Origin of the sequence: Pseudomonas sp. J452 (assembly GCF_024666525.1) — a bacterium.
Taxonomy (GTDB): Bacteria; Pseudomonadota; Gammaproteobacteria; order Pseudomonadales; family Pseudomonadaceae; genus Aquipseudomonas.
On sequence record NZ_CP088294.1, the window covers coordinates 1256968 to 1312443 of the forward strand.

Annotated in this window: 51 protein-coding genes (2 of these 51 cut by a window edge); 21 read left to right on the forward strand and 30 right to left on the reverse strand. The window is 62.9% G+C overall.

What is annotated here, in order from left to right; genetic code table 11:
• From LRS11_RS05620 to LRS11_RS05630, 3 genes are all read right to left on the reverse strand, one after another.
• On the reverse strand, positions 1-131 hold the start of the coding sequence (locus LRS11_RS05620) for a hypothetical protein (protein ID WP_260495907.1). It extends 661 nt beyond the left edge of the window; 131 of the gene's 792 nt are visible here — the first part of the coding sequence; the start codon lies at positions 129-131; its stop codon lies beyond the left edge, outside the window.
• Positions 132-238: 107 nt separating this feature from the next.
• Positions 239-1090: a plasmid partitioning protein gene (locus LRS11_RS05625; protein WP_260495908.1), complete on the reverse strand. Its 852-nt coding sequence runs from the start codon at positions 1088-1090 to the stop codon at positions 239-241.
• A 195-nt stretch (positions 1091-1285) separates the two neighbouring features.
• On the reverse strand, positions 1286-2122 hold the full coding sequence (locus LRS11_RS05630) for a plasmid partitioning protein (RefSeq protein ID WP_260495909.1): 837 nt from the start codon (positions 2120-2122) through the stop codon (positions 1286-1288).
• Positions 2123-2348: 226 nt separating this feature from the next.
• Between LRS11_RS05630 and LRS11_RS05635 the strand changes: the two genes are divergently transcribed.
• Both LRS11_RS05635 and LRS11_RS05640 read left to right on the forward strand, forming a co-directional pair.
• Positions 2349-4112 carry a DUF1302 domain-containing protein gene (locus LRS11_RS05635; RefSeq protein WP_260495910.1) on the forward strand — a complete coding sequence of 588 codons (1764 nt, stop codon included), beginning with the start codon at positions 2349-2351 and terminating at the stop codon, positions 4110-4112.
• A gap of 17 nt (positions 4113-4129) precedes the next feature.
• Positions 4130-5491: a DUF1329 domain-containing protein gene (locus tag LRS11_RS05640; protein WP_260495911.1), complete on the forward strand. Its 1362-nt coding sequence runs from the start codon at positions 4130-4132 to the stop codon at positions 5489-5491.
• Here the strand turns inward: LRS11_RS05640 and LRS11_RS05645 are convergent.
• Positions 5488-6108 carry a TetR/AcrR family transcriptional regulator gene (locus tag LRS11_RS05645; RefSeq protein ID WP_260495912.1) on the reverse strand — a complete coding sequence of 207 codons (621 nt, stop codon included), beginning with the start codon at positions 6106-6108 and terminating at the stop codon, positions 5488-5490. The genes LRS11_RS05640 and LRS11_RS05645 overlap by 4 nt on opposite strands.
• A 178-nt stretch (positions 6109-6286) precedes the next feature.
• Here LRS11_RS05645 and LRS11_RS05650 point away from each other — a divergent pair, with 178 nt between their 5' ends.
• The 4 genes from LRS11_RS05650 to blaOXA are packed head-to-tail and all read left to right on the forward strand — an operon-like array spanning position 6287 to position 9199.
• Positions 6287-7087 (forward strand): alpha/beta fold hydrolase, encoded by an 801-nt coding sequence (locus LRS11_RS05650; protein WP_260495913.1) that lies wholly within the window; start codon positions 6287-6289, stop codon positions 7085-7087.
• A 54-nt stretch (positions 7088-7141) separates the two neighbouring features.
• The gene (locus LRS11_RS05655; protein WP_260495914.1) at positions 7142-8023 is read left to right on the forward strand and encodes an alpha/beta fold hydrolase; all 882 of its coding nucleotides are present in this window, start codon (positions 7142-7144) and stop codon (positions 8021-8023) included.
• Between the two features lies 1 nt (position 8024).
• On the forward strand, positions 8025-8372 hold the full coding sequence (locus LRS11_RS05660) for a hypothetical protein (RefSeq protein ID WP_260495915.1): 348 nt from the start codon (positions 8025-8027) through the stop codon (positions 8370-8372).
• A gap of 44 nt (positions 8373-8416) precedes the next feature.
• The gene (blaOXA, locus tag LRS11_RS05665) at positions 8417-9199 is read left to right on the forward strand and encodes a class D beta-lactamase (protein ID WP_260495916.1); all 783 of its coding nucleotides are present in this window, start codon (positions 8417-8419) and stop codon (positions 9197-9199) included.
• Positions 9200-9265: 66 nt separating this feature from the next.
• Here the strand turns inward: blaOXA and LRS11_RS05670 are convergent, their stop codons facing one another.
• Entirely contained in the window at positions 9266-9670 is a 405-nt protein-coding gene (locus LRS11_RS05670) for a DUF3301 domain-containing protein (RefSeq protein ID WP_260495917.1), read from the reverse strand.
• Between the two features lie 116 nt (positions 9671-9786).
• Between LRS11_RS05670 and LRS11_RS05675 the strand changes: the two genes are divergently transcribed.
• From LRS11_RS05675 to LRS11_RS05690, 4 genes are all read left to right on the forward strand, one after another.
• Positions 9787-11049, forward strand: coding sequence for a hypothetical protein (locus LRS11_RS05675; protein ID WP_260495918.1), 1263 nt, complete (start codon positions 9787-9789; stop codon positions 11047-11049).
• Positions 11050-11239: 190 nt separating this feature from the next.
• Positions 11240-12502, forward strand: coding sequence for a hypothetical protein (locus tag LRS11_RS05680; protein WP_260495919.1), 1263 nt, complete (start codon positions 11240-11242; stop codon positions 12500-12502).
• A gap of 60 nt (positions 12503-12562) precedes the next feature.
• Positions 12563-12937 (forward strand): DUF2946 domain-containing protein, encoded by a 375-nt coding sequence (locus LRS11_RS05685; protein ID WP_260495920.1) that lies wholly within the window; start codon positions 12563-12565, stop codon positions 12935-12937.
• Positions 12938-13051: 114 nt separating this feature from the next.
• Positions 13052-14419: a PepSY-associated TM helix domain-containing protein gene (locus LRS11_RS05690; RefSeq protein ID WP_260495921.1), complete on the forward strand. Its 1368-nt coding sequence runs from the start codon at positions 13052-13054 to the stop codon at positions 14417-14419.
• Positions 14420-14473: 54 nt separating this feature from the next.
• On the opposite strand, the gene LRS11_RS05695 is transcribed toward LRS11_RS05690, so the two are convergent.
• The gene (locus tag LRS11_RS05695; RefSeq protein ID WP_260495922.1) at positions 14474-14956 is read right to left on the reverse strand and encodes an acyl-CoA thioesterase; all 483 of its coding nucleotides are present in this window, start codon (positions 14954-14956) and stop codon (positions 14474-14476) included.
• Between the two features lie 197 nt (positions 14957-15153).
• Here LRS11_RS05695 and LRS11_RS05700 point away from each other — a divergent pair, with 197 nt between their 5' ends.
• A complete protein-coding gene (locus tag LRS11_RS05700) occupies positions 15154-15873 on the forward strand; it encodes a tetratricopeptide repeat protein (protein WP_260495923.1) in 720 nt (239 codons plus the stop codon).
• A gap of 203 nt (positions 15874-16076) precedes the next feature.
• Here the strand turns inward: LRS11_RS05700 and LRS11_RS05705 are convergent, their stop codons facing one another.
• Both LRS11_RS05705 and LRS11_RS05710 read right to left on the reverse strand, forming a co-directional pair.
• Positions 16077-17444, reverse strand: a complete 1368-nt coding sequence (locus LRS11_RS05705) for a glutamine synthetase family protein (RefSeq protein ID WP_260495924.1) — start codon at positions 17442-17444, stop codon at positions 16077-16079.
• Between the two features lie 114 nt (positions 17445-17558).
• On the reverse strand, positions 17559-18950 hold the full coding sequence (locus LRS11_RS05710) for an aspartate aminotransferase family protein (RefSeq protein WP_260495925.1): 1392 nt from the start codon (positions 18948-18950) through the stop codon (positions 17559-17561).
• A 122-nt stretch (positions 18951-19072) separates the two neighbouring features.
• Here LRS11_RS05710 and LRS11_RS05715 point away from each other — a divergent pair, with 122 nt between their 5' ends.
• From LRS11_RS05715 to LRS11_RS05735, 5 genes are all read left to right on the forward strand, one after another.
• Complete coding sequence (locus tag LRS11_RS05715; protein WP_260495926.1) at positions 19073-19843, forward strand: SDR family NAD(P)-dependent oxidoreductase; 771 nt, start codon at positions 19073-19075, stop codon at positions 19841-19843.
• A gap of 120 nt (positions 19844-19963) precedes the next feature.
• Positions 19964-20632: a GntR family transcriptional regulator gene (locus LRS11_RS05720; RefSeq protein WP_260495927.1), complete on the forward strand. Its 669-nt coding sequence runs from the start codon at positions 19964-19966 to the stop codon at positions 20630-20632.
• A 116-nt stretch (positions 20633-20748) separates the two neighbouring features.
• Complete coding sequence (locus tag LRS11_RS05725; RefSeq protein ID WP_260495928.1) at positions 20749-22353, forward strand: tetratricopeptide repeat-containing response regulator; 1605 nt, start codon at positions 20749-20751, stop codon at positions 22351-22353.
• Entirely contained in the window at positions 22350-23042 is a 693-nt protein-coding gene (locus LRS11_RS05730) for a sensor histidine kinase (RefSeq protein ID WP_260495929.1), read from the forward strand. The genes LRS11_RS05725 and LRS11_RS05730 overlap by 4 nt, the downstream gene beginning before the upstream one ends.
• Positions 23043-23270: 228 nt before the next feature.
• On the forward strand, positions 23271-24659 hold the full coding sequence (locus LRS11_RS05735; protein ID WP_260495930.1) for a pectinacetylesterase family protein: 1389 nt from the start codon (positions 23271-23273) through the stop codon (positions 24657-24659).
• A 30-nt stretch (positions 24660-24689) separates the two neighbouring features.
• Here the strand turns inward: LRS11_RS05735 and LRS11_RS05740 are convergent, their stop codons facing one another.
• The 4 genes from LRS11_RS05740 to LRS11_RS05755 form a co-directional block, all read right to left on the reverse strand.
• The gene (locus tag LRS11_RS05740) at positions 24690-25340 is read right to left on the reverse strand and encodes a hypothetical protein (protein WP_260495931.1); all 651 of its coding nucleotides are present in this window, start codon (positions 25338-25340) and stop codon (positions 24690-24692) included.
• A gap of 115 nt (positions 25341-25455) precedes the next feature.
• Positions 25456-25863 (reverse strand): SMI1/KNR4 family protein, encoded by a 408-nt coding sequence (locus LRS11_RS05745; RefSeq protein ID WP_260495932.1) that lies wholly within the window; start codon positions 25861-25863, stop codon positions 25456-25458.
• A gap of 249 nt (positions 25864-26112) precedes the next feature.
• Positions 26113-28104 carry a PhoX family phosphatase gene (locus LRS11_RS05750; protein ID WP_260495933.1) on the reverse strand — a complete coding sequence of 664 codons (1992 nt, stop codon included), beginning with the start codon at positions 28102-28104 and terminating at the stop codon, positions 26113-26115.
• A gap of 207 nt (positions 28105-28311) precedes the next feature.
• Positions 28312-29154 (reverse strand): Tim44 domain-containing protein, encoded by an 843-nt coding sequence (locus tag LRS11_RS05755; protein ID WP_260495934.1) that lies wholly within the window; start codon positions 29152-29154, stop codon positions 28312-28314.
• A gap of 161 nt (positions 29155-29315) precedes the next feature.
• Here LRS11_RS05755 and LRS11_RS05760 point away from each other — a divergent pair, with 161 nt between their 5' ends.
• Entirely contained in the window at positions 29316-29948 is a 633-nt protein-coding gene (locus LRS11_RS05760) for an FMN-binding negative transcriptional regulator (protein WP_260495935.1), read from the forward strand.
• A 68-nt stretch (positions 29949-30016) separates the two neighbouring features.
• Here the strand turns inward: LRS11_RS05760 and LRS11_RS05765 are convergent, their stop codons facing one another.
• From LRS11_RS05765 to uvrD, 3 genes are all read right to left on the reverse strand, one after another.
• Positions 30017-30592, reverse strand: coding sequence for a TetR/AcrR family transcriptional regulator (locus LRS11_RS05765; protein WP_260495936.1), 576 nt, complete (start codon positions 30590-30592; stop codon positions 30017-30019).
• Between the two features lie 69 nt (positions 30593-30661).
• Positions 30662-31105: a hypothetical protein gene (locus LRS11_RS05770; RefSeq protein ID WP_260495937.1), complete on the reverse strand. Its 444-nt coding sequence runs from the start codon at positions 31103-31105 to the stop codon at positions 30662-30664.
• 35 nt (positions 31106-31140) lie between these two features.
• Positions 31141-33351 carry a DNA helicase II gene (gene uvrD / locus LRS11_RS05775; protein WP_260495938.1) on the reverse strand — a complete coding sequence of 737 codons (2211 nt, stop codon included), beginning with the start codon at positions 33349-33351 and terminating at the stop codon, positions 31141-31143.
• A gap of 185 nt (positions 33352-33536) precedes the next feature.
• Between uvrD and LRS11_RS05780 the strand changes: the two genes are divergently transcribed.
• Positions 33537-36416, forward strand: a complete 2880-nt coding sequence (locus LRS11_RS05780; protein WP_260495939.1) for a putative bifunctional diguanylate cyclase/phosphodiesterase — start codon at positions 33537-33539, stop codon at positions 36414-36416.
• Here LRS11_RS05780 and yegQ read toward each other — a convergent pair whose 3' ends face one another.
• On the reverse strand, positions 36417-37730 hold the full coding sequence (gene yegQ / locus LRS11_RS05785) for a tRNA 5-hydroxyuridine modification protein YegQ (RefSeq protein WP_260495940.1): 1314 nt from the start codon (positions 37728-37730) through the stop codon (positions 36417-36419).
• A gap of 161 nt (positions 37731-37891) precedes the next feature.
• On the opposite strand from yegQ, the gene LRS11_RS05790 reads away from it, so the two are divergent.
• A complete protein-coding gene (locus LRS11_RS05790) occupies positions 37892-39205 on the forward strand; it encodes a calcium-binding protein (protein ID WP_260495941.1) in 1314 nt (437 codons plus the stop codon).
• A 144-nt stretch (positions 39206-39349) separates the two neighbouring features.
• Here LRS11_RS05790 and LRS11_RS05795 read toward each other — a convergent pair whose 3' ends face one another.
• From LRS11_RS05795 to zwf, 13 genes are all read right to left on the reverse strand, one after another.
• Positions 39350-39817, reverse strand: a complete 468-nt coding sequence (locus tag LRS11_RS05795) for a hypothetical protein (protein ID WP_260495942.1) — start codon at positions 39815-39817, stop codon at positions 39350-39352.
• A 119-nt stretch (positions 39818-39936) separates the two neighbouring features.
• Complete coding sequence (locus tag LRS11_RS05800) at positions 39937-40449, reverse strand: hypothetical protein (protein WP_260495943.1); 513 nt, start codon at positions 40447-40449, stop codon at positions 39937-39939.
• A gap of 92 nt (positions 40450-40541) precedes the next feature.
• Entirely contained in the window at positions 40542-40754 is a 213-nt protein-coding gene (locus LRS11_RS05805; RefSeq protein ID WP_260495944.1) for a hypothetical protein, read from the reverse strand.
• Positions 40755-40847: 93 nt separating this feature from the next.
• Entirely contained in the window at positions 40848-41822 is a 975-nt protein-coding gene (locus tag LRS11_RS05810) for a tetratricopeptide repeat protein (RefSeq protein WP_260495945.1), read from the reverse strand.
• Entirely contained in the window at positions 41822-42796 is a 975-nt protein-coding gene (locus tag LRS11_RS05815) for a tetratricopeptide repeat protein (RefSeq protein WP_260495946.1), read from the reverse strand. The genes LRS11_RS05810 and LRS11_RS05815 overlap by 1 nt, the downstream gene beginning before the upstream one ends.
• Positions 42796-42993: a hypothetical protein gene (locus LRS11_RS05820; protein WP_260495947.1), complete on the reverse strand. Its 198-nt coding sequence runs from the start codon at positions 42991-42993 to the stop codon at positions 42796-42798. Before LRS11_RS05820 ends, LRS11_RS05815 begins: the two co-directional genes overlap by 1 nt.
• A gap of 131 nt (positions 42994-43124) precedes the next feature.
• Positions 43125-43775: a hypothetical protein gene (locus LRS11_RS05825; protein WP_260495948.1), complete on the reverse strand. Its 651-nt coding sequence runs from the start codon at positions 43773-43775 to the stop codon at positions 43125-43127.
• Positions 43775-44752: a tetratricopeptide repeat protein gene (locus tag LRS11_RS05830; RefSeq protein ID WP_260495949.1), complete on the reverse strand. Its 978-nt coding sequence runs from the start codon at positions 44750-44752 to the stop codon at positions 43775-43777. Before LRS11_RS05830 ends, LRS11_RS05825 begins: the two co-directional genes overlap by 1 nt.
• A 17-nt stretch (positions 44753-44769) precedes the next feature.
• Entirely contained in the window at positions 44770-48126 is a 3357-nt protein-coding gene (locus LRS11_RS05835) for a LysM domain-containing protein (protein WP_260495950.1), read from the reverse strand.
• A gap of 20 nt (positions 48127-48146) precedes the next feature.
• Positions 48147-48977 carry a DUF4123 domain-containing protein gene (locus LRS11_RS05840; protein WP_260495951.1) on the reverse strand — a complete coding sequence of 277 codons (831 nt, stop codon included), beginning with the start codon at positions 48975-48977 and terminating at the stop codon, positions 48147-48149.
• Complete coding sequence (locus LRS11_RS05845) at positions 48962-51076, reverse strand: type VI secretion system tip protein VgrG (RefSeq protein WP_260495952.1); 2115 nt, start codon at positions 51074-51076, stop codon at positions 48962-48964. Before LRS11_RS05845 ends, LRS11_RS05840 begins: the two co-directional genes overlap by 16 nt.
• A 181-nt stretch (positions 51077-51257) precedes the next feature.
• Positions 51258-51776, reverse strand: coding sequence for an Hcp family type VI secretion system effector (locus LRS11_RS05850; RefSeq protein ID WP_160077581.1), 519 nt, complete (start codon positions 51774-51776; stop codon positions 51258-51260).
• A gap of 280 nt (positions 51777-52056) precedes the next feature.
• Positions 52057-53484: a glucose-6-phosphate dehydrogenase gene (gene zwf, locus LRS11_RS05855; protein WP_260496865.1), complete on the reverse strand. Its 1428-nt coding sequence runs from the start codon at positions 53482-53484 to the stop codon at positions 52057-52059.
• 109 nt (positions 53485-53593) lie between these two features.
• Here zwf and hexR point away from each other — a divergent pair, with 109 nt between their 5' ends.
• On the forward strand, positions 53594-54460 hold the full coding sequence (hexR, locus tag LRS11_RS05860; RefSeq protein ID WP_260495953.1) for a transcriptional regulator HexR: 867 nt from the start codon (positions 53594-53596) through the stop codon (positions 54458-54460).
• Between the two features lie 271 nt (positions 54461-54731).
• On the forward strand, positions 54732-54947 hold the full coding sequence (locus LRS11_RS05865) for a PA3496 family putative envelope integrity protein (protein ID WP_182832521.1): 216 nt from the start codon (positions 54732-54734) through the stop codon (positions 54945-54947).
• On the opposite strand, the gene LRS11_RS05870 is transcribed toward LRS11_RS05865, so the two are convergent.
• Positions 54901-55476: the 3' portion of a LysR family transcriptional regulator gene (locus tag LRS11_RS05870; protein WP_312026996.1), read on the reverse strand. The gene runs 375 nt beyond the window's last position; the window shows 576 of its 951 coding nt (coding positions 376-951); its start codon lies off the right edge, out of view; it ends in the stop codon at positions 54901-54903. The genes LRS11_RS05865 and LRS11_RS05870 overlap by 47 nt on opposite strands.

A 55476-nucleotide genomic window follows, 5' to 3' on the forward strand; every position in this document is an offset into this window, starting at 1 on the left:
AGCGAACCCAGCACGGCCAGGCGCAACTGGTGCAGGTGGGCCGGCGCGGCGTCTGTGCTGCTGGCGTTGGCGGGGTGACATAACAGCGCCAGGCAGAGGCTCAGGAGTAGGCTGAGTAGGGGGTGCGGCATACGGACTCCGGGGCGCGCCCGGTCGACGGCGGCGAGCGGATCGAGCCGGGTGCAGGTGGGCGAATACGAATGAGGCGGGCAGCGCCGGGGCTGCCCGCGAGTGGCCATCAGGGGTGGCCGTTGAACCAGGCGAGGATCTTGCCGGGCGAGGCGGCGAACCATTCATGGCCGCCCAGGGACTCGGTGTACCGCGCGGTTTCGATACCGTGGTAGAGCAGGCGCTCGTAGTACAGGTCCATGCTCCACCACGGCACGGTGAGGTCGACGAAGCCGTGCAGGAAGTAGGTCGGCGGATGGTCGGCCGGCAGCTCGTCGGGCACCACGCACAGCGGGCCGCTGCAGGTGGCATAGGAGCCGGACTGGATGGCCAGGGCCTTGAACTTGCCGGGGAAGGACACGGCCATGCGGCTGGTGTTGTAGCCGCCGCTGGAGATTCCGGTGGCGTACTGGCGCTGGCTGTTCAGCGGGCCGAAGTGGCCGCTGGCGATGGCGTCGAACACGTTGCCGAGGAAGTCGTAGTCGGTGCTCAGCTCATAGGCCTGGGCCAGGCCGGGGATGTTGGTTTGCCAGAACAGATCGGCCGGGGCGCTGGGCGCAACCACCGCATAGCCGTTGTCCAGCAGGGTCTGTACCAGCTTGCCTTCGTAGAAACCGCCGAACGGCTGGTTGCTGTAGTAGGTGAAGTTATCCAGCGGGAAGAACGAACCTTGGTAGATCAGCACCGTCGGCCAGCCGCCGGCGGGAGGGCTGCCGATGGGTGTCTGGTAGATCACCTTGCGCTGGCCGACCAGGCCGGAGTCGATCCAGGTGGACTGGTAACTGCAGCTGACCTTGGCCGGTAGCAACAGGTTCTTCTTGCGTTCGCTGCAGCGCGAGTCGGCCGCGGCCGTGTCGTGCAGCAGGCTGCTCAGGAGCAGGACGAACAATGGGGTAAAACGGCGAAAGCGGGCAGTGAGCATGGCAGTATTTCTCCGTTGTTATTGTGTACCGCCTTTTTAATAGAAACCGGAATTCCGATTCCGTCAAGTGGCTGCAGGCCACGGGAGACGCGGCCTGCACGGGTAATGGCTCAGGCTGTTCGGGGAGATCGGCGAGCTAGAGCGCTCGCCAAGGAGATCGAGAATTCCGCTTGAAGGGGTCTGGCGACCAGCGGCTCAGGGATGCTTGTTGAACCAGTTGAGTATCTGCCCCGGACTGCTGGCGAACCAGACATGACCACCGCTGGGTTCGGTATACAGCGCGGTTTTCAGGCCCTGGTAGAGCATGCGGTCGTGGTACGGCTGCATGCTGGTCCAGGGCACGACCCAGTCCGCCTGGCCATGCACGAACAGGGTTGGCGGATGATCGGCTGGCAGTGCCGGCACGTCGCAGGGTGCCCCGACGCAGGTGGCATAGGACGCCGACTGAATGGCCAGGGCCTTGAACTTGCCGGGGAAGGACAGGGCCATGCGGCTGGTGTTGTAGCCACCGCTGGACATGCCACCGGCGTACTGGCGTTGCTTGTTCAGTGGGCCGAACTTGCCAGTGGCGATGGCGCTGAACAGGTTGTTGAAGAACAGGTAGTCGTTACTTTGCTGGTAGTTGTTGGCGTACTCGGGCGCGTTGGTCTGCCAGGCATCCTTGGCGGTCAGGGCGTTGGGCGCGAGGACCGCATAACCGCTGTCCAGCAGGGTTCGCACCAGCTTGCCCTGATGATAGGCGCCGAAGGGCATGTCGCTGTGGTAGCTGAAGCTGTTCACCGTGGCCAGGGAGCCGTGGTACAGCACTGCCACCGGCCAGCCACCTGCCGGCGCCTTGCCGGTCGGGATCTGGTAGACCACTTTGCGCTTGCCGGCGCTGCCGGAATCGATCGAGAGGGTCTTGTAGCTGCAGATGAGGGTGGCGGGTTGGCTGCTGGTGTTTTCGCTGCAGCGCGACTCGGCCCAGGCGGCCGTGCCGGCCAGCATCAGGGCGACGGCAAGAAGGGGGCGGGTTAGATAGGCAGTCGACATACTGCGGCTCCTGCTTGGTGTGAGTGACAAGGCAGTAGACGCCGGCTTTTGCAGAAATGCTCGGTTTATTGGCGCCATATTTCCGGCATGCGATGGCCGGCACAGCTAAGTAGCAAAGGAGTTGGCAAAAAAATAACGGGGTGGCCTTGCCAGAGTCCGGTGACAGAGCTAAATTGATTCGGAACCGATGTTCCGATTCCGATAAAAACAACAGCTGGAGGTCATCGTGACTTACCAAGGAAAGGGTCTGGCACTTGCTGGTCTGGCATTGCTCGGCACGCTGCCCATAGGGGTGGCACAGGCGTTTCAGGTGCGTTCGGGCGACTGGACCACGTCTCTCGATACGACGCTGTCCTACGGCGTCAGCTACCGCATGGAAGATCAGGACAACAAGCTGATCGCCGGCGCCAATGGCGGCAAGGGCAGCAATGCCGGGCTGATCAACTCGGACGACGGCAACCTCAACTTCCGCAAGGGCGAACTGTTCTCCGAAGTGGTCAAGGCGGTGTCCGAGCTGGACCTGCGCTACCAGGATCGCTACGGCGTGTTCGTCCGCGGCCGAACCTTCTATGATTTCGAGCTGGAAGACGACCAGCGCCGCCACCGCGAGATCAGCAATGACGGCCTGGACGAAGCCGGCTCCAGCGCCGACCTGCTCGATGCCTTCGTCTACGGCAGCTGGACGCTCAACGAGCGCGACCTCAATGCCCGCCTCGGCCGCCAGGTGATCAACTGGGGCGAGGGGCTGTACTACCAGAACGGCATCGGCGCCACCAACCCGGTGGACATCAATGCCCTGCGCGCGCCCGGTTCGGAAGTGAAGGAGGCCTACATGCCGACCTTCATGATCTCCGGCTCCTATGAGCTGCGCGACAACCTCACCGTGGAGGGTTACTGGCAGCCGGGCTGGGCCTGGGAAGCGTCGAAAATCGACCCCTGCGGCACCTACTATTCCACCCTCGATGTGTTGGGCGAGGGCTGCGACTACCTGTCCGCCTCGCCTCTGCAGGAGGCCGCGACCGGGCTGGTCGGTGAGCCAATGGCGTTCGACAACCCGGCAGCGGCCCAGGCCTATGCCGACAGCCTGCCCCCCGGCTTCGTCAACGACCTGCTACGTGGCTACCTGCCGAGCACCTTCATCCAGCGCGGCCAGGACATCGACGGCGACGATTCGCCGCAGTACGGCGCGGCCCTGCGCTGGTACGTGCCGGAGCTGAACGACACCGAGCTGGGCTTCTACTACCTGCGCTACAACATGCAGGTGCCGATGATCGGCCTGACCGTTGGCCAGCCGGTGACCCTGCCGGGCGCCGGCGTGCTGCCCGATGCCAGCAGCTCGCGCTACTACGCCGAGTACCTGGAGAAGCGCGACCTGTACGGCATCAGCTTCAACACCTCGATCGGTGGTGACAGCATCTTCAATGGCCTGTCGCTGGCCGGCGAGCTGAGCTACCGGCCGGATACCCCGATCGCCCTCGGCCTCAACGAATACCTGCCGGATGCCTTGCTCGGCAGCCTCAGCGGGCTGGCGGTGGGCAGCCAGCTGGATGGCTACCGCGAGAAGGACATGTACCAGGCCTCGCTGGTCGGTATCTACAACTTCAACGGCGTGCTCGGCTCCGACTCGGCAACCCTGTTTTCCGAGCTGGTCGCCAGCCGCGTGCAGGGCCTGGAGTCGGATGTCGACTACTACGAAGCCACCAGCAGCGCCTACGGCGGCCAGGTCAGCCTGCAGCTGACCTACACCAACGTGTTCAACCTGGTGAACCTGGTGCCCAACGTCAGCTACCAGTACAGCATCAACGGCGTCGCTCCCCAGCTCACCAACGGCCTGGATGAAGAGGCGCAGAGCTACTCGCTGGGCCTCGACGCGATCTACAAGGAGTCCTTCACCGTCGGTGCCAAGTACGTCGACTACAGCGGTGGCGGCCTGTCGAACAAGCGCACCGACCGCGACTTCCTCAGCTTCAACGTCAAATACAGCTTCTGACCAAGGGACGAACCGACATGTACAAAACAGGATTTCTCCACACCGGTTTGCTGGCCGCCATGCTCCTGGCCGCTCCCCTGGTGCAGGCGCAAGTCAGCGCCGAACAGGCCGCGCGCCTGGGTCAGGACCTGACCCCGCTGGGCGCCGAGAAGGCCGGCAATGCCGCCGGCAGCATTCCCGCCTGGGACGGCGGCCTGGCACCGCGCAGCGATGCCTTCGACCCGGTGGCCGGCTACAAGGACCCGTTCGCCGCCGATCAGCCGCTGTTCAGCATCAGTCACGCCAATGCCGCGCAGTACAGCCAGCAGCTCAGTCCAGGGCAGCGGGCGATGCTGGCGCGCTATCCGGACAGCTGGAAACTGCAGGTCTACCCGACCCGCCGCTCGGCCTCCTACCCGGACAAGGTGTATGCGGCGATCAAGGCCAATGCCACTAGCGCCAAGCTGATCGAAGACGGCAACGGCATCGCCGACTTCAAGACCGCCACGCCTTTCCCGATTCCGCAGTCGGCCCTGGAAGTGCTGTGGAACCACCTGGTGCGTTACCGCGGCGACAGCGTCAAACGCTACTACGCCCAGGCGGTGCCGCATGCCAGCGGCGACTACTTCATGACCCAGATCGAGGACCTGTTCCTGTTCAACCAGGACGCCGGCGACGCCAGCAAGGACAACGGTAACGTGCTGTTCTACTTCCGCCAGTCGGTGCTGGCGCCGGCGCGTCTGGCGGGTACCGAGCTGCTGGTCCACGAGACCGTCGACCAGGTCAAGGAACCGCGTCTGGCCTGGCTCTACGCCGCTGGCCAGCGGCGGGTGCGGCGCACGCCGAACGTGGCCTACGACTCGCCCGGCACGGCCTCCGAAGGCATGCGCACCACCGACAACTTCGACATGTTCTCCGGCGCCCCGGATCGCTACGACTGGAAGCTGCTGGGCAAGGAAGAGTTGTATGTGCCGTACAACAACTACCGCTTCGCCGCCAAGACCAATAAGTACAGCGACATCGTCAAGGCCGGCCACGTCAATCCTGACCTGCTGCGCTACGAGCTGCACCGCGTCTGGCATGTGCGCGCCACGCTGAAGGCCGGCGAGCGCCACCAGTACAAGCAGCGCGACTTCTATTTCGACGAGGACAGCTACCAGATTCTGGTGGTCGACCACTACGACAACCGCGACAACCTCTGGCGCCTCGGCGAGTCCTACACCATCAATATGTATGACCAGCCGCTGATCTGGACCAAGGGCGATGCGGTATATGACTTGATCGGCGGCCGCTATGTGATTGGCATATTGTCCAATGAAGAGCCGGCGGATCAGTTCGATATTGCCCTTAAACCGACGGACTTCACCCCGGCGCAATTACGCCGCGACAGTCGACGTTAGGTGTGGGTAACTTCCAGGTAATTGCAGATCAGCCGCGAAAGTTCCCCGGGAACAACTTCCCGGGGGGTCACGCCGAGGCTGCCGACCATGGTGAAGTAGTTCATCCCGGCGAGCAGCATGTGCGCGGCCAGGTCGGCGGCCTGTTCGGGATGCGGGTGGCCGATGTCACTGCGGCGCGCCAGGGCGATGCGGCAGAAGGTCTGGCCGATGTAGGCGTTGAGTTGGTGGAAGCGCTGGCGGAACTGCAGGTCGGCCGAGCTACGGCGAATCAGGGCGCGGAGCAGGCCTTCGCTGCCGTCGAACAGGCGGATCATGCCCTGAATCAGGCCTTCGATCTGCGCTTCGAGGGACAGATCCTGGCTGCCGAGTTCGCTCACCAGGCTGTCGATGGCCAGCCGGCTCTGCTCGACGAAGCGGTCATGCACGGCGTACAGCAGCATGTCCTTGTCGCCGAGCAGACGGTAGAAGGTGCCCACCGAGGATTCGGCGAGTTGGGCGACCTGGGAAATACCGGTTTCCTCGAACTGATTGTTCGCCAGCAGTTCGGCGGCGACATTGAGAAAGCGCTCAAGGGCTTTCTTGCTGCGTGCCTGGGTGGGGCTGGTGATGCTGTACATGATCCATTCTCGAGCTGGCGCGGCACGATTCTAGGGGGTTTGCCGGGGCAAGGCAAATAGCCGGATTTATCCGCAACGACAATTAATTAGTTATCCGAGAGTGCAACTTTTTAATTATCCGGACTTTCCGGGTAACGAACTTTCTCGGCCATTTATTATTCAAGGGAAGTCTCTGGATATGGACTATATAAACTTGCCCGGTGGGCGTTTTGCCTATATCAGCCAGGGTCAGGGTGAGGCGGTGCTGCTGTTGCACGGGCTGGGCTCGTCGCTACTCGACTGGCAACCGCAGATTGAGCATCTGGCGCGTTATTGCCAGGTCTTCGCCCTCGATGTGCGGGGGCATGGCCAGAGTGAACCGCTGCGCGCGCCAGTGAGCATGGCCGAGCTGGCTGCCGACATTGCCGACTTCATTCGCGCCAAGCAGATCCAGCCGTGCATCCTGGTCGGTATCTCCATGGGCGGCATGCTGACCTTTCAGCTGCTCGCCGATCAGCCGCAGCTGGTGCGCGCCGCGGTGGTGATCAACAGCGCACCGAGTTTCATCGTCGACTCCTGGCGCATTCGTCTGCAGGTCTGGTTGCGCCTGAGCCTGGTGCGCCTGTTCGGCCTGCCGGGGCTGGCGCGCATGCTGGCCGGCAAGTTGTTTCCCAAACCCGAACAGCAGGCTCTGCGCGAACTGGTGACGCAGCGCATCGCCGGCAACGAGCAGACCTCCTACATGCATGCCATGCGGGCTATCCCCGGCTGGTCGAGCCTGCCGGCGGTGCAGGCGGTGGAGACGCCCTTGCTGGTGGTGGCCGGTGATCGCGACTACACCCCGCTGGCCTACAAGCAGGCCTATGTGGCGCAGTTGCGCAACGCCCGCCTGGAAGTGATCGCCGACTCCGGGCATGCCACCCCGCTGGATCAGCCCGAGGCGCTGAATCGGCTATTGGATGGCTTTATCGCCGAGCATTCGGCGGCTTTACCCGCCTGACGCGCTCAAGCCCGCTGGGTACACTAGCCGCAGACTTTCTCTGCGGCCTTCCCCATGCACCTGCTCCCCTGGTCCCACCCGAGTTCCGCCGGCTTCACCCTGACCGGCTGGCACAGCGCGCCTTCGGGCAAGCCCTTGCTGCACTTCCTGCATGGCAACGGCTTTTGCGGGCGCACCTACGAGCCGATGCTGGCGCTGCTGGCCGAGCATTTCGACCTGTGGCTGTGCGATGTCCAGGGCCACGGTGAAACTGAACACGGCGGCCGTTTCCATGGCTGGAACCGCAGCGCCGAACTGGCCGTGGAAGCCTTCGAGGCCGGTCGCGGGATATTCGGGGCGGTGCCGCGCTTTGCCCTCGGGCATAGCTTCGGTGGGGTGCTGACCAGCCTGATCCTGGCGCACCATCCGCAGCTGTTCCAGCGTGCGGTGCTGCTCGATCCGGTGCTGTTCAGCCCACCGATGATCGGCGTCATGGGCCTGTCCGAACTGCTCGGCCTGCACCGGCGCAACGTCATGGCGAAGAAGTCGGCGGCGCGGCGCAAGCACTGGCCGGATCGCGCCACGGCGTTTTCCCTGCTGCAGGGCCGTGGCATTTTCCGCGGCTGGGTCGACGAGGCCCTGCAGGCCTATGTCGACCACGCGCTGAAGGATGTGGCCGAGGGCGTCGTCGAGCTGAAATGCCGGCCCAGTCGCGAGGTGGATATCTTCAGTTCCTTCCCCAAGCGCCTGTGGCCATCGCTGGCCAAGGTGCATACGCCGACCCTGCTGCTGCACGGGGTCAAGAGCTATGCCTTCGTCGGCAAGTCGGCGCTGCGTCTGGCGGCGAGCAACCCGGCGGTGCGCGAGCAGCAGGTCGAGGGCGGGCACTGCTTCATGCAGGAGCAACCTGCGCAGAGCGCGCAGCGGGTGCTCGACTTTCTCCTGCAGCGCAGCTGAGATGCCGGCCAGTCGCGAGGCGGTCTGGCTGGCGCTGGCCGATCTGTGGCTGGATACCGAGACCACTGCCACGACGCTCGACGCCATCGTGCGCACCCTGCGTGACAGTGGTCTGGCGCTTGCCGAGCTGGAGCAGATCTTCTACTACGAGGTGGCGCCGGTGGTCTGGCTGAATGCCTGGAGTGTGGCCGGCGAGTGGAGCGGTTTCGACCCGCAGTGGCTGGCTGAGGAGTGCCGGCGCAACCAGCAGCGCGGGCGTTGGCACCGCGGCAAATGCCGGCTCCTACGGCGGCCGATGACTTATGCCTGTCGCGAACATTGGCAGCAGATACGTGCCAGGCTCGGGTAGCCGAGTGGCAGTGCCTAGCCAGCGAATCCCATCAAGGAACAACGATGAAATCCATTCTTTGCCTCCTGCTACTGCTGCTGAGCGCTGCCCTGCAGGCCGTGGAAATGCAGGAAGCCCCCGCGCTCAAGCCGCTGTTCGAGGCGGCACAGGTCCGCGGCACCTTCGTCCTGCACGATGTCGCCAACGGCACCTTCAGTGGCTATGACCGCCAGCGCGCGCAGGTGCGTTTCGTGCCCGCGTCCACCTTCAAGATCGCCAACAGCCTGATCGGCCTGGACAGCGGGGCGGTCGGTAGCGTCGACGAGGTTTTCCCCTACGACGGCCAGCCGCGCTACCTGAAGACCTGGGAGCGCGACATGGGCCTGCGCGAGGCGATCAAGGTCTCCAATGTGCCGGTCTATCAGGAGCTGGCGCGGCGTATCGGCCTGCCGCGCATGCAGGCGCAGGTGGCGGCGCTCGGCTACGGCAATGGCCAGGTCGGCACGGTGGTGGATCGCTTCTGGCTGGACGGGCCGCTGGCCATCAGCGCCATCGAGCAGAGCCAGTTTCTCGCGCGCCTGGCCCAGAACCAGTTGCCCTTCGCGTCCAGCGTGCAGGCGCAGGTGCGGGAAATCAGCCTGCTGGAGCAGGGGCCGGGGTGGAAACTATATGGCAAGACCGGCTGGGCCACGGCCGTCGAACCGGACGTTGGCTGGTGGGTGGGCTGGCTGGAACAGGATGGTCGGCTGTACAGCTTTGCCCTGAATATGCCGATTGGCACCGAGCAGGATCTTCCCCGGCGCATCGAGCTGGGCAAGGCCAGCCTGCGGGCCTTCGGGTTGCTCTAGGGCCCGTCCCTACAGACTTTGCGCAGCAACGCGGTTCGTGAACGAAACGGCAGCAGACCCTAGCGATCAGTCGATGCGCCGTTGCTCGTCTGCCTTCGGGTGATTGCGCCTCCAGTCGTCCAGCTGGATCACCTTGTCATCGAAGGCGGCCGGCGCCTGGAACGGATGGGCGTCCAGCTCGATACGCCCGAGTTGCTGGCCGAACATGCTGATGCTGCCACTCAGGCGCTGCTCGCCGGTAACGGTGAACTCGAAATCGTAGAGCCGCGCCAGGCGCCGATTGCCACGGGCATCACGCAGCAGCGCCAGGCGGCGCAGGGCGACGTTGCCGTCGAGCAGCTCGATATCCAGCTTGGCGCAGTGGCGCTTGACCAGCTCCAGGGCACGCTCGCGAATGCCGTGGCCGCGCCAGAACCAGGCGGTGATGGCGGCACACAACAGCAGCAGGGTCAGATCGGTCAGGCTCAGCATGACAACTCCAGCGGTAACCCGGGCAGCTTAACCGATCCTGTCGATCGCGCTCAGCCCGACTTGCGATCAGCGGTGTTGTTGGTTAGCGTCCGCGCAGTGCTGAGACGAGGGCGGGTATGCGGGTGATCAAGTGGTTGTGCGGGCTATGCCTGGTGCTGGGCTGTGCCGGTGGTACCTACCTCTGGCTGCGCGACGAGCCGCCCAGCGCCGAAGTGCAGCAATGGCTGCAACAGGCGCGCAGCAAGCCGGCACAGAGCGCCGCCTATGTGTTTCTGGCCGGGCTGGATGCACCGCTCCGGCATTCGCCGGCGGCCCTGGGCGCGGCCCGGCTGCAGGCCTACGAGCAGTGGCTGGCGAGTCATGGCCCGGTGCAGGGCTTCAAGCCTGCGGCGCAAGTCAGCTTGACCCTGCCCGGTGGTGCCGAGTTCTGTTCGATCGAGACGCCCAGCTGCTTTACCAGCCTGCAGCAACGCCCAGAGCGCTTGCCACAGGTGCTGGCCGAACACGCGGCATTGCTGAGCCGTTACCGTTATTTCCTGCGCTTGCACGACTACCGCACGCTCAGCTCTCCGGGGTTGGCCGAGCCATTGCCGCCGCTGCTGTACCTGGCGCGCGCCCAGCAACTGCTGAGCTTGCAGGCCCTGCAGCTGGCATTGGCTGGCGAGGGCAAGGCGGCGCTGGCCTTGCTCGAGGAGGACCAGGCGGGCATACGCCGCCAATTGGGCAAGGCCGATCAGCTGGTCATGAAGATGACTCTGGTAGCCATGTTCAACCGCAACCTGGAGTGGCGGGTGCGCCTGCATCGCGCGGGCTTGGTGCCGCGGCCCACCCCGCTGGTTAAGTTGAGGCCGGCCGAGCGCTCTCTGGGCCTGACCATGCAGCGTGAATTTCTGCTCGGTGCGGTGATGCTGGAGAACCTGCGCGAAGAGGACATTCCATCAATGTTGGAAGAGGCTTCGCTGTGGCTCGACTACAAACCGCAGATGACCATCAATGCCAGCCTGCTGCCCTATCGCCAGGTGGCCCAGCTGTCTCGAACCGAACCCGCAGCTTTCGCTGCCCTGGTGCAGAAAAGGCCGCAGCTGCCGGTGCCTAATACCGGCCTGCGCAACCGTGTCGGCAATATCCTGCTGGATATTGCCGGTGCCGACTTCGTCGAGTATGTCGGTCGCGTGCAGGACCTCGACAGCAAGATCAAGCTGGTCAACCTGAGTCTGCAACTGCCGTCCGGGCCCGTGACGGCGGCGCAGCTGGCTGCTATGCGGCACCGCGGCAATCCGTATTACGCCAAGCAGCCGCCGCGCCTCGATGAGCAGGGGCGTATGTGTTTCGACGGGCCGCTGCCACAGAAAGACTTCGGTCGCTGCGTGCAGCTCTGAGTCTTGTGAGCGCCCGGCTGGTTGGTTAGCGTGGCAGCCTTGTCACCTCTCTCGCGAAAAGGATTTCCATGCACTGCACGACCTGCTGCACGACTGTTCGGCGACTCAGCTCATCCATTGCACGGACTGCCAGCGCGCGACGTATCACAACGCTCGCGTCCTTTCAGCCTGGTTCAGGGGTGAGCAGCCGATGAGCAAGATGAACAAATGGCTGATAGCTCTGCTTGTCACCCTGGCTCTGCTGGGCGGCGCTGTGGCGTTCTGGCTGCATGACGAACCGCTGCTGCCCGAGGCGCAGACCTGGCTGGAAGAAATTGGCAGGGTTGAGGGGGACAGCGCCGCCTACTATCAACTGTTCGGCCTGGACAGCCCGGCCGGCAGTGATCCGCAGGCTGCCGGGCGCAATCGGTTGGTGACCTACCACCAATGGCTGGCCAGCCAGGGCCCGCAAAAGGCCATGCCCGCCGTGGATGAGCCAGCGCGTCTGGCCTTGCCCGGCGACGAGCTGTGCGCCCTGGCGAAGCCTGGTTGCCTGGCGCGTTTGCGCCAGGACCCGGCGGCCCTGGCCGCCCTGCTGGGGCGTCACGACGAACTGCAGCAGCGTTACCAGCAGATGCTGGCCCTGGAGGATTACCGCACCCTCAGTCAGCCTAGCCAGAGCGAGCCGCTGCCCGTTTATGGGGTGCTGATGCGGGCCGGCCTGTTACGTGGGACGCAGGCTCTGGCCTTGGCCGAGCAAGGTGACGGCGCGGCAGCCGCGGCGTTGTTGCAGGGCGATACCCGTCAGCTGCGCATCTGGCTGGCGCGCGCGGATAACCTGATCCTCAAGATGTTGCTGGTGCGCCTGTTGCAGCAGAACCTGGATGACCTTGCCGTGCTCTATCATGCCGGGCTGATCCCGAAACCCGCAGCCGAAGCGGCCCTGAGCGTGACGGAGCGCTCTTTGCACGGCGCCATGCAGCGCGAGTTCGCTCTAGTTGCCACTGGCCTGCAGACTTTGCACAAACAGTCCGCCATAGGCGCCAATCCGGACATTCCGGCCTGGCGTCTGCAACTGGTCTTCAAGCCGCGCATGAGCATCAACGAAACCCTGCCTCGCTACCTGCGTATGGCCGAGGACTCGCAGCTGGACGCCGCCGCCTTTGCCCAGCGCCAGGCAGTCGTGAGCGACACCGCCATCAGCATCTGGCGGCGCTGGCGCAACCCGGTGGGGGCGATTCTGGTGGCTATCGCCATACCCGATTTCACTCCCTATTTGGCGCAGCTGCACGACCTGGATGCCAAGCTGGCGCTATTCAATGCCCTGGGCACAGCTGTGCCTGCGAGTGCCAACCCGTATTACCCGCAGGCCCGGCCGTTCTGGGATGGCAAGCTGCAGGCCTATTGCTTCGACGGGCCGTTGCGTGATGAACAACGTCGCCGTTGCCTGCCCTGGCTACCCCCACCGGGCTGATCGCGGCTAAGCTTGCACCTGCGCCGCCGCGCGCTTCATCCACCTAGCCGGATGCGCCCTTTGCCTTCGACTCACCTGCTCAGTGCTACTCGCCTCGCCCTGCTGGCCATGTTCCTGCTGGCGTTCGGCCCGCTGCTGTCGCAGGCGCTGGTGCCGGCCGGGCAGGGGGCTGTGCCGGGCTGGATGAGCGAGCTGAGCTGCGCGGCCGAGGATGGCAGCCCGCATGCAGCGGGCGGGCACGATGCGCTGTGGGCCAAGTGCGGCTACTGCACCCTGCTGTTCACCTCGCCGGCGCTGACTTCCAGCCAGCCGCCGGTGCTGGCCCGCGCCCCGCTGGCCGCCGTGAGTGCGGTGCAGCGCCAGGTCGCTGCCCCTTACGCCGCGCCGCCCTTTCCCACCGCTCATCCACGCGCGCCGCCTGTTCTGTCGAGCTGATTCGCTTGTGTCCCGCCCGCGTGCCCCGCTTGTGCATGGCCGCTGGTGAACCGTGCCGCCGCCCCGTTCAGTGGGCGCCGGTGCCGAAGCTGTTCGATACGAGGCAACCGCCCCATGACTGTACGTACCCCGTCTTTCTACAACCTGGCCTGGCGCTGGCACTTCTATGCCGGCCTGTTCGTCATCCCGTTCATGCTGATGCTGGCGCTGACCGGCATCGTCTACCTGTTCAAGCCGCAGCTCGACCAGCTGATGTACCCCGAGCTGCTCACTGTGCAGCCGGGCGCTGCAGCGCTGTCTGCCGATGCCCAGTTGCAGCACCTGCAGCAGGCCTACCCGCAGGCGCAGGTCAGCCAGTACCTGCCGGCCCCCGCCGCTGACCGCAGCGCGCAGTTCGTCGCCAGCCTGGATGGGCGCAAGCTCAACCTGTTCGTCGACCCCTACAGTGGCGCCGTACTCGGCACCCAGGATGCCCAGGACAACCTGCAGGCCATCGCCCGCGCCCTGCACGGTGAGCTGCTGATCGGCACGGTCGGCGATCGCCTGATCGAGCTGGCCGCCGGCTGGGGCGTGGTGCTGGTGGTGTCCGGTCTGTACCTCTGGTGGCCACGCGGCCAGGGTGGTGCGGGTGTGCTGTGGCCACGCCTGTCGGCCCGCGGACGTCTGCTGTGGCGCGATCTGCACGCTGTCAGTGGCTTCTGGGGCAGCGCCCTGCTGCTGTTCATGCTGCTCACCGGGATGACCTGGACCGGCTTCTGGGGCGAGAAATTCGCCGGCGCCTGGAACCACTTCCCCGCGGCGATGTGGACCGACGTACCGACCTCGACCGTGCAGGCACGTAGCCTCAACAGCGCGGCCGACCAGACCGTGGCCTGGGCGGTGGAGAACACCCCGCTGCCGGTATCCACCAGCCATGCCGCGCACCACGCCGAAGGTGCCGTTGCGCCGGCGGCCAGCGGGCGCATCGCCTTGCAGCAGGTGGTCGACACAGCCACCAGCCTCGGTGTGGCCCCCGGCTACAGCGTGACCCTGCCGGCCGATGAAACCGGCGTGTTCACCGTCGCCCTGTTCGCCGACGACCCGCGGCATGACGCCACCCTGCATCTCGATCAGTACAGCGGCCAGGTGCTGGCCGATATCCGCTGGGCCGATTACGGCCTGGTGGCGCGCACGGTGGAGAGCGGGGCGATGCTGCACGAGGGCAAAATGTTTGGCCTGGCCAACCAGCTGGTCATGCTTGGCGTGTGCCTGCTGATCCTGCTCGGTTCGCTCAGTGGCTTGGTGATGTGGTGGAAGCGTCGCCCGCAGGGGCGTTTCGGTGTGCCGCCGCTGCGTCACGACCTGCCGCTGTGGAAGGGTGGGGTGGTGATCATGCTGCTGCTCGGCGTGCTGTTCCCGCTGGTGGGGGCTTCGCTGCTGCTGATCTGGGCGCTGGAGTGGCTGTGGTCGCTGCGCCAGCAGGCCGAGGTGGTGCCGGGTTGATGGCGGGCTGCCCCGGCATTGCGCCGGGGCACCCTACGCGATCGCAGTCGCTGTCTAGCCTTCGGCGTTCAGCACCCGATAGCGCTGCTCCAGTTCCTCGCGGATGGCCCGACGCTGCTGGGCCTGGGTGAAACGACGTTGCTCGTCGCTGCTTGCCGGTTGCAAGGTCGGTACCGGCTGTGACTGACCGCGATCATCTACCGCGACCATGGTGAAGAAGCAGCTGTTGGTGTGGCGCACCGAGCGTTCGCGGATGTTTTCGGTGACCACCTTGATGCCGATCTCCATCGAGGTGCGCCCGGTGTAGTTGACCGCGGCGAGGAAGGTCACCAGTTCGCCGACGTGGATCGGTTCGCGGAAGATCACCTGGTCCACCGACAGGGTCACCACGTAGCTGCCGGCATAGCGGCTGGCGCAGGCATAGGCCACTTCGTCGAGGTACTTGAGCAGGGTGCCGCCGTGGACATTGCCGGAAAAGTTGGCCATATCCGGGGTCATCAGGACTGTCATCGACAGTTTGTTGGTTCCAAGTTCCATGTGTTTCTCATTGGCAGATAAGGTATGTGCTGGCGCTTGCAGTCCTGCGGGTCTGCTTGTTGTTATAGGTGCTGCTGGTGATCTTCGCTGTGCCAGCGCGGCCTGGCATGCAAGTTTGTGGCCGCCTGGGCGGCTGCACGTCTGAGCTGCGTGCCACCCGCTAAGCTGGGCCTTGGCCCTGTCAGGAGACGTTCCTCATGTTTACCCCACGATGTTACGTGTTGCTGATGCTGCTCCCTTTCGGCGCTCTGTGCACTGCGGCGGAGCAGACGTGCGACAGCGCCGCCCAATGCAACCAGGCCGGCAGCATGGCCTACCAGGCGGGACGCTATGCCGAGGCCATCGCGGCATTCGAACGGCAACTGCGACGTTCCGAGGAGGGCGATGCGGCACAACAGGAGCTGGCGCTGAACAATCTGCTGCTGGCCAACCTCAAGGCCGGCGACCCCGGCATGGCCCGCGCCTGGCTGGAAGTGGCGCTGGACAATGGCCTGCAGGGGCCGGCGACGCGGCACAATCTGGGCAAGCTCGCCGCGGCCGTGGACTATCCGGCGCTGGCTGCGACGGTCGAGGGGCATTACCTGCGCTATGCCGGCCAGGGGGCGTGGAGCAGCCTGGATATCCAGCGCCAGGGCAATGGCTACCAGGTGTTCTTCAGCCCGTTGCGGGCCGGTGCCCAGGTCGAGGAATACGGCCCGGCGGCCATCGGCGAGCTGAACGGCAGCATCAGCGGTGCCGGCCCGCACTTCAGCCTGAAGGAAGCCGGACTGGCGGCGGGGTGTGCGGTGGAGTTGCTGTGGAATGGCGCCGACATGCGCGTGCTGGAGGCCTTTGGCGAGGAGTGCCAGGCCTATGGCGGCGCCGGTATCAGCGTCGCCGGGCGCTATTACAAGACCAGCAACGCGGCGAAGTTCTAGCAGCCTTACTTGCCGGCCGACAGGCCGAGGTCGATGGCCAGGTCGGCGTCGGTCACCGCCACCCGCGGCTCTGTTGATCAGTATCGCGGGTTGGCTCATGGCGAGGCTTCGGAGGCCGAAAAAAGCGTGCTTTGCCTAGGGTGCGCCGCGCGCACCACAGGCCCCGCGTAGAAGTCCCGCTGCGCACCGGCGCACCCTACGGGTTACGCGTGGGTAAGGTACCAGCGCCAGTCCTGCTCGCCGACTTCGCCCATGAACTGGCGGAATTCGTTCCATTTGATCGCCAGGAACACCTTGAGGAAGTCCTCGCCCAGCGCCTGCTTGGCCCAGCTGGAATTTTCCAGGGCGCGCAGTGCAGTCAGCCAGTCGGTCGGCAGGGTTTCGCGGACCTGCTCGTAGCCGTTGCCGATGATTTCCTCGCCCGGATCGATCTGGTTCTGGATGCCGTGATGGATGCCGGAGAGGATCGCCGCCGCCGCCAGGTAGGGGTTGGCGTCGGCGCCGCAGATGCGGTGCTCGACATGCCGGCTCTTGGCCGGGCCGCCCGGTACGCGGAACGACACGGTGCGGTTGTTCACTCCCCAGCTCTTGGCCAGCGGCGCATAGCTGTTGGCCTGGAAGCGGCGGAACGAGTTGGCGTTGGGGCAGAAGATCGCCAGGGCATCGTTGAGCGTGGCCATCATCCCGCCGATGGCGTGCTTGAGCAGCGGCGTGCCGTGCGGGTCTTCGCTGGCCATCAGGTTGTTGCCGTCGGCGTCGGCCAGGCTGACGTGCATGTGCAGGCCGCTGCCGGCCAGGTCGCCGAACGGCTTGGCCATGAAACAGGCCTGCAGCCCGTGCTTGTTGGCCACGCCCTTGACCAGGCGCTTGTAGCGCACGCCTTCGTCGATGGCCTGCAGCGCGTCGAAGCGGTGCTCCAGGGTCAGCTCGACCTGGCCCGGGGCGTATTCGGAAATTGCCGTGCGCACCGGCAGGCCCTGCACTTCACAGGCGGCGTAGAGGTCGTCGAGGAAGGGCTGCAGCTGTTCCAGCTCGTACACGCCGTACACCTGCGGCGCCTGCGGGCGCACGCCGTTGGCCTGCAGCGCCGGCTGCGGGCGGCCGTTGGCATCGCGCTGCTTGTCGAGCAGGTAGAACTCCAGCTCCACCGCCATTACCGGGTGGTAACCGTCGGCCTTGAGCCGATCGATGGCGCGCACCAGCACATGCCGCGGATCGGCCGGGGCGGCGGGCAGGCCCTGGGTCGGGTGCATGCTCACCTGCAGCTGGCCGGTGGGCGTGGTGCGCCAGGGTTGCAGGGTCAGGCTGCCGGGCAGCGGATAGGTCCAGCAGTCGGCGTCGGCGACTTCCCAGACCAGGCCGCTTTCTTCCACGTCCTCGCCCTGGATGGTCAGCGCCAGGATCGAGCTGGGCAGCGGCCGGCCGTTCTCGTAGATGGCCAGCAGCTCGTCGCGGTGCAGCAGTTTGCCGCGCGGGATGCCGTTGGCGTCGATCAGCATCAGTTCGATGCTGCGCACTTCGGGATGGGCGGCGAGGAAGTCGCGGGCTTCCTGGGGATTGGCGAATTGCATGGTGGCTATCTCGTTATTGGCCGTGGCAGACGGCTGGTGTAGGAGCGGGCTTGCCCGCGAAGGGCGGTCAGCAAAAGCATCGCGACCAAGGTCGCTCCTACAGGATTGATGGAGTTACTCGCAGGCGCCGGGGATGGCCAGCAGCTCGCTCAGGGCCTGGTCGAGCATGCCGATCAGCTGGTCCACATCCTCCGCCGTGGTGCTCGGGCAGCACAGGGTCATGTTGTGGAACGGGGTGATCAGGATGCCGCGGTTGATCAGGTACAGGTGCAGGGCCATCTGCAGCTCGTCATGGAACGCGGCCTCGGCCTCGGCGCCGGTCTTCGGTGAGACCGGGCAGAACTGGAACTCGCTGCGCGCGCCCAGCTCGGTCACCGACCACTTGAGGTCATGCTTGCCGATCAGGCTGCGGAAGCCGTCGGCCAGGCGCTTGGCCAGCGGCAACATGTGATCGTAGGCGGCCGGGGTCATCACCTGTTCCAGGTTGGCGCGCATGCAGTGCATGGCCAGGGCGTTGGCCGACAGAGTGGTACCCATGCCGCTATGGCCGTGGCCATGGCTGCCCTCACTGGCGCGCTTGCGCGCGGCGGTCATGGCCTCGGCCATCGCTGCGCTGCAGCCGAAGATGCCGCACGGCACGCCGCCGGCAATCGGCTTGCCGACCACGAAGAAGTCGGGGTCGAGGTTCCACAGTTTCGTGCAGCCGCCGATATCGGTGGAGATGGTGTGGGTTTCGTCGATGATCAGCAGCGCGCCGTATTTCTTCGTCAGCTCACGGCATTGCTGCATAAAGCCCGGTTCGGGCAGGACCATGCCGATATTGGTCATCGCCGGCTCACACAGCAGGGCGCAGACATCGCCTTTCGCCAGCGCGGCTTCCAGTGCGGCCACGTCGTTGAACGGGATCGAGCGGCTGTACTCGGTCAGGTCGTAGGCCTGGCCGACCAGGCCGGAGCGCGGCACGGTTTCGCCGTCGATGCAGCGCACCATTACGTCATCGACGGTGCCGTGGTAGCAGCCGTCGAACACCAGCAGGGTCTTGCGCTGGGTAATCGCGCGGGCCCAGCGCAGCACATAGCGGTTCGAATCCGTGGCGGTGGCGGTGACCTGCCAGAACGGCAGACCGAAGCGCGCGGCCAGCAGTTCGCCGCAGACCACCGCGTCTTCACCCGGGAGCATGGTGGTCAGGCCGTTGTTGCCTTGCTCGGCGATGGCCTTGGCGATCGGGTCCGGCGAGTGGCCGAACATGGTGCCGGTGTCGCCCAGGCAGAAGTCGATGTACTCGTGGCCGTCGACGTCATAGAAGCGCGCGCCCTTGGCCCGCTCGACGAACAGCGGCACCGGGGTCGACCAGTCGGCCATCCAGTGCATCGGCACGCCGCCGTACAGCGAGTTGCGTGCGCGTTCCGCCAGGGCCACGGACTTCGGGTTGCGTGCGATAAAACGCTCCCGCTCGCGACTGGCGAAGGTTGCTACGGCGGATGGGCTGATACCACTGGCAGTCATGTTGAACACCTCGTTCGAATATCTGCACATGCTCATTTGTGATCACAAATAAGTCAATAGATGTCTTATAAGCGGTATTAAGGTAGATTTTCCTTAATTTGTGATCACAGGTGGCGACTAACATGGAAAATCTGCAGCAAGTGGCCTTGGTCAGTGGCGCCGGCAGCGACAGCGGTATCGGCATGGCCATCGCCCGTCGACTCGGCCAGCAGGGCGTACGCGTGCTGCTCACCGCCAGCAGCGCGCGGGTCGAACAGCGGGCTGCCGAGTTGTGCGCTGAAGGTATTCAAGCACGTGCCCGCGCCGCCGACCTGACCGATGAGCAGCAAGTGGCCGAACTGGTCGAATGGGCCCAGGCGCAGTGGGGGCAGATCGACATCCTGGTGAACAACGCCGGCATGGCCATGCAGGGCAGCCCGGAGCCGTTCGCCGAGCTGGCCGAGATGGATCTGGCCACCTGGAACCTGTCGCTCAACCGCAACCTGACCACCACCTTCCTGCTCACCCGTGGCGTGCTGTCGGGTATGCGTGCGCGTGGCTACGGGCGCATCGTCAATATCAGCTCGACCACCGGCACCCGTGGCAGCAACCCCGGTGAGTCCGCCTACAGCGCGGCCAAGGCCGGCATGCTCGGCCTGTCCATGGGCCTGGCGCTGGAAGTGGCCAAGCAGGGCATTACGGTCAACAGCGTGGCGCCGGGCTGGATTGCCACCGGCTCATCCACCGAGGAAGAGCGGCATGCCGCCGAGTACACGCCGATCGGCCGCGCCGGGCGCCCGGAAGAAGTGGCGGCGGCGGTGGCTTTCCTGGCATCGCGCGACGCCAGTTACATCACCGGCGAAGTGCTGGTGGTGGATGGCGGTAACTGCCTCATAGAGAACAAGGCACCGTGACCCAGTAGAATCCCCGGCGCCGCTCTGGAGCGGCCTTCTTCAGCCAAAGGAATCCTTTATGCGCAACTGCTCGCTGACCCTCGCCCAACTGCCCGCGCCACCGGCCAAGGGTGAGTGACCATGGCTGACAATCTGCAGGAACAGCTCTACCAAAAAATTCGTGAAGGCCTGCTGGCCGGGCGCTTCCAGCCTGGCGAGCGGCTGAAGATCCGTGATCTGGCCGCCGAGTGGGGCTCCAGCCCGATGCCTGTGCGCGCCGCCCTGCAGCGCCTGGTCGCCGAGGGCGCGCTGGAAGGCGAGCCGCAGCGCTCGGTACGGGTGCCGGCGATGACCCGCGAGCGCTACCAGAACATCTTCCAGGTGCGCCTGGGCCTCGAAGGCCTGGCGGTGGAACTGGCCACGCCGCGCCTGACCCCGAACGACCTGGCCGCGCTGCGCGACTGCGTGGCGCGCATGGACCAGGCCATCGAGCAGCGCCAGGTGCAGGCCTACCTGGATGCCAACAGCCAGTTCCACCTGCGTCTGTACGGTGCCTGCGGCAACCCGGTGCTGCTGCGTTCGATCGAGTCGCTGTGGCTGCAGATCGGTCCGTTCTTCAACCGCCTGTTCACCGGCGCCGACCTGTCGCTGCGGCTCAACGATTTCCACGAGGAAGCCTTCGCCGCCATCGAGGCTGGCGACGCCAAGGCGGCGCGCCAGTTCATGGAGCAGGACCTGCTCTACTTCGCTCGTTTCCTCCTCAACCTGCTCGAACTGGAGGGCGCGCAGGCCCGCAGCATCAGCCCTTGAGCCGCTCCTGGCGAGAGTATTCCGGAAGGTGGCTTGGGTAATTCTGCGGATCGACAAGGGTGGCATTTCTTGTCTTACACTCAATCAATCGATTCTCCGGCCCCAAGGATTGCCCGATGGCGGACTACAGCAATACGCGCTTCCTGATCGTCGATGACTTCTCTGACTTCCGTAGCTCGGTCAAGGCCATGTTGCGTGATATAGGTGCACGCGATGTGGACACCGGCGACCGCGGCGAAGAGACCCTGAGCCTGTGCCGGCAGAAGCGCTACGACATCATCCTCCACGACTACAACCTGGGCACCGGCAAGAATGGCCAGCAGGTGCTTGAGGAGTTGCTCGCCGACAAGCTGATCAGCCACCAGTGCATCTTCGTCATGGTCACCGCCGAGAGCAGCCAGGCCATGGTGCTCAGTGCCCTGGAGCACGAGCCGGACGCCTACCTGACCAAGCCCTTCAACCGTGCCAGCCTGACCCAGCGCCTGGACAAGCTGGTGGAGCGCAAGGCCGCGCTCAAGCCGGTCCTGCAGGCGCTCGACAAACAGGACCCGGCTGCCGTGCTGGCCGCCTGCGAGGCCCTGAGCCGGGAGGACAAGCGCCTGGTGCCGCTGTGCCAGCGCTACCAGGCCGGCGCCCTGCGCGAGCTGAATCGGCATGCCGAGCTGGAGAAGCTGTTGACCGGCATCCTCGCTGATCGCGCCTTGCCCTGGGCCTACCTGGCACTCGGCAGTCTGCTGCAGACGCGCAACGAACTGGCCCGCGCCCAGGAGTTGTATGAGCAGGCATTGAAGACTTTCCCCATGCTCCCCGCGCTGTACGACGGCCTGGCCGCAGTGCTGGCGGCGCGCGGCGAGAGCAAGCGCGCCCAGGGCATTCTCGAGGATGCGGTGAAGCTGTCGCCACTGGCCATCCGCCGGCAGATGCAGCTGGGCAAGCTGGCGCTGGACAACGAAGATTTCGGCAGCGCCTCCAAGGCCTATCGGCAGGCCGTGGATCAGGGTCGCAACTCGCGCTTCAAGAGTCCGGAAAGCTACCTGGGTATGGCCCAGGCACTGATCGCCGAATCCGGCGAGGACAACCTCGACAAGCGTGCCCAGGCCGATATCGCCCAGGCCATGGGCGAGCTGGACAAGCACTACGGCGACGACAAGGTATTACAGGTGCGCGCTACCCTGATGCAGGCCAAGAGCCTGCAGAAATCCGGTGACCCGGCGCGTGCCGCCAAGCTCACCGAGGAAGCCGTGGCCGGCATGGCGGCGCTGCCACAGTTCTTCTCCGCCGATGCGGCGCTGCTGGTGGCCAGCCAGCTGCGCGAGCTGGGCCAGACGGCGGCCAGCAATGACCTGCTGAAAAACTGCGTGGAAATCTACGGCGACGATCCGGCGGTGATGCAGAACGTCGCCAAGCAGACCGATGACCCGCAGATCCTCGCCGGCGGCCAGGAAGCGGTCGACTTTAACCGCCAGGGCGTGCGTGCCTACCAGCTGGGCCGCTTCGCCGATGCCCTGGAACTGTTTCGCCGGGGCCTGGTGCTGCAGCCGAAAAACATCAGTATCGCCCTCAACACCGCCCAGTCCTTGCTGCGCCTGGGGGGCGACAAAGCAGAGGCGGATCTGCTCGACGAGTGCCGCCGTTGCCTGGATGCGGTGAGCATGATTCCACCCAGCGACCCGCGCTACGAGCGCTACCAGCAACTGCGCCGGCGGGCCTTCGAACAATGAGCGACGCCCGCGAAGGTCTGGATTTTTCTACGGTGATCGCCTCCACCGTGCACGACATGAAGAACTCCCTGGCCATGCTGGTTCAGGCCCATGGCCAGTGGCAGGCGCAGGTGCCGGCGGAGCTGGCCGACAACAGTGCACAGGGGGTGATCGAATACGAGTTCGCCCGCCTCAACGGCATGCTGGTGCAGCTGCTCGGTCTGTACAAGCTGGGGGTCAACCAGCTGCCGCTACGCCCGGCCTACCACGAACTGGAAGACTTCATCGAAGCGCAGCTGGCGCGCTACCAGGAAGTGCTGGATAGCCGCCATATCGTCGCCCGTTGCGAGGTCGAGGACTTCCAACTGCTGGGCTTCTTCGACCAGGAACTGCTCGGCTCGGTGGTGGCCAACATCATCACCAATTCCATTCGCTATGCGCGCAGCGCGCTGCTGGTGCGCGCCTGGCAGGAGCCGGGGCATCTGGTGCTGTCGATTTGCGACGACGGCCAGGGCTACCCGCCGGCCATGCTCGCCGGACAGTCCAACTACGTGCTCAGCCTCAATCACAGCACCGGCAGCACCGGTCTCGGCCTGTACTTCGCCGGGCGTATCGCCGAGCTGCACGAGCGCAATGGCGTGCGTGGGCATATCCAGATCAGCAACGGCGGCCCGCTGGGGGGCGGCGAGTTTCGTATTTATCTGCCCTGATGCAGATGGCCGGCGATGGCAGCGCTATCGGGCCAGTTAGCTTCTTTTGCCGCCTCTATCCCGAATCAATATAAGGGTGTTTCTGGCCTTCCTCGCGCTATGTACTAGCGTGCCTCTTGTGCCTTGCGTCCCTGTTCGCCGGCTTGGCCCAGTGGACCACTGCGCAGCATGGAGGCGTCCGGCAGTAGCCCGTGCTCGTACAACAAGAACAAGACGAGGACATGTCCGATGAAGCCATCCTTGCTGGCCTGTTGCAGCTTTGCCCTGTGGTTCGCCCTGGCCGCCCCGGCACACGCCGAACTGGGCGACTACAGCTTCTGGAAAACCCTGCTCAACCTGAGCTCACCGCCGCCGGCGGACAACAAGGTCACTGCCGAACAGGGTCTCGGCCCCTACCCGCTGCTGAACAACCCCGGCGGCTTCAATGCCGGCTTCAAGCCCAACCTCTACTACGCCTGGCAGACCGTGCAAATGGCGCCGCAGACCGGCGCGGTGTGTGGCAATGGCTCGCCCTACAAGTTCTTCGTCAACCGCGTACCCAATACCAGCAATACCATCATCTATCTGGAAGGCGGCGGCGCCTGCTGGGACTACGCCAGCTGCACCGGGCAGACCGGCATCCGCGGGGCGCGCAACCCGGACGGCATCCCCGACGACTACATGAGCCTGCTCAACCCCGGCGCCAGCCTGGTCAGCCCGCTGGTCGTGCGCCTGCACCCCTGGACGCGGACCAAGCCGCAGAACTGGAACATGATCTACGTGCCCTACTGCACCGGCGACATCTACTCCGGTGACAAGGTGGCGGTGTACGAAGACCCGCAGAACCAGAAGCCGCCGCTGGTCTGGCACCACAACGGGTTGCGTAACACCCGTGCGGTGGTGGCCTGGCTGAAGAACAACCTGCAGCGTCCGGCGCAGCTGCTCACCACCGGCTGCAGCGCGGGTGGCGCCGGCAGCCTGACCAACTACGTGGGTATCCGCCAGGACATGGCGCCGAGCCGCGGCTTCCTCCTCGACGACTCCGGGCCGGTGTTCAGCGCGCCGCTGGGCAGCGACACCACGCAGTACCCCTCGCGTTTCCTGCAGGACCATATCCGCAGCGCCTGGGGCCTCGACGACGGCCCGCTGCCCTACCTGCAGAGTCGTCTGCCCGGGCTCGATACCAGTGATCTGGGCAGCCTGTATTCGGCGCTGTCGAGCAACCTGCCGGGTGACCGCATGGGCCAGACCCACTTCTGGAAGGACCTCAACTACTCGTCCTATTCCTACGAGCGCTTCCACCCGGACATCATCAACGCCCCGGATGCCGCCACCAAGGAAGCGCTGATCCATGCCAAGTGGGATGTGGACACCGGCCGCCTGCGCGATCAGTTGGCCAACCTGGACAACTTCGGCGGCTACTTCCCGCAGTTCCGCGCGGTCAACGAGAGCCACTGCACCAGCATCATCGAGTTCGCCAACTCCGACATTCAGGAGCAGAACCTGGAGCTCGACCACTTCGTCAACAACCTGCTCGATGGCAGCGGCGCGGTGCTCTCGGCTTCGGAGAGCAGCGACGCCGCCGACCGGGCCAAGCCGTTCAACCTGCTCTATTACATTCTCGATCAGTTGCTTTGAACGACGACGGCCAGGGAGGGCCGCCTGACTTTAGCGGTAGGCCTGCTCGCGGGCTTCCTGCAGGCGCTGGCGCAGATACTGATCACGGCTCAGGCCGTCGGGAATGCTGTCCAGCGCGAGCACCTCGTCGACGATACGTTTCTCCTCGGACTTGTACTGGCTGAAGCGAACATCGGGCACCTTGGCCCGTGTTTCACGTGCCTGGTTTAGCGCCTGGTAGCGCGCCAGCAGTTGTTCGGCGCGGGCCTTCTGCGTCTCCTCGTCGCCGCCCTGCACCTGCGCCAGCCCTAGCTGCAGCAGCAGGGCCTCGCTCAGTGCCAGCTCGGCAGTCGCTTCGCGCTGGTCGATTTGCCTGGCCAGCGCCTCGGCCTGGCGTCGCCGCTGCTCGGCGCTGAGGGCCGCGGCCTCCTGCATGAAACGGCGGTAGTCGACCATGAACTGCAGGCGCGCCTGGTAAGCCTGCACGGCGGGGGTGTTCAGCAGCGCTTGCGCCGCGCGCGGGTCGAGTGCCGCGCCGCCGGCTTCGACCGGCGTTGACACAGTTGCCGGCGCACCTGCCGGCGGTGCCGCGCTGACTGCTGCGGTATCGCTGTCGGTACTGGCTAAAGCGAGCCACACAGCGCCAGTGACGGTGAGGATTGCCAGACCGGCCAGTGTCAGCCGGGAAGTGATGTTGGCCATGGCCGCGAGCCCCTGAGTGCACCGCTTGCCAGTTAAGCCCATGCCCCCGGCAGATGCCAGATGCTAGATGGCATGCGGCGGGCGCGCAGGGCGCCCTCTAGCTTGTGCTGTCGCCTCAGCTTTCCAGCCAGACGTCGCGCACCCAGTGCCATACCGAGTCCCAGCTTTCGTCGGTCAGTTCGCCTTCGTCGCCGTCCCACAGCCAGACGGTGCCTTCCACGTCCACCGCGTAGTAGTCGCGGCCGTCCTGGCACAGTGGCACCAGGTCCCGCGGCAGGCCGAGGTCCCAGGCCACCGAGGCGACTTCCGGCAGGTAGGTGTGCGACTGCGGGTCGGCGGCGGTCACCGGCTCCAGGCGGCCGTAGACCACGTCGCTGACCTTGAGCAGGTATTCGCGCAGCTCGAAGGGCAGGTGGATAAGGATCTGCTCCTGGATTTCCACCAGGGTTTCCTCTTCCGGCAGCTCCAGCGGTACCGGAACCGGCTCGTTGAGTTCACGCAGCTGTTCGATGACTTCTTCCACGGGGCTTCTCCAGGTAGTGCGGCGGTCGGCTAGAGGGTAGCCGACCGGACGCGCGTTTTACCCTGTTGCAGCGCTGAGCGGAAGTAGCCCGGATGCAATCCGGGGGGTGGGGTGAGGGTTTCCCGGATTGCATCCGGGCTACCAATGACATGTCGGAGCGTGCGGGGTGGCCACCCTCTCCCCCGGCCCCTCTCCCATAAATGGGAGAGGGGAGGGAGCGGCATCTAGCGGGGGAGGGTGTCGCGCGGCTTACATCAGCCGTTTGCCATCTTCGCGGCTGATCACCACGGTGGCCGAGCGGGGACGGCGACCGGGGCCGTCGGGCCAGGTGCTGAGCAGGTTGCCCGCCGTCGAGCCTTCGCCGGGGTGCTGGATGTTGACGAACAGGGTGCGGAAGTCCGGCGTGGCGCTGATGCCGGTGACTTCGGCGCCGATCGGGCCGACCAGGAAGCGTTTGATCTCGCCCGTGCGTGGGTCGGCCACCAGCATCTGGTTGTTGCCGAACGGGCCGCTGGCCAGTTGACTGCCGCTCATGTCGGTCTGGATCCACAGGCGGCCGTCCGGGTCGAACCACAGGCCGTCCGGGCTGGCCAGGATGTTGCGCTCATCCAGTGCCGCGCCACTCGGGCCCTGGCTGTCGCCCTGCGGGCCGGCGAGCAGGAAGATGTCCCAGTTGAAGCCCTTGCCGGCGTGGTCGCGGCGGTCTTCGCGCCAGCGAATGATGTGCCCGTAGGGGTTGGCCGCGCGCGGGTTGGCGGCATCGGCGCTGGTGCGCGAGCTGTTGTTGGTGAGGGTGAAGTACACCTCGCCGTTGTCCGGATTGACCGCACCCCATTCCGGGCGGTCCATCTTGGTGGCGCCGACGATATCGGCGGCCAGGCGGGTGTTGATCAGCACTTCGCCCTGGTCGGCGAAGCTCACCCCGGCGGCCGTGCAGGCGGCCTGGAAGGCCGGGTCATTGAGGTCGAGGGCCAGCCAGGTGCCGCTGCCGTCGGCGTTGAAGCGGGCGACATACAGGGTGCCTTCGTCGAGCAGGCGCCCCGGCTTGCGCAGCCAGGGCAGGTATTTGCCGCGGCTGACGTATTTGTAGATGTATTCGTTCTGCGAGTCGTCGCCGGAGTAGCACACCAGCGGCTTGCCGGCCTGCACCGGGGCGAAGATCAGGCCTTCGTGGGCGAAGCGGCCGAGGGCGCTGTGCTTGACCGGCTGCGACTCGGGGTCGAAGGGGTCGATCTCGACGATCCAGCCAAAATGGTTGGGTTCGTTGCGGTAGTCGCCTTCGGCGCTGGCAGCCTTGCGGGTGGCGTCGAAGCGCTGGAATTCGTCGCCGGGCAGGGTGTCCCAGCCGAAGCGGCTGGTGGTGCGCAGGCCGTAGCGCTTGAGTTCGCGCGGCAGGTCGGCATCGCGGGTTGCAAAGTAGCCGGCCCAGTTTTCTTCGCAGGTCAGGTAGGTGCCCCAGGGCGTGACGCCATGGGCGCAGTTGTTCTGCGTGCCGCGGCTGGCGGTGCCGTCCGGGCTGTGCAGGGTCTTGAGCAGGGCGTGGCCACGCGCCGGGCCGGCCATCTGCATCGGCGTGGCGGCCGTGATGCGGCGGTTGAGGTAGCCGGGCACCACTTGCCATTCACCGCCCTGGCCGCGGCGCACCTCGATGATGGTGACGCCGTGGGCGTTGATCTCCTTGCGCACTTCCTCGGCGCTGGTGCGCAGGCCATTGACCGTGGTCGGGCCGTTGGGGTGCAGCAGCGGGGCGTCGACGTATTCGTTGTTGAACACCAGCAGGCCGTGGTTGGAGCGCTTGCCGGCACCACGCTGGGCGTCGGCCGGGAAGAAGTGCATGCCGTCGTGGTGCATGCCGACCTGTTCGGCCTGGTCCTGGGCGCTGTTGCTGGCGTCTTCGAGGAAGGCCGGGAAACGCCCGCTGATCGGCGTACCCCAGGGCACGAACACGCTGGCGCGATAGCCGGCGGGAACCGTGATGGCATCGGCGCGGCTGATGGCCACGGCGTCGAATGGCAGGCGGTTGCGCTTCTTCAATGCCACGCTTTTACCCGCCTGCTCGGCCGCTTCCACCGCCTGCGGCAGCACACCGAGAAAGCCCAGGGCACCGACCGCACCAGCGCCGGCGATGATCTGCCGTCGGCGCTGGTCAATCAGCTCGCTCAGGTGCGGGTTGCTGGAGTGGTTGCTGGGGTGTTCATCGCCATTGCCAAACAGCACGTCGTTCTGATCATCACGGCTCACGGTTCGTTTCCTTCTGTTGAGGGTTCGACGGAGACATGACGCTAACGGGAGAAGGCGACGACAACGTGACGCTTGTATGGCGAGTTGGTGGCTTGTGCGCGGGTTAACCTTTTGCCGGCCGGCTGTGGTGTCGCGCTATGGGACTGATGCCGGTGTGCAGGCATAAAAAACCCGGGCCAGGCCCGGGTTTTTGGTAACGCTGGTGGATCAGCCGTTCTGGCGGATACCGGCCACCAGCCAGGGCTGGTTCTCGCCGTTGACCCGCTCCATGCGCCAGCTTTCGCTGAAAGGCTCGCCTTGGTCGAAGCGCGAGGTCTTGGCCACACCACGGAAGGTCAGGGTAGCGACGGTCTTGTCGGCCAGTTCGTCGATACCGTCGAGCTGGGCGTCGAGGTCGTCGATGTAGGTGGACTGGAAGCCGTCGCCCATCTCGGCGCGCTCGGTGGTCAGGAAGCTGAGCATCTGCGGGGTGACGAATTCGCCGATCTTGTCCATCTCGTTGGCGTCCCAGTGCTGCTGCAGGGACAGGAAGTGCTCGCGACCGGCGGCGATGAAGCGCTGCTCGTCGAACCAGGCCGGTGCCTTGATCACCGGACGAGCGACGGCTGCGCTGCTACCGCCGAAGATTGAGGCTTCTGGCATCTGCCGCTGCATGCCGCCGGCCATGGCCGGTTGGCCCTGGGCCCGACGACGGGAAGCGATCAGGCGGAAGATGACGAAGGCGATCAAGCCGATGATCAGGATGTCGAGGAACTGCATACCTTCGAAGCCGTCGCCCATGAACATCGAGGCGAGCAGGCCACCGGCGGCGATCCCGGCCAGCGGGCCAAGCCAGCGCGAAGCACCGCTGGCGGCTGGTGCGGCACGCCCGGCAGTGGCGGCAGCGCCGGTAGCAGCCGCAGGTGCGGCGGCTGGCGCATCGGCCTGGCGGGTCTGGTGGGTCGGCGCGGAGCCGAAGGACTTGCCGCCGCCCATGCGCTTGGCACTGGCGTCGAGGCTGAGAGTCAGGCCCAGGCACAGAGCCAGGGCGATGCTAAGAAAGCGCTGCATGAAGGTATCCCGGTTAATGAGGTGGTACGCGCGCCATCCTGCCCAGTCCGGCGGGCAAAGGCCAGCCCAGTGTGTTTCCGGATTTATGTACAACTGTGTCTGTTCGCTCAGCCGGCGGTGCGTTACATCTGTGTTTTGCTTGCTTGCCCCGAGGTGTCTGCATGTATATCCCCAAGGCGTTTGCCGTCAGCGAGCTGGCCGAATTGCACGGTTTGATCGAGCACAGTGGCGTGGCCAGCGTGATCAGTCATGGCGAACAGGGCCTGCAGGCCAGCCATCTGCCGCTGCTGCTGGTGCCCGGCGAGGGTGAGTTCGGCACCCTGTACGGCCACTTTGCGCGGGCCAATCCGCAATGGCGGGCCCTGGCTGACGGCGCCGAGGTGCTGGTGGTATTCCAGGGCGCCGAGGCCTATGTCAGCCCGAGCTTCTACCCGGCCAAGGCCGAGCACGGCAAGGTGGTGCCGACCTGGAACTACCAGGCGGTGCATGCCCATGGTCGCGCCGAGCTGTTCGACGAGCGCGAGCGCCTGCTGGCGCTGGTCAGCGCGTTGAGCGTCAAGCACGAACAGCGTCGCGAGCGGCCGTGGGCGGTGAGCGATGCGCCGGCCGACTATATCGACAGCATGCTGCGCGCCATCGTCGGCTTCGCCCTGCCGATCAGCCGCATCGAGGGCAGCTTCAAGCTCAGCCAGAACAAGAATGCCGCGGACTTCGCTGGGGTGCGCGACGGCTTGGCCGCGTCGCCGCAGGAAAGCGAGCGGTGCCTGGCCGAGTGCATGCAGCGCTTGCCCTGAGCGATTGATTGTCCTGCTTCGCTCCGCAGCAGAAGCACGGAGTGATTCTCTTGTAGGAGCCGGGGTGCCTATCTGAGTAGCCAGCGCAACGGGCCGCGGCGCAGCTGGCGGCGCAGCAGGGCGCGCAATTCGACCTCGCCCGTCTCGGGGTGGCGCAGCCAGTGCACGAAGGTGCGCAGGTAGACGGCAGTCAGCAGGCTTTCTTCGGCGATGCGGGAGAGGTGCAGGTTCTGCCGCAACGCGGCCTCGCGCCACCACTGTACGGTGCGGCTGATGCGCAGCAGGCCGCCGAACTGCAGGTGAAGATGCCCTGGCTCGAGCTTGTACAGCAGCATCTGCCCGGTCACCGCGCGGTGCGTGGCGAGGCTGGCCAGCCAGGCGACCAGCAGTTCCTCCAGGCGTTTTTCCGCGCTCAGGCCGGGCAGGTCGGCAGCTTTGGCGCGGGTCAGCAGGGCCTGGTCGGCGCGGTCGAACCAGGCTTCGACCAGGTCGTCCTTCTGTTGGTAGTGGCGGGCGATGGCGGCCAGGTCGCTGTCCAGTTCGGCGGCGACCTCATGCAGGTGCAGGCGTTCCCAGCCGCAGCGGTCGGCCAGGTGCAGGGCGCAGTCGAGAATCTGTGCGGCGGAAGGGTTCGAGCGTGGCATGGGGATTACCTCCGCTCGAAGTATGGACAGCCAGCCCGGCCGGGTACACCGGGCTGACAGGCGGAGACTCTAGGGTGCGAGTGCCCGGAAGCTCACCTTGCCCAGTACTTCCTCTTCATTGGAAGCCTGCAGGTCTATCAGATACCACTTGCCTTTCACGGTGCGGAAGCGGGCATTGAACAACAGCAGGCTGCCGGCTTCTCTTTCAATCAGGTAATAGCGCTTCTGATACACCTCGCCCTGAGATTTGCGCTTGATCGGGTGCATCTTGTAAATGCCGTCGCCATTTCTCCATTTTTCGAGAAAGGCTTTTGCCGCTCCGACATTGGATTCCTGACCACTGAATCTATGCGCCTCGAAGCTTCGTTCGAAACAACCATCAGTCAGCTCATTCTCGATACAGGCGATATAACCCGCCTCGAACTGGTCGAGATCGGCAATCGGTTCGCCGGCCAGGGCGGTGTGGCAGAACAGGCCGAGCGACAGCCCGGTCAACAGCTTCCTTGCGTTCATCTGAGTCATTCCTTGCTTTAGAAAAGGGCAGAGGCTTACAGCGCCTCCAATTTGGCGTAGCCGAGCATCAGCCACTTGCTGCCTTCGGCCTCGAAGTTGACCTGCACCCGTGCCTGGGCGCCGCTGCCTTCGAAGTTGAGGATCACCCCGTCGCCGAACAGCGCATGGCGCACGTGCTGGCCGAGGCGAAAGCCGGTGTCCGGGACTTCGGCGTTGGCGAACATGCTCATGCTGCTGGTGCCGCTGCTGCTGGAACTGCCGCTTCCATAAGGGCGGCTGACGCTGTTGGACAGGCGTACTTCCTGGATCAGCGCCGACGGAATCTCGCGGACGAAGCGCGAGACCTTGTTGTAGGTCTCGCTGCCGTACAGGCGGCGGGTCTCGGCGTAGGTCAGCACCAGGTGCTGCATGGCGCGGGTCACGCCGACATAGGCCAGGCGGCGTTCTTCCTCGAGGCGGCCGGGTTCTTCCAGGCTCATCTTGTGCGGGAACAGGCCTTCTTCCATGCCAACCAGGAACACCATGGGGAATTCCAGACCCTTGGCGCTGTGCAGGGTCATCAGCTGGATGCTTTCTTCGTGCTCGTCGGCCTGGGTGTCGCCGGCCTCCAGCGAGGCGTGGGTGAGGAAGGCCGCCAGCGGGCTCATCTCCTCTTCCTCGTTGTTCTCGAAGTTGCGTGCGGCGCTGACCAGTTCCTCGAGGTTTTCCACCCGCGCCTGGGCCTTCTCGCCTTTCTCGGCCTTGTGCCAGGCGATCAGCCCGCTCTGCTCGATGACCGTCTGCGCCATCAGGTGCAGGGGCATATCCAGCACCTTGGCGGCGAGGTTCTCGATCAGCTCGACGAAGGCGGCCAGGGCGCCGGCGGCGCGGCCAGGCAGGGCCTTGTTGGCGAGCAGCTGCTGCATCGCCGCCCACATCGACAGCTCGCTGTGGCGCGCGTGCTCGCGGATCGCCTCGATGGTCTTCTCGCCGACGCCACGGGTCGGCACGTTGATCACCCGCTCCAGCGCGGCATCGTTGTGCCGGCCTTCGAGCAGGCGCAGGTAGGCCACCGCGTTCTTGATCTCGGCGCGTTCGAAGAAGCGCTGGCCACCATAGATGCGGTAGGGAATCTTCTCGCGCAGCAGCGCTTCTTCGAGCACCCGTGACTGGGCGTTGGAGCGGTAGAGGATGGCGATTTCGCTGCGGCTGAGGCCGGTCTTCAGTGCGCGCTCGATGCTTTCCACCACGTAGCGCGCTTCGTCGTGCTCGTTGAACGCGGCGTACAGGCACAGCGGTTCGCCGTCGTCGCCGTCGGTCCACAGCTCCTTGCCCAGGCGCTCGTTGTTGTTGGCGATCAGGGCGTTGGCGGCCTTGAGGATGCCGGCGGTGGAGCGGTAGTTCTGCTCCAGGCGGATCATCTGTGCGTCGGGGAAGTCGCTGCTGTACTGCTGGATGTTCTCGATCTTGGCGCCGCGCCAGCCGTAGATCGATTGGTCGTCGTCGCCCACCACCATCAGGCTCTCGCCGCCTTTGGCGAGGAAGCGCAGCCAGGCGTATTGCACGGCGTTGGTGTCCTGGAACTCGTCGACCAGGATGTGCTTGAAGCGCTGCTGGTAGTGCGCCAGCAGGCCCGGGTTATCCCGCCACAGGTCGAGGGCGCGCAGCAGCAGCTCGGCGAAGTCGATCACCCCGGTGCGCGCGCAGGCCGCTTCGTAGGCCTCGTAGATCTTCAGCATGGTGGCGAGGAACAGGTCGCCGCCGGCCTGGATGTTCTTCGGCCGCAGGCCTTCGTCTTTCTGCCCGTTGATGAACCACTGGGCCTGCTTGGCCGGCCAGCGTTGCTCGTCCAGGCCCAGCTCGCGGATCACCCGCTTGACCAGGCGCTGCTGGTCGTCGGAATCGAGGATCTGGAAATTCTCGGCCAACCCGGCTTCCTGCCAGTGCGCGCGCAGGATGCGATGCGCCAGGCCGTGGAAGGTGCCGACCCACATGCCGTTGGGGTTGAGGCCGAGCATCTGTTCGATACGGTGGCGCATCTCGGCCGCCGCCTTGTTGGTGAAGGTCACCGACAGGATGCTGTAGGGCGAGGCGTTGACGATCTGGATCAGCCAGGCGATGCGGTGCACCAGCACGCGGGTCTTGCCCGAGCCGGCGCCGGCCAGCACCAGCTGGCGGCCGAGCGGGGCGGCCACGGCCTGGCACTGCGCATCGTTGAGGGAGGCGAGGAGAAGTTCTGGGTCGAAAAGGGCGGGATCATTTTGCATCGCGGCATTCTACGGGCCGGGGTCAGGAGCGGCAAACCGTGACCGCCGAGAGGGCAACAGTCAGTGAACAACCGTGCGCCGCTGGTCGATGACAGCTGTTAAAAAGCCACTATCAGGCTTGGGCGAGCGCTCTAGCTCGGGTATGCTCGGGAAAAGTCGGGCAAACCATTACAAGAAAATCGCCTATGACCACCCCTGTATTACCTACGGCGGCCCCTGCGTCGCCGCTTGATTCGCGCGCCATTCGCCAGCAGTTCGCCACCGAGATCGCGGTCGAGCGAACCCGCCTGCTCTATCAAGGTTCCCAGGTCCCCACCCTGTTCATGCTGCTTAACGGCCTGGCCTGTGCCGCGTTGCTGTGGGGCGGCGAGCAGAGCCTGCTGCTCGGTGGCTGGCTGATCTGGCTGGTGCTGCTGGCGGTATTGCGGCTGATCCAGATGGCGGCCTTCAACGCTGCCCTGCCGTCGCGCCAGGCCAGTCCGCAATGGCGGCGCATGTTTCTGCTGGGTGCCGGGCTGTCCGGGCTGACCCTGGCTTTTGCGGCGGTGTATCTGGTGCCGGCCGATCGCTTCGTGCTGCAGGCACTGGTCTATGGTCTGATCGCCGCGGCCATCCTCTCCGCCAGCGTGGCCTATGCGGTCAGCCGCGCGGCATTTCTGGTATTTGCCCTGCCGTGTCTGGTACCGCCGATCATCTTTCTGCTGCTCAGTGACAGCAGCCGTCAACAGGGCTGGGGCATGCTCGGCCTGATCCTGCTGCTGAGCCTGGGTGTGGTGGCCTGGCAGGTCAATCGCCTGGTCCTGCGCAGCTTGCTGCAGCGCTTCCAGAACCAGGCGCTGATCAGCGGTCTGGAGCATGCGCGGGAAAGCGCCGAAGGGCTGAACCAGGAACTGGCGCGCGAGGTGGAACAGCGCCGCCGCGCCGAGCGTGAGCTGCGCAAGGCCCACGACGAGCTGGAAATCCGCGTGGCCCAGCGCACCCTGGAGCTGGACGATGCCAGCCATGCCCTGGGCAAGAGCGAAGCGCGCCTGGGCCTGGCCCTGGAGGCCAGCGAGCTGGGATTGTGGGACTGGAACCTGCAGACCGACGAGGTGCACCACAGCCACCTGGAAAGCATCTTCGGCATCAGCCAGGACGAGGTGAAAGGGGTGCTGACCCACCTCAAGCCACGCCTGCATCCGGATGATCTTCCGCTGCTGCGCCGCGCCCTGGTCGAACACCTCAAGGGCCGCACCGACGGTTATACCGTTGAATACCGCGTGCGCCATGCCGATGGCCGCTGGCGCTGGGTCGAGGACCGTGGGCGGGCGGTGGAGCGCGACGAACAGGGCCAGGTGCTGCGTATGCTCGGTACCCGTCGCGACATCACCGGGCGCAAGCAGCGCGAAGAGCAGCAGCGTCTGGCGGCCACGGTATTCGAGGCGGCCAGCGAGGGCATCGTGATCCTCGATGCCGACTACCTGCTGCTGTCGGTCAACGAGGCGTTCAGCCAGGTCACCGGCTACCGCAAGGAAGAAGTACTCGGGCGCAGCGTGGCGACCCTGATCAGCAGCCGCGAGACCCGCCGCCATTACCACCTGATTCGCCAGGACCTGGAGCAGCACGGCAGCTGGCGCGGCGAACTGGTCGAGACACGCAAGAATGGCGAGCTTTATCCGCAGTGGCTGCAGCTCAACGTGGTGCGCGACGCCCGTGGCCAAGTCAGCCATATCGTCGGTTTCTTCTCCGACCTGTCGTCGCGGCGGCAGACCGAGGAGCGCCTGCGCTACCTGTCGCACTACGACGAACTGACCGGCCTGGCCAACCGCACGCTGTTCCGCGAGCGCCTGCACGAGGCCGGCGAAGCCTCGCGGCAGCATGGCCGCGGCCTGGCCCTGCTGCATATCGACCTGGACCGCTTCAAGCTGCTCAACGACAGCCTCGGCCATGAAGTGGCCGACCAGTTGCTGCGGCAGATGGCGCGGCGCCTGACCCAGGCGGCGTCCGAGGCCAACACCATTGCGCGGCTATCCGGCGATGAATTTGCCATCCTCCTCGACGACTACGGCAGTCTCTCGGCCCTGGCGCGCACCGCCAGCCGCCTGCTCGGCAAGCTGCGCACGCCGATGGATGTCGGCGGCCACGAACTGGTGATCAGCGCCTCCATCGGCATCAGCCTGCTGCCGGACAACGCGCGGGAAATCTCCGCGCTGATCAGCCAGGCCAACATGGCCATGCAGCACGCCAAACACCTGGGCGGCAACACCTTCCAGTTTTACACCGACAACCTGCAGGCCTGCACCCTGGAGCGTCTGCAGCTGGAGAACCAGCTGCGCAAGGGCATCCAGGAAGGCCAGCTGGAAGTGTTCTACCAGCCCAAGCTGTGCCTGGCCGACGACAGCCTGAATGCCGCCGAAGCCCTGGTGCGTTGGCGTCACCCGGAGCTGGGCCTGGTGCCGCCGGGGGACTTCATCCCGCTGGCCGAAGAGACCGGGCTGATCGCCCCGCTCGGCGAGTTCGTCCTGCGCCAGGCCTGTCGTCAGGCCCGCGAGTGGCAGGCGCAGGGGCTGGTCGAGCTGCGCGTGTCGGTCAACCTGTCGGTGCACCAGCTGCGCCAGGGCAATCTGGTCAGCCTGGTGCGCCAGGTGCTCGACGAGACCGATCTGCCCGCCCATATGCTGGAGCTGGAACTGACCGAAAGCCACCTGCTGGACAACGTCGAGAACGTTATCGCCACCTTCCAGCAGCTGCGCGACCTGGGCGTCAAACTGGCGATCGACGACTTCGGCACCGGCTATTCCTCGCTCAGCTACCTCAAGCGCTTCCCGGTGGACTACGTGAAGATCGACCAGACCTTCATCCGCGACCTGTCGGTGGGCGGCGAGGATGCGGCGATCACCCGCGCGATCATCGCCATGGCCCACAGCCTGGACCTGAAAGTGGTGGCCGAAGGCGTGGAAACCCAGGCGCAGATGGACTTCCTCAAGGCCCAGCGCTGCGACGAGCTGCAAGGCTTCCTGATTAGCCAGCCGCTGCCGGCCGAGCAGTTCGCCGAGCTGCTGCGCAGCCATGCTGAGATGTGCTGATCAGTCCAGATAACGCATCAGCAGGGCATAGTGCGGATCGATATCCGCCGGCAGTTCCAGATAAAGAGTGTGGCCGTCGCCCGGCGCCACGCCGGTGGTTGCGCCGGTGCCGGTGTACAGCGCCTGCAGGGTGAAGCTGTGGTTGCCGCGCGGCGTCATCAGCTGCAGGCGATCACCGACGCTGAAGCGGTTCTTCACCTTGACCTCGACCAGTGCGCCGCGGCGCTCGCCGCTCAGTTCGCCGACGAACTGCTGGCGCTCGGAGAACGAGTTGCCGCGCTGGTAGTTCTGGTACTCGTCATGCACGTGGCGGCGTAGAAAACCCTCGGTGTAACCGCGGTTGGCCAGTGATTCCAGATCGTCCATCAGGGCCCGGTCGAACGGCCGCCCGGCGACGGCATCGTCGATGGCCTGGCGATAAACCTGGGCGGTGCGCGCCACGTAGTAGTGGCTCTTGGTGCGGCCCTCGATCTTCAGCGAGTGCACGCCCAGCTGCACCAGGCGCTCGACATGCTGCACGGCGCGCAGGTCCTTGGAATTCATGATGTAGGTGCCGTGCTCGTCCTCGAACGCCTCCATCAGCTCGCCGGGGCGGCTGCTGTCTTCGAGCAGGAACAGCCGTTCGGTACTCGCGCCTTCCCCCAGGGTTGGCGCGGCGGAGCTGCACTGGCGCACGATCTCACCCAGCTCGTTCTGCTCGCCCTCGTGGGCCTGGTACTGCCAGCGGCAGGCATTGGTGCAGCTGCCCTGGTTGGGGTCGCGCTTGTTGATATAGCCGGATAGCAGGCAGCGCCCGGAATAGGCCATGCACAGCGCGCCGTGGACGAACACTTCCAGCTCCATCTGCGGCACCTGCTGGCGGATCTCGCCGATCTCCTCCAGGGATAGCTCGCGCGAGAGGATCACCCGGCTCAGCCCCTGGCGCCGCCAGAACTCGACGCTGGCCCAGTTCACCGCATTGGCCTGCACCGACAGGTGGATCGGCATCTGCGGGAAGTGCTCGCGCACCAGCATGATCAGCCCCGGATCGGACATGATCAGCGCATCCGGCCCCATTGCCACCACCGGCTCCAGGTCCTTGAGGACGGTCCTCAGCTTGGCGTTGTGCGGCGCAATATTGACCACCACGTAGAACTGCTTGCCCTGGGCATGGGCCTCGTTGATGCCGATGGCCAGGTTGGCGTGGTCGAACTCGTTGTTACGCACGCGCAGGCTGTAGCGCGGCTGCCCGGCATACACCGCATCGGCGCCATAGGCGAAGGCATAACGCATGGCCTTGAGGGTGCCGGCGGGGCAGAGAAGTTCGGGGGGCATGAGTGTCGCTGCGAATAATGGGACGGCGATTCTAGGTGGGCGGCGGGCTGCATTTATTGATCGGGAGCAGGATAGTCCTTGAAACAGGCCAGCTGGCCACTTGCCTCCACTGTTTGTTGACCATCAGAATGCGCGGATCAGCCCAACAAGGACGTAAGCCTATGGCAACTGTCAGCCTTTATCAGCCCTATACGAAGATCGATAGCAATTCCTGGTATGGCGAGGTGAGCGCGACAAGCTCCAAGATCACTATCAGCGATGGCTATCACAAGGAAGTCTTCACCGGCAGCTTCTCCTATGACGACTATGGCGATGTGATTGGTGGAACCCTAAAGGGGTACAGCTACTACCAGAGCGGTACTAGCTACATCAACATCACTGGCACGTCGGTCAGCTCGGTCAGCGCTTTCAACTACTACATGAGCGGCAATGGTGCAGGCCTGCTCGCCCTCATGTTGGGTCAGGCGGATACGGTGAACGGTTCCAAGTACGAGGATAAGTTCTCCGGTTACGCCGGCAATGACAAACTCTACGGCAATGCCGGAAATGATCTGCTGTATGGCGAGTCCGGGGATGACATCCTCGACGGCGGCCAGGGTACTGATACGCTCGACGGCGGTACGGGCAACGACACCTACTATGTCGACAGTACGGCCGACAAGGTCGTTGAGTCCAGCTCGACTGGCGGCGTCGACAGCGTGTTCTCCACAATCGGCTGGACCCTGGGCAACAACCTAGAGCACCTATCACTGAGCGGTAGCGCCGCCATCAATGGCACGGGCAACGCTCTTGCTAACAAGTTGACCGGCAATGCAGGCAACAATTTGTTGGATGGCAAGGCTGGTGCCGACACCATGAGCGGTGGACTCGGTAACGATACCTACTATGTCGACAGCACGGCCGACGTGGTCAGCGAGGCCAGCAATGGCGGTATTGATACTGTGATTTCCAGCGTCACGCGTGGCCTTGGGGTCCATCAGGAGAATTTGCAGTTGTCCGGTAGTGCCGCGATTAACGGAACGGGCAACACTCTGGCTAACAAACTGACAGGGAACAGTGCCCGCAACGTCCTGAATGGCGATGCCGGCAACGATATTCTGTCCGCGGGTGGGGGCAACGATCTTTTGATCGGCGGGGCAGGCAAGGACTCCCTCACAGGTGGTGCCGGCAATGATTATTTTGATTTCAATGCACTGTCAGAGATGGGTTTGAGTAGCACGAACTGGGATGTGATCAACGACTTCTTGGGAGGCGCGGACAAGATAGACCTGTCGACCCTGGATGCGAATACCGCGACCGCTGCCAACGATGCATTCTCGAGTGTGATCGGCAGTACTAGCGCTTTTAGTGCGGCGGGACAATTGAAGCTTTCCGGTGGGGTGCTATACGGCAATACGGATACGGACTCTGCCGCCGAGTTCGCTATCCAGATGGTTGGTGTCAGTAGTGTATCGCTGGCAAACTTTATCGTTTGAGTCATGGGCAGAAGGGGCGTTTGTACGCCCCTGCGCCCTTTGCCAGTCAGACCTTACCCCAGTCAAAAAAGGTCTGACTGACGGCCATAGTGCTTAAAATGGCGGGAGATTGAACAGCCTGGTTGGCCTTAGCGGCTTATTGAGTTATGCCGTTTTGTCCGTGAGAGTCGTGGCCAGGTTCAGTGGATTGCTCGGCATACCATCATTAGCTACTGCTGCGGGTGTGTTCTGTGGGGGCGGCTCCAATTCGAAGGTGAACTCGTTGGTCGCTTTTGCCAGCAGCAGAGTGGTGACACCGACGGCCGTGGCAATCACGGAGGTCATAAGCTGGGTATCACCGCGAATCACCCCCAGCCACTTGAGCGCAATGGTTACCACCACGGTGACGGCGCTGAGCGTGATTACCAGCATGAACGCCATGCCCGTACTGCCGAGTCTCTCGAAGCGCTTTAGCTGATCCTCACAGGCCAGGATCATCGGGCCAGCGCATTGCTCGCAGTTGATTGGCGTCTTCTCGAGCACCTGCTGCAGCCGAAACGCGTCGAGCGGGCCAGTGTGCTGGCAGTAAGGGCAGGTGGCTCGGGTGGAGGTGCTGGTGTTGTCTTCACTCATGTTGATTCGTCCGTGAGGCGTAGTGGGATTCTTGGAAAAACCAGATTGCTGTCGTTATGCAGGTCGTATATGCAGCGGGGCTTTCTCTATAAAGAGTGTCTTTTTATGCGGGTGCTTGATTATTTTCGCCAGGCTGGGCTTTCCATGCACATTTCAATGTTCGAGTACTGACTCCAGTGCTCGATGCATTCCGCGTAGTAGGGGTTTGATTGGTTATTCAATACCCACTCTTTCGCCTTGCGCTCGCGAGTTATGCAACCAAGAATTTCTGTGTCGCTTTGGTTCTTAAAGACAGTACAGTCGGACTCTACCTCATCCATTGGGCTAAACAGTCCGCTCTCTTGATTGTCCTTCAAGCAATTTAGAATGGTCCAGTAATTGCCACGCTTCATGCGTAAAAATGAACACTTTTCAAAGGCAGGGTGATCAATAAGCAGCGGCAAGCGTTGATAGGCCGTATGGTTCAGTTGAAAGCAGGCCGATCGTTCGCTCGGGTCCGCGGGGCCCATTGGGCCGTTGCAGAAGTCGAATGCCATGATCGCGCCGTAGCAAAAGAAAGCCGCATAGGTTAATAGAAGCGCAAGGATGCTGATTTTTATCAGCTTCTTGGATTTTTGTATGTTTACTTTCATTGGGTGGATTCTGGCGTATGGAATGCTTGGCAAGGGGGCGACTTATTTTTTAGTTGAGCAAGGCATGGGGAAATCATTAATGTCGCAGGTATTCAATGTCGCGAGGGCGATTTGATCAGCCAGAGGACTCCCAAGCTCAGCGACAATACCAAGAGCGCCTTGGCGATAAAGAAAACACCCTCCACTGCGCTATTAACTTGCCCGCCGCCGGTAACAGCTCCAACTACACCTGCACCACCGAGCAGGAAACAAAAAATCGAGAATGCGAGCGCGACAAATGCGCTAATGAGTAGGGAGCTTTTCATGGTTTCCATTCCTTGGAAGTGGCTGTGTGGGGAAGAGAAAAATGGCTTCAACCCGCTATTGACGGTATCCGTTTTCAATGGAATTTATATTTATCAGAAGCCTAGTTTTTCCGGAAAGTAGGAAAGCGGTGGATGAGTTGCTTTCCATTCATTGGCGAAAGCTTTGGCCTGCTGGATCTGTTCGGGTGTCATCTGCGCTGCAATTCTAGGTAATTCATCTTTAGCGAACGGGAGCATGTCTCCACCGCCGTCGAGCTCAAGTAGCAAGGACATTAGGCCATAGCTTTCGACGAGGTTTATTGGGAGCTCTAGAGGGTTGTTTGGGTCTGAAAGAAATAGCGCATAGTTAGAGAAGGAAGCAGTGTGGCCGGTTTCCGCTCCTTTTTTCAACCAATACCTTGTGCCCTCTAAGTCACCCTTTTTATGTAATACCCCATAGTACCTTGTGGTACCTTTAGGGTCTCCGCCCTCTGCGGACTGCCTCAATAAGCTCTCTATGGCTGCATCCTTTTCCCAAGGGAATAAAAAGAATTTATCTCCTAGTGTGTATTTTAATGCCAGCCAGAATTGACTGTGGGCATAGCCAGCTGCGGCAGATTTTTCAAGCCACTCTAAATCGTTAGTGGCGTGGTACAGCAGATACATCGCTTCACCGTCGCCCTTTTCAGCCAACGGGGTTGCGGTCGCAAGTAGCTTCTGATGCCAATCTTCGGGGCTTTTTAGACCGTTAGGACAGTTACCCATGGCTATGCAAAGGTCGCTCTGCATAGAGCTCAATCTGCGCATTGCATATAGGTCGCCTTGTTCGGCTGCAGCGGTATACCACTTGTGAGTCTCTGTCGTTGTATAGCGGCTGGTACGTCGTAGGTCTTCGGCTAAATAATATTGTGCCTCTTTGTCGCCTGCTTCAGCTGCAATGCGCAGTTCGTACTCTGGGTCTTTGTTCTGGTTGTAGAGCGTGATGCCGCGCTCTTTAGCTGCTTGTTGTTGCGATGTGAGCGGAGCGGAATGGACTGCTGCGCATACTAAAAAGCCTGCCAGCACAGCTATCACCTTTTTTACTGACATTAGAATCCTAGTTTGTCAGGGAAATACGAGAGTGGCGAATGGGTTGCTTTCCAATCCGTGGCAAAGATTTTGGCTTGTTCAATCTGCTCTGATGTCATCTGCGATGCAATTTTAGGCAATTCTTTTTCAGCTAGAGGAAGCATATCTCCTCCTCCGTCTAGCTCAAGCAAAAGTGATAGAAGGCCATAACTCTCAATTAAATTAACTGGTATTTCGTATCGATTTTCTGGTTTTGATTTGAAAATTGCATAATCCGAAAATATTCCGACAAACCCTGCTTTTGCAGCTTCTTTTAGCCAGTGTCTGGCTTCTTTTAATAGACCTCTCGAGGCCAGATTGTATGCATGCCAGCCCATGCTTACGGCATATCCACCCTCCGCTGATTTTTTTACAAGATCTTCAATCTTTTCGTTTCTCTCCCAAGGTAGTAGAAAGAAACCATTTCCATTGTCGTATAGATTGGCTAACAAGTACTGGCCGTATGCGTAGTGCGCTTCGTCAGCCTTTACCAGCCACTCTAGGTCATTTGATACGTGATACATAATAAACATCGCTTCGCCATTGCCAGCCTCTGCTAGTGGTTGCGCAGTGGTTATAAGTATTTTTTTCCAGTCGGAAGGTGACTTTGATCCTTTGGGGCAATTGCCCATACTTGCGCAAAGGTCGTCCTCAAGTAAGCTGAGTCTGCGCATGGCATATAGGTCACCTTGTTCTGCTGCAGCGGTATACCATTTGTATGCTTCTAAAGTGGTGTGTTGATTACTCTGGCGTAGCTCTTCTGCTAAGTAGTACTGAGCCTCTTTATCTCCGGCTTCGGCCGCAATACGTAATTCGGGTTCTGGGTTTTTGTATTGGTTATAGAGCATGATTCCGCGCTCTTTGGCGGATTGTTGCATCGGTGTGAGAGGGGCGGAATAGGCTGTTGCGCATACTAAAAAGCCTGTTAGCACAGCAGCTATCTGTTTTATTGACATTAAAATCCCAGTTTTTCAGGGAAATAAGAAAGTGGCGGGTGAGTTGCTTTCCACTCCTTGGCGAAGGCTTCGGCCTGTTTGATCTGCTCAGGTGTCATCTGTGCTGCAATTTTAGGTAGCATATCTTTGGCATGTGGGAGCATGTCACCGCCACCATCAAGCTCAAGCAACAAGGACAGCAATCCATAGCTTGCCACGAGGTCTGTAGAGAGGCCGAGAGGGTTGCTCGGATCGGATAAGAAAAATGCATATTCAAAGAATGGTACTGTGTAGCCGGTTTCCGCGCCTTTCTTCAGCCAGTATCTTGCAGATTCTAATTTCTTTTTCTCTAGGAGACTTCCGTAGTACTCTGTGATTCCTTTGGGGTCTCCCCCTCTGCGGATTTTCTTAGCAAATCTTCTGTTGCTTCATATCTTTCCCAAGGAAATAAGAAGAATTTCTTGCCTTCCATGTAGCGTAGGGCTAACCAGAATTGAGCGTGTGCATAACCTGTGACGGCAGACTTCTCTAGCCAATCTATCTCGTTAGTGGCGTGGTACAGCAGATACATCGCTTCGCCGTCGCCCTTTTCAGCCAACGGGGTTGCGGTCGAAAGTAGCTTCTGATGCCAGTCTTCGGGGCTTTTTAGACCGTTAGGACAGTTACCCATGGCTATGCAAAGGTCGCTCTGTGTAGAGCTCAATCTACGCATTGCATATAGGTCGCCTTGTTCGGCTGCAGCGGTGTACCAATTGTGTGCGTCTTTTGTCATATGGCGATTGTTTAGACGCAATGCTTCCCCTAAATAGTATTGCGCCTCTCGGTCTCTCGCAGAAGCCGCTATTTCTAAAAATGGCTCTGCAGATATCGCTTTGTGTTGGTTGTAGAGCGTGATGCCGCGCTCTTTGGCGGATTGTTGCATCGGTGTGAGAGGGGCGGAATAGGCTGCTGTGTATACTAAAAAGCTCGCCAGCACAGCAGCTATTTGCTTTATTGACATTAAAATCCCAGTTTTTCAGGGAAATAAGAAAGTGGCGGGTGAGTTGCTTTCCATTCTTTGGCGAAGGCTTTGGCTTGTTCGATCTGCTCTGGTGTCATCTTGGCGGCGATCTTGGGGAGTTTTCTCTCGGCATATTGTTTTGAGGTGCCACCCCCGTCCAGTTCAAGTAGTAGAGACATAAGCCCATAACCCTTAACCAGGTCCAAGGGGTAGTCCAGTGTGTTGGGCGTATGTGAGAGGTAGGCGCCGTAGGAGCCAATGGCTAGTGCATCGCCGGTTTCCGCAATTTTTTTCAGCAAGGCACGAGCAGCGGCCAGATCGCCTTTTTCCTGAAGTATTCCAAGATATGCCCCCATTCCGTTGACAAATCCGCCTTCGGCAGATCCCCTCATTAGCTTTTCTATTCGCTCTGAGCGACCCCATGGAGGGAAAAAGAATATCCGTCCGTCCCGATAAAAGCGTGCCAAGTCATACTGCGCTATCGGTGAGCCTGCTTCGGCGGCTTTTTCCATCCAGTCATAGTCACCGGTCAGGTAGTACATGACATACATGGCTTCACTGTCGCCTTTGGCCGCTAGAGCGCTGGCGGTTTTCCGCCCAAGCAGCAGCCATTCACCTGCCGTTTTACCGTCGGCAGGGCAATTTTTCATTGCGGTACACAGATCTTTTCCCTTTCCAGACAGGCGATACATGGCGTAGTAGTCGCCTTGTTCGGCAGCAGCCATGTACCACTTTTGTGCCTCCGTGGTCATATATCGGTTGTTAAATCTTAGTGCTTCACCTAGGAAGTATTGGGACTCTCTATCGCCTGCTTCTGCCGCTATTTTTAAATAAGGCTCAGCGGATATGGCCTTGTGTTGGTTGTAGAGTGTCATGCCACGTTCTTTTGCGGCTTGCTGTTGAGGAGTTAATTGAGCGGCCGCAACCACGCTGCCACACAGTGTAATACTAAAAAAGAAGAGTAATTGCTTAATCATTATTTTCTTCCGTCAAATCACTCTCCGGGGCCGTTATAAGTGGCATGGCCGCCAGGCATATAGGTAATGCCGTAATGATTACTTTCCCCACAGAAGCCATCGCGCAGCTGCCCAAGAGTCTCGACATGTTCACGGTAGCTATTACGCATATCTTCATTTATGTCAGCCTCCCGACCAATATTCATTACCTTGAAGTCCATAAAACGATCCATGTGCATTCGATTCTCGCAATAGGCTTTGCCCTGCTTCGGCGGTTTGCTACCAAAGCGGTTCATGCGTGTGCAGGCTTCGTCAAACTGACGCTGGGCATTATGTACGGTGCCATTGCTCTGGGCGTTACGCACAATCCAGCCGAGTACCTGTTCGATGGCTCGTTGCTGCAGAAGCCAGCATTCAGGCTCTCCATATGAGGTAACCCTTTCTTGCGGACCTTCTGTAGTGTCCACTGTCTCCGTTATTTCGAATGCCTCAGCCGGGCTGATCAGCGTCATCAGCATCGGGCCAAGTGCCTCGGGAATTGCATCGATAAACCAGCGTTCCAGTTCAGCCTGGTTTTCATAGTTGATGATGGAGTGAGCAATAGGACCGCCTTTGCCCCCTGCCGTGAGCGCTTCATAAAGATTGGTTACGGCATCGACTGTAGTCAGCGACAGGGTGTAGATCATGCCTACATCCATGCCGAGGGCACCGAAGATATTGAGTTTGCTGAGCAAGTCGAATGAGCTGCCATCGACCCACTTCAGTTGGTGATACATGTTTTTGCGCAACTCCCGGCGCATCACGTCCATTAGCTCGCCGATGGCTTCGTAGCCCACGGCAAAGGCGAAACTCCCGCTGGCGCCGGGGCCGGCGATCAGTGAGGCTTTCAGGCGCAGAATAAAACGACCCTGGTCGAGAGAGAGGGACACCTCGCTATCGAAGCCCAGGCCTGCTGCGACGGAGATTTCTGCCGTGAGATGGGCGAGGTTGAGCCATTTCTCTTCCGTTTTTTTAGTCTCGCCTACCTGAAGTCGGGTGCTGACCAGACCCGTGGGCGGCAGCCAGTTGAGTTGCCCGGTCACTTCTATCCCGGCCTGTATCCCGGCAAAGAGTTTGAAGCTGGCGCTGGCGGCATCTTCAAGTTGCACAGGTGCCGAGGTGGCTTTCCCCATGTCCTCGGTACGCGCCATGCTGGCGGTGTTTTCCTCGCGGGTGGCAGGCTCGATAGGGTCGAGACCGGAGCCATAGCGAAGCCGACTCGGCGACAGGTCCAGATTGGCCGCTAATTGCAGGGAGGCGCCGGCGAAGCCCCAGGCGCGTGCGCTGAAACAGGCCGAGAATCTGCCCAGATCAAGGGTGGTGGTTTCGCCCAGGTAGTTGATGTAATTGGCCGGCACCGACTTGGCCTCTTTGGCCTTGGGTAGTTCGATATTGAAGAGCTCGACCTCGCCGCGGGCCAGGTCGATATCCAGGGTGGTTTCGAAGCTTGCGGTCGCATCGCGCAGCGTGGGGCCCGATGCTTCCGTGCTGGTCTGGATACGCTCCGGCGGTGCCGAGAGGAAGCGTACCAGTTGGGCTTGTGGGCTGCGGTCGAACAACCTGAGGCTGCGTCTGACGCTATCGAGGAAGAGCACTTCGCACAGGCGGTCACCCCATTGCTTGCGGATGGCGGCATCCTGCAAGGAGTCGACTTGCCAGCCCAGTTTCGTCAGATGATCGTAAAAAAGTTCTACCTTGAACCAGCCGTTGTTATCGAACCAGTCGCCCTGATCCTTTATTTCTTGTGCGCCCATACCTGTCAGCCAGTCGCTGAAGGCGCTCCGCGAGTTTGGTTGGGCGCTGCTGTTGCCAGCGAAGCTTGGGGTCATCTTGACGCGGGGTTTGGCCAGCCCGTTCAGCACCATCATGCTGGTATGACCTAGCGGCTTGGGGCTGTCCGGCCAGCTGACTTCGTGCAGGGGGAAGTCGCTCTTGACCAGGCGTTCGATGGGACGAGGCTGGAATTGTTCCGGATTCCAGAGCAGATGCCGGCGCGGCTTGCTGTTCGCCACGGCCTGTTGAGCCTCTTGGTAGAGCTGCTGGAGCTGCGTCTGCTCGGCATCCCAGGCTGCCCGCTCGGCTGCGAGCAGGCCGGCCGGGGGGAGCATGTTCTGGCCGGTGCTCTTGACCCAGCCCTCGTACTTCTCGCGCATTTCGTCTTCGACGGCCTGCTGCTTGGCGAGGTGCTCCTGGTATTGCTTGAAGCGCTGGATGCCGCTGCCGGCATCGCCCGAGGCCATGATCAGGGCGTATTCGGGGACGGCCAGGCCATAGTCGGCGACCTTGATGATGGCGTCGACATAGGACTTGTAGGCTTCCAGGGCTGTCAGTTGAGTGAAGATTTCCTGGTACTTCAGGCTGGGTCCGTAATGCTGTGTGAACTCCTGAATTTCCTTGTAGAGCTGGTATTGCTGCTCCAGCAACTTGGCCAGTTCTTCCTGCTCGTAGGTGGGCAGCTCTCCGTACTTGAGCACCTCTTGGCGGGCCTTCAGATAGTGGTCTACACGTTGCTTGGCTTTCATCGCCTCTTCGGTGAACAGGCTGCCGTTCTGGTAGGTGTAGTTCTGCTCCCGTGCTTTCTTGACGGCGATATCCCGGAGCTTTTTCCATTCGTACTGCAGTCTCTGCAGCTTATGGCGTCTGGCCATGCCATCCGGGATTCTTTTCATATCCTCTGCGGCCCTGCGCGAGGCTTCAGCGCGGTCGTTGGTCGGCCCCGTATGTAGTGGCTCGATACCGAGGGCGCGGTCCTGGAGCTGAATGGCCAGGTTGATGTCGGCGATATCGGGATGCTCGCGCTCGAAAAACTGCATCCGCTCCTTGTCCTGGCCTTCGAGAAAAAAGCTCAGGTTGGGCTCCATGAAGTAGTCCAGCAGCCCGCAGGCATCCATGCCCTTCTTGCGTTCTTCCTTGCTTTTGCTCGGTGCCACCTGCTGTTCGAGTATGTGCGCCGATTCGCTGAGCGCTTCATCGGCCTCCTTGGGTAGAAGCCAGAAGGACTGCTCATGGGTGGCGTAAATGATGTTGGCAAAGCGCGGTTTGCAGGGATGCGCAGCTTTTTCACAGAGGGTGGTTGGTGTGATTTTTGTCTGTTGCAGGGGAGGCAGTTGCAGCACGGCGGGCTCTTTGGCCGGAGTGTCCGCCTGGGCTGAGGCTGAGGCTGAGGCTGAGGCGGCGGGCTGTGTGAGGGCTGGGGTCGGGCGTGCCACTACGCTGAGATTCCAACCCACTGCAATTTGGTCGGCGTTGCCGATGAAACTGTTGAGCTCAAGGAGTTCGGCAACCGTGCTGCCGTGCTGGTTGGCGATTTTGGTCAGCGTGTCGCCGCTGCGGACGACGTAATTGATGAGTTCCATAGTGCATCCGTTCAGCTGGATTAAGAGGCGCCCAGTTCCTGCAGGCGCTCTGTCTTGAGGAAGGCCTTCGTCCTGTCTTGCAGGATTGCCATGACGGCTGGCCGGGAGTCCAGGGCGGGCCCGCGCGATAGGTCGGTCAGGCGCAACAAGTGGCGTTCATCGGTAATGCCGTGTTCGCCGAGCGTGTTGAGGTTACCGATCAAGCCGGGCAGTTCTGCCTGTGTAGGGGAGTTAAAGGCTCGGTGCTCCTGATCGATCCAGTACAGCCAGCGGAGGGTGCCGTAGGTATTTTCGCTGTTGTCGGCCAAGGCAAGAGGGTTGGCTGTAGCAGAGCTGCCTGCAGGGGGTTGCCAGTCAAGCCAACGGCCTGGACCGCTCTGTAGGTGTACAAGTGACGGGCTGGCAACTGCTGACCAGGGGCCAAAGAGTGTGCCCTGTGCCAAAGCCGTCATCGCCAGTGCGGCCCAGAGCGCGGGCTGATAGTAGGTAGCCAGACTTTGTCCCCCCGAGCCGTCATTGATCTTCAGCAGGCTGCGCGCATGGTTCAGCGCCTGCTGAGAGTTCTGAGCTCTTATGGCAATGCCTGCTTGGCGCTCTTGGCACAGGCGCGCACAGAGTTGTGTCAGCTCGTGGCTTCTGCCCACGCTGACCCAGATCGGGCCGCTTTCCGCCAGGTGGGCAAATTCCGTTGTGTGAAGCAGGTATTCCACTTCGATGGGCTGGCCGCAGTTGTAGAGCTGCGCCAGGGCCTCCGGTTGCCTTGCCGGGTTGATGATGAAATGCAGGCTGCCACCATCCACAGGCAGTTCGCGGCGCGGCAATTTGAGGAACTTGCTCAGCCCTTCATGCATGGGCAATCTCCGCGGCTGCAGGTACCGTTGCTTTGTTTGCCGCACAGCGGACTTAAACCAGGCACCAGTCTGTTCAGCGGTGCTGCAGTCAACAGCTCACCTGCTTTATCGCTGTCTGCTGCCTTCACCTTGCCCGGCAATAGCGGCGCAGCCCCCGAGCCACTTCCCGGCCCACCGCCAGAGTTGATCTTCACCACCGCACCGCTGAGGATGATGCCGCTGGCGTCGAGTTTGACGAAGCTGCCTCCAGCCTTGAGGGTGAGTTCGGCGCCGGCTTCGAGGACGACTTTCAGGCCGCTGGACAGGTGGATCTCGTTGCCGGCTTCGACGAACTGGCCGGTGCCGATCTTCACGTGCTGGTTGTTGGTCACGGTGAGGTGGTCGTTGGCGCGGATTTCCACCTTGCGGTCGGCGTGGGTGGTGCGGTGTTCCTCGGCTTTCAGCTCTGTGTAGCTGTTGGCTTCGACCGTGTCGTGACGTTCGTGGCCGATGCGGATCTTCTGATCGTTTTCGACGTTTTCGTCCCAGTCCTTCTGCGCGTGCAGGTAGATCTGTTCCTGGCCTTTGCGGTCTTCGATGCGCAGTTCGTTGTAGCCGCCGCCACCGGGTGAGCTGAGGGTTTTGAATACCGTGCGGGTCTTGTTCGCCGGCAGGTCGTAGGGCACTACGTGCTCGGCGTGGTACAGGCAGCCGGTGAGCAGCGGTTGGTCGGGGTCGCCTTCGAGGAAGGTGATCAGCACTTCCATGCCGACCCGCGGGATGGCGATGCCTCCGTAGCGGTCACCGGCCCAGCTGCTGGAGACGCGCAGCCAGCAACTGGTCTTGTCGTCGGCCTGGCCCTCGCGGTCCCAGTGGAACTGCACCTTTACCCGGCCGTACTGGTCGCAGTGGATTTCCTCACCCTTGGGGCCGGTGACCACGGCGCTCTGGCTGCCGAGGATGCGTGGCTTCGGGTGGTTCAGCGGCGGGCGGTAGGGGATGTCCCAGGGGGTGGCGCTGAAGCGGTTGCGGTAGCCCTGGTGGAAGTCGTCAGAGTTGCCTGATGTGCCCTCTCCCCCGGCCCCTCTGCCATGAATGGGAGAGGGGAGGGAGCCGCCGAGGAAGTCGGTGACGGACTCTTCCAGCACTTGCGGCTGTTTGCCTTCGTGGTGGATTTCGTTGAGCAGCCACAGCTGGTTCCAGTCGGCGCGCGGGTGGGCGGTTAGTTCGAGGAAGTGGCCGCTGAGCAGCAGGGGCTGGTCGCTCTGGCCTTCGGCCAGTTGGTAGTCGGCGCGGTGGCGTTCCAGGGCGCGCTGGGACAGGTGTTTGCCGCGGCCGCGGTCGGTGAAGCGGCCGGGGTAGTCGTAGTCTTCCAGATCCGGTTTCGCATCGCCTTTATGGGCCGCCTCCAGTTGCAGGCGCGGCTTCTCGAAGTCGTAGTCGCGGCGGGTGACGCGGCTGGTGCGGGTGGCCAGGCGCAGGCCGAAGCGCTTGATCACCGGGTCGTCGGCGACCAGGCCGGAGTCCTGCTGGTAGGCCACCGGGGCCAGCCGCGGGAAGGCGGTCTGGTCGTCGGCGAAGACCAGCACATGGCCGTCCTGGCTGTGCTGGAAGTGGTAGTGGATGCCTTCCTCCTCGCACAGGCGCTGGACGAAGTGCAGGTCGCTCTCGTCGTACTGCACACAGTAATCGCGCTTGGGGTAGCTGGCGCCGAGCTGGAACTGGTAGGCGCCCTGCACGATGCCGTGCTCTTCCAGGATGCTGGCGATGATCTCGGCCACGCTGAGCTGCTGGAAGATGCGCTGGTTCTTACGGTGCGCCAGGTAGGCCAGCTGCGGGCGCAGGACCAACTGGTAGCGGGTCAGGCGTTTGCCGGATTCGCCACGGCCGGCCTGGTGGATGTAGGCGTGGATGCCATTGCCCTGGCTGGACAAGGCGAGAAAGGCGCGCTGGTGCAGCAGGCCTTGGAGATCGAGGTCGGGCTGTTCGCTGACCAATTCCAGGGTGAAGACGAAGGGCTGGCTGAGGGCCTCGAAGCCCTTGAATTCGAGCACTTGCAGGTCGTGCGCGACGCCGTCGATGCTCAGGCTGAAATGGGTCTGATTGGCTGGGGCGAACATCCGTTGTTCCTTCTGCCGAAATGGCATCGGCCAGGAGACCTGGCCGATGCGGGTAGTGCGGTCTGCGTTCCTGCAGGCCTGTGCATTGTCCGGGATGCGTCACGGGCGTGCCGTGACGCGGGGGGCAAAAATGCCCCTCTGCCCAGCCCTCTCCCATAAATGATGGGAGCGGGGCACTGCCTTAGGCGGAGATCGGCGAGCGCCAGTCATCCGAACCGGAAGTGCCGGACACTTCGTGGGTCCAGACGATCTTGCGGTAGGTGAAGTAGACGTCTTCCAGGTGGGTGAAGTGGGCCATGCCCGGGTCCTGGCAGTTCGGCATGCGCGACTGCACGTCGACGATCACCGCGTCTTCCAGTTCGATGGTGTAGTAGTGCTCCTGGGTGCCGGTGGCGGAGGTGCGGTACCACTCGATGCGGCACTTGTTCAGGCGCTCGCCGGAGGTCAGCGAGTTGAAGATCAGCGGCGAGGATTTGTCGAACACCTTGGTGATCATCAGCGGCTTGTGTACGCGCTGGCCGGTCGGTTGGCCGGACTGCGGGTCACGCGGGATGATGACCTGGTGGTTGAAGGCCTGTACCAGCACCTGGTCTTCATGACCTTCCTGGAAAATGTTGCCGACCGAATCCTCGGTGAAGGTGCCAGCGGTGATCAGACCTTGTTTGGTGCCTTCGAGGGTCATATACGCGGGTGTTGGCATGAGTGCTCTCCTTGCCTGGGTCATGGACCTTGTCTGGTCCGGGAGCCGAAGAGCGATCAAGAGCTGTGCCAGTATTTAAATTGTCTTTTAAAACAATGAGTTAAATAATTTTAAGCGGGGCGTGAAAGGCGCCTTGCCAAACACCGCACAAAAAGCTGCGCAACAGTTTGCGCAGGTCTGTGCAGAAAGCGGCGCAGCGGGCGCAGGGCCAGGCGCGGCAGGCGCTCTAGCGCGGTGAGCGGGTGTTGGCTGCGCTGCGCCTGTGCAGAAAATGGCGCAGTCAGTCCTGCCAGGAACGGCCTTGCAGTTCCAGCAGGCTCTGCGCCTGTTCCGGGCCGTCGGTGCCGGCCGGGTAGGGGCGTGGATTCTGGTAGTACTCCAGCCAGCCCTTGAGGATCGGGTCGACCCAGGCCCAGGCCGCCTCGACTTCGTCCCTGCGCATAAACAGCGTCGAGTCGCCTTCGATCACATCCAGCAGCAGGCGCTCGTAGGCGTCCCAGCGGCGTTTCTGCGGGAACACCTGGGCCAGGTTGAGATCCAGCTCCATGGGCGTCAGGCGCATGCCCTTGCCGGGGTTCTTGCCCATCAGTTGCAGGCTGATGCGTTCCTCCGGCTGCAGGCGGATGACCAGGCGATTGGCCTGGCTGACCTCGAACAGGCGGTGCGGCACCGGCTTGAACTGGATGACGATCTCCGAGCTCTTCTTGGCCATGCGCTTGCCGGTGCGCAGGTAGAACGGCACGCCGGCCCAGCGCCAGTTGTCGACTTCCACCTGCAGGGCGACGAAGGTTTCGGTATCGCTGTCGTTGTCGACCTGTTTCTCGAAGTAGTACGCCGGCACTTCCTGCCCGCCGATCTTGCCGGCGGCATAGGTGCCGCGCACGGTCTTGTCCTGCACGTCGAGGCCGCTGATGGGCTTCAGCGCTTCGAGAATCTTCACCTTTTCGTTGCGCACCGCCTCGGCGTCGAAGCGCACCGGCGCCTCCATGGCCACCAGGCAGAGCAGCTGCAGCAGGTGGTTCTGCACCATGTCGCGCATGGCGCCGGCCTGGTCGTAGTAGGCGCCGCGGTTTTCCACGCCGAGGGTTTCGTTGACGCTGATCTGCACGTGGTCGATGTGCCCGGCGCGCCAGATCGGCTCGAACAGGGCATTGGCGAAGCGCAGTGCCATCAGGTTCTGCACCGTCTCCTTGCCCAGGTAGTGGTCGATGCGAAACACCTGCGCCTCGCTGAACACTGCGCCGATGGCGGCGTTGATCTCCTGGGCCGACTCCAGCGAATGGCCGATCGGTTTTTCCAACACGATCCGCGTGTTGTCGCCGGCCAGACGGGCAATCGCCAGGTTTTCGGCAATCGCCTCGAACAGGTTGGGCGCGGTGGCCAGGTAATAGATGCGGCCGCGCTGGCAGCTGCCGGCATCGAGGAACTTGGCCAGGCGGCCGAATTCGGCGCTTTGCGAGGCATCCATGGCGAAGTAGTCGAGGCGTGCGGCGAAGCTGGCCCAGGTGTCATTGTCGAAGTCGTTGCGCGCCACCTGGGCGCGGCAGCGGCGTTCGGCCAAGGCCTGGTACTCGCTGCGGTTCAGCACATTGCGCGCCACCGCGAGGATGCGCATGTCCGGAGCCAGGCGGCCGTCGCGGTGCAGGTGGTAGAGGGCTGGCAGCAGTTTGTGCAAGGCCAGGTCGCCAGTGCCGCCAAAAACCAGCATGTCGCAGGGGGTGTTCAACAGGATGACTCCGGGTTTGCCTGTGCGGTACAACCGTTCATGTAGTATAACTACAAGGCCACTACAGCCTGATCATAACCGAGTCCCGCCCGTGAATCTGTTGCAGCACATTGCCCAGTCCCGCCATCTGCTTCGCAAGTCCGAACTCAAGGTTGCCGACTACGTCCTGCAGGACCCTTCGGCGGTGATGCACAGCTCCATGGCCGACCTGGCTCACGAGGTCGGCATCAGCGAGCCGACCATTGTGCGCTTCTGCCGCGCCATTGGTTGCACCGGTTTCCAGGACCTCAAGCTGCGCTTGGCGCAGAGCCTGGCGGCGGGTGCCAGCTTCGGCCAGTTCGCGATCCAGGAAGACGACTCGGTTACCGAGTTCAGCCTGAAGATTTTCGACACCACCCTGCATACCCTGATGGAAGTGCGCGAGCGTCTCGACACCCAGGCCCTGCAGAAGGCGATCAACGCCATCGCCCATGCCAAGCGCATCGAGTTCTACGGGTTCGGCGCTTCCGGCGCGGTGGCGGCGGATGCCCAGCACAAATTCTTCCGCCTTCTGCTGACCGCCGCGGCCTACTCGGACCCGCACATGCAGGCGATGAGCGCGGTGACCCTGAAGCCTAGCGACGTGGCCATCTGCATTTCCCAGTCCGGGCGTTCCAAGGACCTGCTGATCACCGCCAACCTGGTGCGCGAGTCCGGTGCCACGCTGATCACACTGTGCCCCGGGCAAACGCCGCTGGCCGACCTGGCCGACGTCAACCTGGCCATTGATGTGCAGGAAGACACCGAGATCTACACCCCGCTGACCTCGCGCATCGCCCACCTGGTAGTGATCGACGTGCTGGCCATGGGCGTGGCGATGGCCCGCGGGCCGGATCTGGTCAACCACCTTAAGAGCGTCAAACGCAGCTTACGTAGCCTGCGGTTGTCGCCCAAGTCGGTGCGCGCCGCCGAGGATTGAGGCGCACTTGGTGGAAAACGCTGCGCGGTTTTCCACGGGGTGGCCCTCCACCCTACGTTGGCTCCGCGCATTGGTAGATACTGTTATTCCGCACAAGCTTTTGTAGGAGCCAGCTTGCTGGCGATCAGCGGGACGCTGTCTGCCTATCGCCAGCAAGCTGGCTCCTACAGGATCAGGCCTCAGGCTTCACCCGATCTTCACCATCCTGTCGGCAAACCGTCATGGCTCCCCCGCATGCTGATGCTCCCCGCATCCGCACTGGAGTCGTGCCATGTCCCGCCATCACGCTGACCAGCAACATTCCGCCAGCCGCACCCGCCGCCAGCAGGAAGACCTGCGCCGCATGCAGTTCCGCCGGGCGATCGAGGATTATTCGGAGCAGCGCCGCCTCAGCCAGGAGGTCGCCGATTTTCCCGAGCTGATCGCCGCCAACTACCTGACTACGCTGCAGTCTGCGCAGCCGCGAAGCGCTCGCCCAGGGCGCTGATCTGCAGGCGCTCGACACGGATAAAGTCGAGAAACGCCTGCGCCACCGGTGACAGGCGTTTGCCGCGGTTGTGCACCACGCACCAGCTGCGCAGCAGTGGCAGCTCCTCGGCCGGCAGTTCGCGCAACAGCCCGGCGGCCAGTTCCAGGCGCACCGCGTGGCGCGGCAGCAGGGCCAGGCCGAGGCCGGCGATCACCGCTTCCACCTGCGACTCGGTGGAGCCGACTTCGATGGTCTGGGCGAAGTGCGCGCGCTTCTGGTGGCAGTATTCCTCGCAAGCCTTGCGCGTGCCTGAACCGGGTTCGCGCACCAGCAGCGGGAAGCTACTGAGATCGCTCAGGCGCAGGCGCTCCACCGAGCACAGCGGGTGCGTCGGCGGCGCCACGGCGATGATCGGGTTGTTGAAGAACGGAAAGAAATCCAGCGCCAGCTCGCTCGGCACCTGCGACATGATCAGCAGGTCGTCGCGGCTCGCCGACAGGCGTCTGACCGCCATGGCATGGTTGACCACCACCAGCTGCAGGCTGAC

What these genes read in the sequence shown, in the direction of transcription:
- LRS11_RS05710 (WP_260495925.1), bottom strand. Translation starts at nt 18,950, where the DNA reads ATGACTGCCAGTGGTATCAGCCCATCCGCCGTAGCAACCTTCGCCAGT.
- LRS11_RS05830 (WP_260495949.1), bottom strand. Translation starts at nt 44,752, where the DNA reads ATGATTAAGCAATTACTCTTCTTTTTTAGTATTACACTGTGTGGCAGC.
- LRS11_RS05800 (WP_260495943.1), bottom strand. Translation starts at nt 40,449, where the DNA reads ATGAAAGTAAACATACAAAAATCCAAGAAGCTGATAAAAATCAGCATC.
- LRS11_RS05725 (WP_260495928.1), top strand. Translation starts at nt 20,749, where the DNA reads ATGGCGGACTACAGCAATACGCGCTTCCTGATCGTCGATGACTTCTCT.
- LRS11_RS05715 (WP_260495926.1), top strand. Translation starts at nt 19,073, where the DNA reads ATGGAAAATCTGCAGCAAGTGGCCTTGGTCAGTGGCGCCGGCAGCGAC.
- LRS11_RS05845 (WP_260495952.1), bottom strand. Translation starts at nt 51,076, where the DNA reads ATGTTCGCCCCAGCCAATCAGACCCATTTCAGCCTGAGCATCGACGGC.
- LRS11_RS05720 (WP_260495927.1), top strand. Translation starts at nt 19,964, where the DNA reads ATGGCTGACAATCTGCAGGAACAGCTCTACCAAAAAATTCGTGAAGGC.
- LRS11_RS05765 (WP_260495936.1), bottom strand. Translation starts at nt 30,592, where the DNA reads ATGCCACGCTCGAACCCTTCCGCCGCACAGATTCTCGACTGCGCCCTG.
- LRS11_RS05735 (WP_260495930.1), top strand. Translation starts at nt 23,271, where the DNA reads ATGAAGCCATCCTTGCTGGCCTGTTGCAGCTTTGCCCTGTGGTTCGCC.
- LRS11_RS05650 (WP_260495913.1), top strand. Translation starts at nt 6,287, where the DNA reads ATGGACTATATAAACTTGCCCGGTGGGCGTTTTGCCTATATCAGCCAG.
- LRS11_RS05630 (WP_260495909.1), bottom strand. Translation starts at nt 2,122, where the DNA reads ATGTCGACTGCCTATCTAACCCGCCCCCTTCTTGCCGTCGCCCTGATG.
- LRS11_RS05700 (WP_260495923.1), top strand. Translation starts at nt 15,154, where the DNA reads ATGTTTACCCCACGATGTTACGTGTTGCTGATGCTGCTCCCTTTCGGC.
- LRS11_RS05840 (WP_260495951.1), bottom strand. Translation starts at nt 48,977, where the DNA reads ATGCATGAAGGGCTGAGCAAGTTCCTCAAATTGCCGCGCCGCGAACTG.
- yegQ (WP_260495940.1), bottom strand. Translation starts at nt 37,730, where the DNA reads ATGCCCCCCGAACTTCTCTGCCCCGCCGGCACCCTCAAGGCCATGCGT.
- LRS11_RS05825 (WP_260495948.1), bottom strand. Translation starts at nt 43,775, where the DNA reads ATGTCAATAAAGCAAATAGCTGCTGTGCTGGCGAGCTTTTTAGTATAC.
- blaOXA (WP_260495916.1), top strand. Translation starts at nt 8,417, where the DNA reads ATGAAATCCATTCTTTGCCTCCTGCTACTGCTGCTGAGCGCTGCCCTG.
- LRS11_RS05730 (WP_260495929.1), top strand. Translation starts at nt 22,350, where the DNA reads ATGAGCGACGCCCGCGAAGGTCTGGATTTTTCTACGGTGATCGCCTCC.
- zwf (WP_260496865.1), bottom strand. Translation starts at nt 53,484, where the DNA reads ATGCTGGTTTTTGGCGGCACTGGCGACCTGGCCTTGCACAAACTGCTG.
- LRS11_RS05655 (WP_260495914.1), top strand. Translation starts at nt 7,142, where the DNA reads ATGCACCTGCTCCCCTGGTCCCACCCGAGTTCCGCCGGCTTCACCCTG.
- LRS11_RS05850 (WP_160077581.1), bottom strand. Translation starts at nt 51,776, where the DNA reads ATGCCAACACCCGCGTATATGACCCTCGAAGGCACCAAACAAGGTCTG.
- LRS11_RS05815 (WP_260495946.1), bottom strand. Translation starts at nt 42,796, where the DNA reads ATGTCAATAAAACAGATAGCTGCTGTGCTAACAGGCTTTTTAGTATGC.
- LRS11_RS05835 (WP_260495950.1), bottom strand. Translation starts at nt 48,126, where the DNA reads ATGGAACTCATCAATTACGTCGTCCGCAGCGGCGACACGCTGACCAAA.
- LRS11_RS05675 (WP_260495918.1), top strand. Translation starts at nt 9,787, where the DNA reads ATGCGGGTGATCAAGTGGTTGTGCGGGCTATGCCTGGTGCTGGGCTGT.
- LRS11_RS05740 (WP_260495931.1), bottom strand. Translation starts at nt 25,340, where the DNA reads ATGGCCAACATCACTTCCCGGCTGACACTGGCCGGTCTGGCAATCCTC.
- LRS11_RS05640 (WP_260495911.1), top strand. Translation starts at nt 4,130, where the DNA reads ATGTACAAAACAGGATTTCTCCACACCGGTTTGCTGGCCGCCATGCTC.
- LRS11_RS05680 (WP_260495919.1), top strand. Translation starts at nt 11,240, where the DNA reads ATGAGCAAGATGAACAAATGGCTGATAGCTCTGCTTGTCACCCTGGCT.
- LRS11_RS05865 (WP_182832521.1), top strand. Translation starts at nt 54,732, where the DNA reads ATGTCCCGCCATCACGCTGACCAGCAACATTCCGCCAGCCGCACCCGC.
- LRS11_RS05625 (WP_260495908.1), bottom strand. Translation starts at nt 1,090, where the DNA reads ATGCTCACTGCCCGCTTTCGCCGTTTTACCCCATTGTTCGTCCTGCTC.
- uvrD (WP_260495938.1), bottom strand. Translation starts at nt 33,351, where the DNA reads ATGCAAAATGATCCCGCCCTTTTCGACCCAGAACTTCTCCTCGCCTCC.
- LRS11_RS05755 (WP_260495934.1), bottom strand. Translation starts at nt 29,154, where the DNA reads ATGCAGCGCTTTCTTAGCATCGCCCTGGCTCTGTGCCTGGGCCTGACT.
- LRS11_RS05780 (WP_260495939.1), top strand. Translation starts at nt 33,537, where the DNA reads ATGACCACCCCTGTATTACCTACGGCGGCCCCTGCGTCGCCGCTTGAT.
- LRS11_RS05795 (WP_260495942.1), bottom strand. Translation starts at nt 39,817, where the DNA reads ATGAGTGAAGACAACACCAGCACCTCCACCCGAGCCACCTGCCCTTAC.
- LRS11_RS05810 (WP_260495945.1), bottom strand. Translation starts at nt 41,822, where the DNA reads ATGTCAGTAAAAAAGGTGATAGCTGTGCTGGCAGGCTTTTTAGTATGC.
- LRS11_RS05770 (WP_260495937.1), bottom strand. Translation starts at nt 31,105, where the DNA reads ATGAACGCAAGGAAGCTGTTGACCGGGCTGTCGCTCGGCCTGTTCTGC.
- LRS11_RS05645 (WP_260495912.1), bottom strand. Translation starts at nt 6,108, where the DNA reads ATGTACAGCATCACCAGCCCCACCCAGGCACGCAGCAAGAAAGCCCTT.
- LRS11_RS05705 (WP_260495924.1), bottom strand. Translation starts at nt 17,444, where the DNA reads ATGCAATTCGCCAATCCCCAGGAAGCCCGCGACTTCCTCGCCGCCCAT.
- LRS11_RS05690 (WP_260495921.1), top strand. Translation starts at nt 13,052, where the DNA reads ATGACTGTACGTACCCCGTCTTTCTACAACCTGGCCTGGCGCTGGCAC.
- LRS11_RS05790 (WP_260495941.1), top strand. Translation starts at nt 37,892, where the DNA reads ATGGCAACTGTCAGCCTTTATCAGCCCTATACGAAGATCGATAGCAAT.
- LRS11_RS05805 (WP_260495944.1), bottom strand. Translation starts at nt 40,754, where the DNA reads ATGAAAAGCTCCCTACTCATTAGCGCATTTGTCGCGCTCGCATTCTCG.
- LRS11_RS05695 (WP_260495922.1), bottom strand. Translation starts at nt 14,956, where the DNA reads ATGGAACTTGGAACCAACAAACTGTCGATGACAGTCCTGATGACCCCG.
- LRS11_RS05660 (WP_260495915.1), top strand. Translation starts at nt 8,025, where the DNA reads ATGCCGGCCAGTCGCGAGGCGGTCTGGCTGGCGCTGGCCGATCTGTGG.
- LRS11_RS05760 (WP_260495935.1), top strand. Translation starts at nt 29,316, where the DNA reads ATGTATATCCCCAAGGCGTTTGCCGTCAGCGAGCTGGCCGAATTGCAC.
- LRS11_RS05670 (WP_260495917.1), bottom strand. Translation starts at nt 9,670, where the DNA reads ATGCTGAGCCTGACCGATCTGACCCTGCTGCTGTTGTGTGCCGCCATC.